The organism is Echinicola sediminis (genome assembly GCF_054777495.1).
The window spans coordinates 1-50,849 of sequence record NZ_BAAHAP010000039.1 but is presented as its reverse complement, the minus strand read 5'-3'; the positions used below and the strand labels follow the sequence as shown (position 1 = coordinate 50,849).

50 protein-coding genes and 1 pseudogene are annotated in these 50,849 nt (G+C 42.7%); 26 read left to right on the top strand and 25 right to left on the bottom strand.

The window, feature by feature from the left end:
- The coding region (locus tag ACYVAA_RS11910) for an asparagine synthase-related protein (RefSeq protein WP_460541889.1) at nt 1-553 on the top strand (553 nt) is incomplete at its 5' end.
- A 192-nt stretch (nt 554-745) separates the two neighbouring features.
- On the opposite strand, the gene ACYVAA_RS11905 is transcribed toward ACYVAA_RS11910, so the two are convergent.
- Nucleotides 746-1,138: a hypothetical protein gene (locus tag ACYVAA_RS11905; RefSeq protein ID WP_460541897.1), complete on the bottom strand. Its 393-nt coding sequence runs from the start codon at nt 1,136-1,138 to the stop codon at nt 746-748.
- Nucleotides 1,139-1,255: 117 nt separating this feature from the next.
- Nucleotides 1,256-1,354, bottom strand: a pseudogene (locus ACYVAA_RS11900) (tail fiber protein); the annotation flags it as partial.
- A 400-nt stretch (nt 1,355-1,754) separates the two neighbouring features.
- Here ACYVAA_RS11900 and ACYVAA_RS11895 point away from each other — a divergent pair.
- A complete protein-coding gene (locus tag ACYVAA_RS11895; RefSeq protein WP_460541887.1) occupies nt 1,755-2,258 on the top strand; it encodes a GNAT family N-acetyltransferase in 504 nt (167 codons plus the stop codon).
- A gap of 869 nt (nt 2,259-3,127) precedes the next feature.
- Here the strand turns inward: ACYVAA_RS11895 and ACYVAA_RS11890 are convergent.
- Entirely contained in the window at nt 3,128-4,033 is a 906-nt protein-coding gene (locus tag ACYVAA_RS11890; RefSeq protein ID WP_460541885.1) for an AEC family transporter, read from the bottom strand.
- 113 nt (nt 4,034-4,146) lie between these two features.
- Between ACYVAA_RS11890 and ACYVAA_RS11885 the strand changes: the two genes are divergently transcribed.
- Entirely contained in the window at nt 4,147-4,377 is a 231-nt protein-coding gene (locus ACYVAA_RS11885) for a hypothetical protein (RefSeq protein ID WP_460541883.1), read from the top strand.
- Here ACYVAA_RS11885 and ACYVAA_RS11880 read toward each other — a convergent pair whose 3' ends face one another.
- Nucleotides 4,378-4,752 carry a UDP-glucuronosyltransferase gene (locus tag ACYVAA_RS11880; protein ID WP_460541881.1) on the bottom strand — a complete coding sequence of 125 codons (375 nt, stop codon included), beginning with the start codon at nt 4,750-4,752 and terminating at the stop codon, nt 4,378-4,380. It lies immediately after the preceding gene.
- Nucleotides 4,753-4,989: 237 nt separating this feature from the next.
- Here ACYVAA_RS11880 and ACYVAA_RS11875 point away from each other — a divergent pair, with 237 nt between their 5' ends.
- From ACYVAA_RS11875 to rpiB, 3 genes are read left to right on the top strand one after another with little or no spacing between them, the layout of a single operon-like run.
- Nucleotides 4,990-6,258: a serine hydroxymethyltransferase gene (locus tag ACYVAA_RS11875; RefSeq protein ID WP_460541879.1), complete on the top strand. Its 1,269-nt coding sequence runs from the start codon at nt 4,990-4,992 to the stop codon at nt 6,256-6,258.
- 16 nt (nt 6,259-6,274) lie between these two features.
- Nucleotides 6,275-7,105 carry a twin-arginine translocase subunit TatC gene (gene tatC / locus ACYVAA_RS11870; RefSeq protein WP_460541877.1) on the top strand — a complete coding sequence of 277 codons (831 nt, stop codon included), beginning with the start codon at nt 6,275-6,277 and terminating at the stop codon, nt 7,103-7,105.
- Between the two features lie 26 nt (nt 7,106-7,131).
- On the top strand, nt 7,132-7,569 hold the full coding sequence (rpiB, locus tag ACYVAA_RS11865; protein WP_460541875.1) for an RpiB/LacA/LacB family sugar-phosphate isomerase: 438 nt from the start codon (nt 7,132-7,134) through the stop codon (nt 7,567-7,569).
- Between the two features lie 71 nt (nt 7,570-7,640).
- Here rpiB and ACYVAA_RS11860 read toward each other — a convergent pair whose 3' ends face one another.
- The 3 genes from ACYVAA_RS11860 to ACYVAA_RS11850 form a co-directional block, all read right to left on the bottom strand.
- Nucleotides 7,641-8,069 carry an outer membrane insertion C- signal gene (locus ACYVAA_RS11860; protein ID WP_460541873.1) on the bottom strand — a complete coding sequence of 143 codons (429 nt, stop codon included), beginning with the start codon at nt 8,067-8,069 and terminating at the stop codon, nt 7,641-7,643.
- 89 nt (nt 8,070-8,158) lie between these two features.
- Nucleotides 8,159-8,791 (bottom strand): uridine kinase family protein, encoded by a 633-nt coding sequence (udk, locus tag ACYVAA_RS11855; protein WP_460541871.1) that lies wholly within the window; start codon nt 8,789-8,791, stop codon nt 8,159-8,161.
- Between the two features lie 38 nt (nt 8,792-8,829).
- The gene (locus ACYVAA_RS11850; RefSeq protein WP_460541869.1) at nt 8,830-9,408 is read right to left on the bottom strand and encodes a Maf family protein; all 579 of its coding nucleotides are present in this window, start codon (nt 9,406-9,408) and stop codon (nt 8,830-8,832) included.
- 157 nt (nt 9,409-9,565) lie between these two features.
- On the opposite strand from ACYVAA_RS11850, the gene ACYVAA_RS11845 reads away from it, so the two are divergent.
- Entirely contained in the window at nt 9,566-10,135 is a 570-nt protein-coding gene (locus ACYVAA_RS11845; RefSeq protein ID WP_460541867.1) for an LOG family protein, read from the top strand.
- A 196-nt stretch (nt 10,136-10,331) separates the two neighbouring features.
- Here the strand turns inward: ACYVAA_RS11845 and ACYVAA_RS11840 are convergent, their stop codons facing one another.
- The 5 genes from ACYVAA_RS11840 to ACYVAA_RS11820 all read right to left on the bottom strand — a co-directional run bounded on the left by ACYVAA_RS11840 (nt 10,332) and on the right by ACYVAA_RS11820 (nt 14,826).
- Nucleotides 10,332-10,814 carry a GAF domain-containing protein gene (locus tag ACYVAA_RS11840; protein WP_460541864.1) on the bottom strand — a complete coding sequence of 161 codons (483 nt, stop codon included), beginning with the start codon at nt 10,812-10,814 and terminating at the stop codon, nt 10,332-10,334.
- Between the two features lie 3 nt (nt 10,815-10,817).
- On the bottom strand, nt 10,818-11,840 hold the full coding sequence (ribD, locus tag ACYVAA_RS11835; protein WP_460541862.1) for a bifunctional diaminohydroxyphosphoribosylaminopyrimidine deaminase/5-amino-6-(5-phosphoribosylamino)uracil reductase RibD: 1,023 nt from the start codon (nt 11,838-11,840) through the stop codon (nt 10,818-10,820).
- A gap of 32 nt (nt 11,841-11,872) precedes the next feature.
- Complete coding sequence (locus tag ACYVAA_RS11830; protein WP_460541860.1) at nt 11,873-12,682, bottom strand: DUF4382 domain-containing protein; 810 nt, start codon at nt 12,680-12,682, stop codon at nt 11,873-11,875.
- A 208-nt stretch (nt 12,683-12,890) separates the two neighbouring features.
- The gene (locus tag ACYVAA_RS11825) at nt 12,891-13,721 is read right to left on the bottom strand and encodes a DUF4382 domain-containing protein (RefSeq protein ID WP_460541858.1); all 831 of its coding nucleotides are present in this window, start codon (nt 13,719-13,721) and stop codon (nt 12,891-12,893) included.
- 82 nt (nt 13,722-13,803) lie between these two features.
- Nucleotides 13,804-14,826, bottom strand: coding sequence for a carbohydrate-binding family 9-like protein (locus ACYVAA_RS11820; protein ID WP_460541856.1), 1,023 nt, complete (start codon nt 14,824-14,826; stop codon nt 13,804-13,806).
- A 207-nt stretch (nt 14,827-15,033) separates the two neighbouring features.
- Between ACYVAA_RS11820 and dgt the strand changes: the two genes are divergently transcribed.
- The 3 genes from dgt to ACYVAA_RS11805 all read left to right on the top strand — a co-directional run bounded on the left by dgt (nt 15,034) and on the right by ACYVAA_RS11805 (nt 21,333).
- On the top strand, nt 15,034-16,380 hold the full coding sequence (dgt, locus tag ACYVAA_RS11815; RefSeq protein ID WP_460541895.1) for a dGTP triphosphohydrolase: 1,347 nt from the start codon (nt 15,034-15,036) through the stop codon (nt 16,378-16,380).
- A gap of 882 nt (nt 16,381-17,262) precedes the next feature.
- Complete coding sequence (gene ileS, locus ACYVAA_RS11810; RefSeq protein ID WP_460541854.1) at nt 17,263-20,649, top strand: isoleucine--tRNA ligase; 3,387 nt, start codon at nt 17,263-17,265, stop codon at nt 20,647-20,649.
- 42 nt (nt 20,650-20,691) lie between these two features.
- The gene (locus tag ACYVAA_RS11805; RefSeq protein WP_460541852.1) at nt 20,692-21,333 is read left to right on the top strand and encodes a lipoprotein signal peptidase; all 642 of its coding nucleotides are present in this window, start codon (nt 20,692-20,694) and stop codon (nt 21,331-21,333) included.
- Nucleotides 21,334-22,170: 837 nt separating this feature from the next.
- Here ACYVAA_RS11805 and ACYVAA_RS11800 read toward each other — a convergent pair.
- From ACYVAA_RS11800 to ACYVAA_RS11785, 4 genes are all read right to left on the bottom strand, one after another.
- Nucleotides 22,171-22,428, bottom strand: a complete 258-nt coding sequence (locus ACYVAA_RS11800; protein WP_460541850.1) for a DUF6952 family protein — start codon at nt 22,426-22,428, stop codon at nt 22,171-22,173.
- Nucleotides 22,409-22,723, bottom strand: coding sequence for a thioredoxin family protein (locus ACYVAA_RS11795; protein ID WP_460541848.1), 315 nt, complete (start codon nt 22,721-22,723; stop codon nt 22,409-22,411). The genes ACYVAA_RS11800 and ACYVAA_RS11795 overlap by 20 nt, the downstream gene beginning before the upstream one ends.
- Before the next feature lie 92 nt (nt 22,724-22,815).
- A complete protein-coding gene (yjjX, locus tag ACYVAA_RS11790) occupies nt 22,816-23,388 on the bottom strand; it encodes an inosine/xanthosine triphosphatase (protein ID WP_460541846.1) in 573 nt (190 codons plus the stop codon).
- 61 nt (nt 23,389-23,449) lie between these two features.
- A complete protein-coding gene (locus tag ACYVAA_RS11785) occupies nt 23,450-24,157 on the bottom strand; it encodes a YebC/PmpR family DNA-binding transcriptional regulator (RefSeq protein ID WP_460541844.1) in 708 nt (235 codons plus the stop codon).
- 158 nt (nt 24,158-24,315) lie between these two features.
- Here ACYVAA_RS11785 and ACYVAA_RS11780 point away from each other — a divergent pair, with 158 nt between their 5' ends.
- Nucleotides 24,316-25,656, top strand: coding sequence for an NAD(P)/FAD-dependent oxidoreductase (locus tag ACYVAA_RS11780; RefSeq protein ID WP_460541842.1), 1,341 nt, complete (start codon nt 24,316-24,318; stop codon nt 25,654-25,656).
- An 80-nt stretch (nt 25,657-25,736) separates the two neighbouring features.
- On the opposite strand, the gene ACYVAA_RS11775 is transcribed toward ACYVAA_RS11780, so the two are convergent.
- The gene (locus ACYVAA_RS11775; protein WP_460541840.1) at nt 25,737-26,363 is read right to left on the bottom strand and encodes a CPBP family glutamic-type intramembrane protease; all 627 of its coding nucleotides are present in this window, start codon (nt 26,361-26,363) and stop codon (nt 25,737-25,739) included.
- Between the two features lie 254 nt (nt 26,364-26,617).
- Here ACYVAA_RS11775 and ACYVAA_RS11770 point away from each other — a divergent pair, with 254 nt between their 5' ends.
- Both ACYVAA_RS11770 and ACYVAA_RS11765 read left to right on the top strand, forming a co-directional pair.
- Nucleotides 26,618-27,022: a DUF4890 domain-containing protein gene (locus ACYVAA_RS11770; RefSeq protein ID WP_460541838.1), complete on the top strand. Its 405-nt coding sequence runs from the start codon at nt 26,618-26,620 to the stop codon at nt 27,020-27,022.
- Between the two features lie 159 nt (nt 27,023-27,181).
- Nucleotides 27,182-27,784 carry a TIGR04282 family arsenosugar biosynthesis glycosyltransferase gene (locus ACYVAA_RS11765; RefSeq protein WP_460541836.1) on the top strand — a complete coding sequence of 201 codons (603 nt, stop codon included), beginning with the start codon at nt 27,182-27,184 and terminating at the stop codon, nt 27,782-27,784.
- Nucleotides 27,785-28,117: 333 nt separating this feature from the next.
- Here the strand turns inward: ACYVAA_RS11765 and ACYVAA_RS11760 are convergent, their stop codons facing one another.
- The 5 genes from ACYVAA_RS11760 to mutY form a co-directional block, all read right to left on the bottom strand.
- Nucleotides 28,118-29,599 (bottom strand): glutamate synthase subunit beta, encoded by a 1,482-nt coding sequence (locus tag ACYVAA_RS11760; protein ID WP_460541834.1) that lies wholly within the window; start codon nt 29,597-29,599, stop codon nt 28,118-28,120.
- A gap of 1 nt (nt 29,600) precedes the next feature.
- Nucleotides 29,601-34,100, bottom strand: a complete 4,500-nt coding sequence (gene gltB, locus ACYVAA_RS11755; protein WP_460541832.1) for a glutamate synthase family protein — start codon at nt 34,098-34,100, stop codon at nt 29,601-29,603.
- Nucleotides 34,101-34,535: 435 nt separating this feature from the next.
- Nucleotides 34,536-35,885 carry a gliding motility-associated protein GldE gene (gene gldE / locus ACYVAA_RS11750; RefSeq protein WP_460541830.1) on the bottom strand — a complete coding sequence of 450 codons (1,350 nt, stop codon included), beginning with the start codon at nt 35,883-35,885 and terminating at the stop codon, nt 34,536-34,538.
- 65 nt (nt 35,886-35,950) lie between these two features.
- Complete coding sequence (locus ACYVAA_RS11745) at nt 35,951-36,412, bottom strand: single-stranded DNA-binding protein (RefSeq protein ID WP_460541827.1); 462 nt, start codon at nt 36,410-36,412, stop codon at nt 35,951-35,953.
- A gap of 139 nt (nt 36,413-36,551) precedes the next feature.
- Nucleotides 36,552-37,625 (bottom strand): A/G-specific adenine glycosylase, encoded by a 1,074-nt coding sequence (gene mutY / locus ACYVAA_RS11740; RefSeq protein ID WP_460541893.1) that lies wholly within the window; start codon nt 37,623-37,625, stop codon nt 36,552-36,554.
- A gap of 158 nt (nt 37,626-37,783) precedes the next feature.
- On the opposite strand from mutY, the gene ACYVAA_RS11735 reads away from it, so the two are divergent.
- The 3 genes from ACYVAA_RS11735 to ACYVAA_RS11725 all read left to right on the top strand — a co-directional run bounded on the left by ACYVAA_RS11735 (nt 37,784) and on the right by ACYVAA_RS11725 (nt 40,688).
- Nucleotides 37,784-38,092 carry an HU family DNA-binding protein gene (locus tag ACYVAA_RS11735; protein ID WP_192009553.1) on the top strand — a complete coding sequence of 103 codons (309 nt, stop codon included), beginning with the start codon at nt 37,784-37,786 and terminating at the stop codon, nt 38,090-38,092.
- Between the two features lie 20 nt (nt 38,093-38,112).
- The gene (locus ACYVAA_RS11730) at nt 38,113-38,931 is read left to right on the top strand and encodes a tetratricopeptide repeat protein (protein WP_460541825.1); all 819 of its coding nucleotides are present in this window, start codon (nt 38,113-38,115) and stop codon (nt 38,929-38,931) included.
- 185 nt (nt 38,932-39,116) lie between these two features.
- Nucleotides 39,117-40,688, top strand: a complete 1,572-nt coding sequence (locus ACYVAA_RS11725; RefSeq protein ID WP_460541823.1) for an Rne/Rng family ribonuclease — start codon at nt 39,117-39,119, stop codon at nt 40,686-40,688.
- Nucleotides 40,689-40,700: 12 nt separating this feature from the next.
- Here ACYVAA_RS11725 and ACYVAA_RS11720 read toward each other — a convergent pair whose 3' ends face one another.
- Entirely contained in the window at nt 40,701-41,471 is a 771-nt protein-coding gene (locus ACYVAA_RS11720) for a type III pantothenate kinase (protein WP_460541821.1), read from the bottom strand.
- A gap of 123 nt (nt 41,472-41,594) precedes the next feature.
- Between ACYVAA_RS11720 and ACYVAA_RS11715 the strand changes: the two genes are divergently transcribed.
- Entirely contained in the window at nt 41,595-42,071 is a 477-nt protein-coding gene (locus tag ACYVAA_RS11715; RefSeq protein ID WP_460541819.1) for a GNAT family N-acetyltransferase, read from the top strand.
- Nucleotides 42,072-42,169: 98 nt separating this feature from the next.
- On the opposite strand, the gene ACYVAA_RS11710 is transcribed toward ACYVAA_RS11715, so the two are convergent.
- Complete coding sequence (locus ACYVAA_RS11710; protein ID WP_460541817.1) at nt 42,170-42,472, bottom strand: DUF4286 family protein; 303 nt, start codon at nt 42,470-42,472, stop codon at nt 42,170-42,172.
- 189 nt (nt 42,473-42,661) lie between these two features.
- Here ACYVAA_RS11710 and ACYVAA_RS11705 point away from each other — a divergent pair, with 189 nt between their 5' ends.
- The 9 genes from ACYVAA_RS11705 to ACYVAA_RS11665 all read left to right on the top strand — a co-directional run bounded on the left by ACYVAA_RS11705 (nt 42,662) and on the right by ACYVAA_RS11665 (nt 50,520).
- Nucleotides 42,662-43,111 (top strand): sterol desaturase family protein, encoded by a 450-nt coding sequence (locus ACYVAA_RS11705; RefSeq protein ID WP_460541815.1) that lies wholly within the window; start codon nt 42,662-42,664, stop codon nt 43,109-43,111.
- Nucleotides 43,104-44,000, top strand: coding sequence for a MerR family transcriptional regulator (locus tag ACYVAA_RS11700; protein ID WP_460541813.1), 897 nt, complete (start codon nt 43,104-43,106; stop codon nt 43,998-44,000). Before ACYVAA_RS11705 ends, ACYVAA_RS11700 begins: the two co-directional genes overlap by 8 nt.
- 149 nt (nt 44,001-44,149) lie before the next feature.
- Complete coding sequence (locus ACYVAA_RS11695; RefSeq protein ID WP_460541811.1) at nt 44,150-44,659, top strand: RNA polymerase sigma factor; 510 nt, start codon at nt 44,150-44,152, stop codon at nt 44,657-44,659.
- Between the two features lies 1 nt (nt 44,660).
- On the top strand, nt 44,661-46,157 hold the full coding sequence (locus ACYVAA_RS11690) for a phytoene desaturase family protein (protein ID WP_460541809.1): 1,497 nt from the start codon (nt 44,661-44,663) through the stop codon (nt 46,155-46,157).
- A 5-nt stretch (nt 46,158-46,162) separates the two neighbouring features.
- On the top strand, nt 46,163-47,005 hold the full coding sequence (locus ACYVAA_RS11685) for a phytoene/squalene synthase family protein (RefSeq protein WP_460541807.1): 843 nt from the start codon (nt 46,163-46,165) through the stop codon (nt 47,003-47,005).
- A gap of 8 nt (nt 47,006-47,013) precedes the next feature.
- Nucleotides 47,014-47,724 (top strand): lycopene cyclase domain-containing protein, encoded by a 711-nt coding sequence (locus ACYVAA_RS11680; RefSeq protein ID WP_460541805.1) that lies wholly within the window; start codon nt 47,014-47,016, stop codon nt 47,722-47,724.
- Between the two features lie 3 nt (nt 47,725-47,727).
- Nucleotides 47,728-48,573 carry a 4-hydroxy-3-methylbut-2-enyl diphosphate reductase gene (locus ACYVAA_RS11675; RefSeq protein ID WP_460541803.1) on the top strand — a complete coding sequence of 282 codons (846 nt, stop codon included), beginning with the start codon at nt 47,728-47,730 and terminating at the stop codon, nt 48,571-48,573.
- Nucleotides 48,574-48,661: 88 nt separating this feature from the next.
- The gene (locus tag ACYVAA_RS11670; protein WP_460541891.1) at nt 48,662-49,297 is read left to right on the top strand and encodes a fatty acid desaturase; all 636 of its coding nucleotides are present in this window, start codon (nt 48,662-48,664) and stop codon (nt 49,295-49,297) included.
- A gap of 65 nt (nt 49,298-49,362) precedes the next feature.
- On the top strand, nt 49,363-50,520 hold the full coding sequence (locus ACYVAA_RS11665) for a BamA/TamA family outer membrane protein (RefSeq protein WP_460541801.1): 1,158 nt from the start codon (nt 49,363-49,365) through the stop codon (nt 50,518-50,520).
- A 110-nt stretch (nt 50,521-50,630) separates the two neighbouring features.
- On the opposite strand, the gene ACYVAA_RS11660 is transcribed toward ACYVAA_RS11665, so the two are convergent.
- The coding region (locus tag ACYVAA_RS11660) for an alanine racemase C-terminal domain-containing protein (RefSeq protein WP_460541799.1) at nt 50,631-50,849 on the bottom strand (219 nt) is incomplete at its 5' end.

Genomic DNA, 50,849 nt, shown 5'->3' with positions numbered 1-50,849 from the left:
GCCCTATATATCAAAGCCTAATATTGTGCCATTTGGCATACCTGCAAGTCACCTTTACCGATTAGACATACTGGATCGATGTTATTTTACCATAAGATCAGATATTTGGAATTTTATAAGCAAAAACTTTGGTATAGATTACTTACACCCTTTACTGGATGGGGATTTAGTAGATTTTTGTGCCACCATACCTACAAGATTATTTAAGAACAGACCCCCCAGAAGTTTGTTTAAAAGTGCATTATATAACGATCTGCCAAAAGATCTTTTGGAAGGAAACAAAAGGCCACTGAGTAAAGTAGAACTTCCAACCAATGAACAGCTCCTTCAAAAATTAAGAGAGTATCAAACGCACTTTTCTGATTTAAACAACTCCTTTGCAGGTGAAGTATATCCGCTGCAAAATATTTCAAACGAACTGCGGCAGCTAGAATCGTATCTAAAAAGAAGTAATCACACCAATGACCAACTCAATGCATCTATTCATTATCTACTAAAAATGTTCAATATAGTGGCACAGCGAAGCAAATTTCTCAATAACTGCTTCTCGTGAAAAAAAGAGGAGAACCAGCAATTGATTCTCCCTTGATTTTTTTATGATGGCCCAAAAGGAGACGTTTCAGTCATAACAACCCCTCCTGATTCACTTTCTCTCACCGAAAGATCCTCGATCTCCGGCTTTTGCCATTCTTCTTTTTCTTCTGGATTCATAGATTTAATATTTAATAGTTAAGCAATAGTATTATCAACTTCTACTAGGGAAAAGCCCAGTTAATGCGATGCAAAAATTGACGGCAAGGTAGGGCTGCATATTATTAAATTCTGAGCTTATGCCTCCTGAAAGGCCGCCGGTTATGGTAGTGGAAACTTCAGTGTTTGCAGTTAGATCGTTTTCTACTCCTCCAAGCGTATTCCCTTGAGTATAGGCTGCACTGTTATCATAAATCTCAAGAGCATTGCTCGTTTGCGTATCCATAGCCAGCTTGGCCAGAGGCTTATCAGGAGCTGCCGCTGCATTTCCCGGATTATCACTTACCTTTACAACTACATCACCGGATATAGTGGTCCGCGCCACGGAAGTTGCGGCTATCGGGGCTGCCGCCGGCAAATTAGCTTGAGTTAAGACAGTCGATTCCATTCCCGATTTCTGACTAATTGGTCTAGGCGTTAATCCTGGGCCGGTTCCATAGTGCATGGGCACCCTTCCTCGTAACTCCGGAAGTCCAAAAGTGGTACGCCCGTCGCCCCCGTAGTTTGTTCCTAAAAGCGCAAATAGTGCATTGTTCTGAGCAATAGCTTGTACTTGACCGTTACATTGGGCCCAGCCTCGTGGTGGAAAATCAAACCCAAACATTCTGATTTCTCCAAGATATGGTTCTGCCATTTTAAAATTATTTAAGTGAATAAAAATTATAGTGAATAAAAATCAAATTACCGATTTGGCGTATTTTTAAAATAAACTTGGTGTCTACAAGTTATGCTTTTTATTGACGATTCACAATAATGTGGTAGAAATCAATGCCTTGGACGGTAATCGTGCGGTGGTTATCCTGATATTAGTATTCAGAACCAGTAGCGAGCGACCAAAGCCACAAAGGCCATATGGCAATCCCTCCGAACAAATTGGCAAGGGTTTTCTGGAAACTCTAAAATTACCTCTTTCCCCAGAGTGTTGCCTAAAAGTTTCCTTTAGGGAATTTAGGGGTTAAAAAATCATATCATTAATTTAAAAATTAAGAAAAACTATACTGCTTATGTCTCAAAATCCCTCACCATTTTTACCTGTTTCCGAAATAAACTTTAGAAGAGCCAAGTTTCCGAAAGATTTACCCTTTTTGGCATCCGTATTTAAGAGTACCAGAGTTCATGAGTTTGAACCTCTGATCGACTGGGACGATCAAAAAATTGATGCTTTTTTGCAGATGCAGTTTGAAATGCAGCACAACTATTATCAAAAGGAATATGCGGAGGCGGAATACTTAATCATCAAACTTGGTGATACAAAGGTAGGCCGCTTATATAAGGATTATCGTGAAGATGAAATCAGGGTCATCGATATCGCATTGCTTACAGAGTTTAGGGCACAAGGTACCGGTGGTAAAATCATGGAAGACATTATCCATGAAGCTTCCGGAATGAACAAGAAAGTTCGAATACATGTGGAGCGAAATAATCCCGCCCAGAAATTATATGACCGACTTGGTTTTAAGCTGATTAAACCTGGTGATGTCTACAATTTACTGGAGTGGGGCAAATAGACCTGCTCAGGAAGGAAAGGTTATTAACCACAAAGTGCGCAAAGGAGACACAGAGACCGCAGAGTTTTTTTGCATATCCTCAGTGAACTCCGTGTCCTTCGTGGTTAAGCTTTTAAACCGCAGAGGGCGCTAAGGTCTCAGAGGAATCTATTGTTTTTGGTGTCCTTTGTGAGACCATAGTGCTCTCCGTGGTAAAAAAACTGCCTCAGGAAGGATTATTAACCACAAAGCGCTCAAAGGAGGCACAGAGACCCCAAAGTTTTTTTTTAAAACCTCAGTGAACTCCGTGTCCTTCGTGGTTAAGCTTTTAAACCGCAGAGGGCGCTGAGGTCTCAGAGGAATCTATTGTTTTTGGTGTCCTTAGTGAAACCTTGGTGTCCTCCGTGGTAAAAAAACTGCCTCAGTCGGGAAAGGTTGTTAACCACAAAGCGCTCAAAGGTGGCACAGAGACCCCAAAGCTTTTTTTTAAACCTCAGTGAACTCCGTGTCCTCCGTGGTTAAGCTTTTAAACCGCAGAGGGCGCTGAGGTCTCAGAGGAATCTATTGTTTTTGGTGTCCTTAGTGAAACCATAGTGTTCTCCGTGGTAAAAAACTGTCTAAGAAAGGAAAGGTTATTAACCACAAAGTGCTCAAAGGTGGCACAGAGACCCCAAAGCTTTTTTTTAAACCTCAGTGAACTCCGTGTCCTCCGTGGTTAAATTTTTAAACCACAAAGGGCGCCGAGGCCCCAGAGAAATTTATCGTTTTTTGTGTCCTTAGTGAAACCTTGGAGTCCTCTGTGGTAAGAAATTAAGCATGAACGGGAAAAATGCCGAACTGATCAAGGGCTCAATCTTCCAATCTTCCAATCTTTCAACCCCCAACCTCTTCTACCCTACCAGATAATACCAGCCCAATAAAGTGACAAAGGAAAGCGGAATGCCTATCCCCACCAGCAGGGAGGCGAGCTTGGCATTGAGGTCATGGTTGATAGCAATGATGGAACCGGTGATCATCGGGGCCATGGCGGTTTCCATTACGCTGACTTTGTAAAGGATGTCATTTTCATCAAAGAGCAGCTGGTAAGCAAAGAAAATGACCGTGGGTATCAGAAGAAGTTTATAGGACAGTCCGTACCATAAGTGCTGAATGGAGAGGTTTTCCGCATTGATCTTTACCTGCAGCCCCACTGAAATCAAAGCAATCGGGGTAAGGGTAGCGGCAAAGGCTTCCAACATTTCATGTGGGATGCCGGAGAGCCTGACCTGAAAGACATTCATGCCAATGGCAATCAGGAAAAAAAGAAAGGGCGGGAAGGTCAGGATTTTTTTGGTGACATCTCTTTTTCGTTTTTTCTCCTGACCATAGATAGAGGACACAATGATAGCTATGCTGCTGACAATGATAAAGGAACCTGCTTGGTCTACCATCAGGGCAATCTTTAGACCCTCTCCTCCATAAAGGGCCTCGATAATAGGAAATCCGATAAAGGAGGTATTGGCCAGGCCTGGAACGATGATCAGGCACCCGGTAGTGGCCTTGCTCCAACCGAACTTTTTTCCCAAAGTCCCAAAAATGATCCACGAAAGTCCAAAGCTGATCCAGGCCGTTAGTACTGGAAGTAGCAGATTGACCGATAATGCCGTCTCGGGAATATGTAATAAGGCCAAAGCAGGCAGAACAATATAGATAAGATAGTTGTTAAGGGCTTTGGGAGCATCCTTCGGCATTTCCTTAACCTGCTGTAAAAGGATACCGATGATAAGGCAAAGGATGACGAGAAAAAGGTTGGTCATGATTAGAAAATAGTAATGTATTGGCCGATCGATTGCAAAATTAACAAAAATGTAATCTGTTAGCAGTCAATATTTTAATTTTGTGTTTTACCTTGTAGCTAAACGATGAGATTATGACGAAACTAGTACCGATTCTGATTGGTGAGCAGCGCATGATTCAACTGTCCCAATTGAGTATGGACGAGGCGAATGACCTCCGTAGCTTTTTGCCTGGTTCCAGCATCAAGAAAATGAATTTTGAGGGAATGGAGCTGCACGACTGTATTGATTTCAAAACCTATGAATATTGGGTAAATTCCAACCGGGTGAAAGAAGGCAGTACGGCTACCATATGGGATTTGTGATCAGAGCATTCCGAAATTTTTTCTTTTTTCCCTAAAGTACTCCTCCAATTGGGGATATACATTGCTTTTGGCTTCCGGAATTCCGGCAAGTGTATAGTTCATATCGCCTTTAATATCCTTGCTTTCCACCTCCAGTGTTTCGATCAAAAAGATGAACTCCTGAAGGCTAAGCGGCCTGTTGGATTTTTCCGGGCTCAAATCAAATTCATTGCCGTAAAAATCCACGGCTTCATAATATATTTTCCCATCAAGAGGAGCGGCATAAATACTGATTTCTTCTCCCCATTGGCTTTCAGGATAGGATAGTTTTGCCAGTAAGGCAGAGGGACCGGTCCCATCGAAATAACTTTTTGGTGCATATTCAAGGTCAATCATACCTCAAAAGTAAGGGATATATTATTGGATTTAAACCCAAGCCTTGATGGGATGGGCTAGTTTTTACGTATCCGCCGCTTTTTGAATCAAGCAATTTGGCAATCAATTGGATAATACATTGTTTCGAACTAATTTTGGGCAGCCAAAAATATATTGGTCATTTTTGGGTGATTCGGTAAAGAATCGGGCAATATGACCGGAATTTGGGTAAAAGACATAAAACACAAGAGCATACGCATGAAAAGAGACCAGGTAATATTTGACCTTATCCAAAACGAAGAAAACCGTCAAAAAAGAGGTATCGAGTTGATTGCCTCTGAAAACTTCACCAGCAAGCAGGTGATGGAAGCAGCAGGTAGTGTATTGACCAATAAATATGCGGAGGGACTTCCTAAGAAGAGATACTATGGAGGTTGCGAAGTGGTGGATGATATCGAGCAGATTGCCATTGACCGTGCAAAAGAGCTTTTCGGTGCTACTTGGGCGAATGTTCAGCCCCACTCCGGTGCCCAGGCCAATGCTGCTGTGTTTTTGGCCTGCCTGCAGCCAGGTGACAGCATCTTGGGTTTTGACCTTTCTCACGGGGGACACCTTACCCACGGTTCTCCGGTCAACTTTTCCGGAAAAAATTACAAGCCCCACTTTTACGGCGTAGAAGAAGAGACGGGTATAGTCAACATGGATAAAGTGGCCGAAATCGCCAAGGAAGTTCAGCCAAAACTGATCATCTGTGGTGCTTCTGCTTATAGCCGTGACTGGGATTATGCAAGGTTCAGAGAAATTGCCGATGAGGTTGGAGCGCTGTTATTGGCGGATATTTCCCATCCAGCTGGCCTGATTGCCAGAGGTCTTTTGAACGATCCGTTGGAGCATTGCCATATTGTGACCACTACTACCCACAAAACCCTAAGGGGAACCAGAGGTGGCTTGATCATGATACGTGAAGACTTTGACAATCCGTTCGGACTTAAGAACCCTAAAGGAGAATTGAGGAAGATGTCCCAGCTGTTGGATTCAGCGGTATTCCCAGGTATGCAGGGCGGTCCTTTGGAACATATCATTGCTGCTAAGGCTATCGCATTCCAGGAAGCCCTTTCTGATGACTACATGGAATATGTGCTTCAGGTGAAGAAAAATGCTTCTGTGATGGCGGATGCTTTTGTGGAAAAAGGATATAAATTGATTTCTGGTGGTACAGACAACCATTTGATGTTGATCGACCTGAGAAACAAAGATCTTTCCGGTAAAATAGCAGAAGAAACACTTGGTAAGGTGGATATCACCATTAATAAAAACATGGTGCCGTTTGATACCCGTTCTCCTTTTGTGACTTCAGGTATGCGTGTAGGTACTGCTGCTATCACGACCAGAGGTTTAAAAGAAGAGGACATGAAAAAAATCGTAGACCTGATTGACAAGGCTTTGATGAACCATGAAGACGCAGCTCTTCTTGGAGAAATCAAGTCAGAGGTGAACGATTGGATGGTCCAGTTTCCATTGTACTAAGTAAAGTAGAAATTTCGTGGCATTAGATCAATACAGGGAAGAAGAGGAAGAAGAAGGAATGTCTTTTTTGGACCATTTGGAGCAATTGCGTTGGCATTTGGTCCGGTCCATAGCTGCCATCCTGATATTTTCAGTACTTGCTTTCCTTTCAAAAAGCATCGTTTTCGGAGAAGTGATATTGGGGCCGTCCAAGGTAGATTTTCTTACCTATAGGATGCTTTGTAAACTGTCGGCCATGCTCAGTATCCCGGCGCTGTGTATAGACGAGCTTCCCTTCATCTTGCAAAGCCGCCAGATGACGGGACAGTTTTCCATGCACATGACTTCCAGTTTGGTGGTGGGCTTGATCGTGGCTTTTCCATACGTGTTTTGGGAAGTATGGAAATTCATCAGCCCAGGACTTTATGATAAGGAGCGAAAAGCAGCCCGGGGAGCGGTGTTCTTTGTCAGCTTGTTGTTCTTTATGGGAGCAGCCTTTGGCTATTTCCTTTTGGCCCCCTTATCGATCAATTTCCTGTCCAATTACAGATTGGACGCTTCTATTGCCAACGAATTTGATATCACCTCCTATATTTCTACCTTGACCATGCTGGTGCTGGCCTCGGCCGTGATGTTTCAGCTACCTGTGGTGATTTATTTTCTGTCCATGTCAGGTCTGGTAAATTCGACCATGTTAAAGGCATACAGAAGACATGCTATTGTGGTGATCTTGGTTTTGTCTGCAGTCATCACACCTCCGGATGTGATCAGTCAAATCCTGATAGCCATGCCGATTTTGGTATTGTATGAAGCGGGGATTATGATAGCGAAGCGGTTGGAACGCAAGAGAAAATTGGAATTTGAATAAGCATAGTAATTAATAATCAAAACATCATGTCCAAGAAAATAGCTATCGGCGGAGACCATGCCGGATACGATTATAAGGAGAAGTTAGTAGCCTACTTGACAGAAGCGGGATACGAGGTGAAGGATTTTGGTCCTTTTTCGGATGCATCGGTAGATTATCCTGATTATGTACATCCGCTTTGTCAAGCATTGGAAAGTGGAGAGTATGAAAAAGGCATCGTAGTATGCGGAAGCGGAAATGGTGTAGCGATCACAGCAAACAAACATCAGGGAATCCGGGCAGCGATCTGCTGGAACAACGATTTGGCGGCGCTTTGCAGACAGCATAATGACGCTAATGTGATTTCCGTTCCTGCACGTTTTGTCTCTTATGACTTGGCCCAGGAAATGGTAGGTACCTTCCTGAATACCGACTTTGAAGGTGGAAGGCATGCAAACAGGGTGAATAAAATAGCTTGCCAGTAGTAGGAGGCTGTCTCATAATAAAAAAGGCTCAGCAGATTATGCTGAGCCTTTTTTTATTAGTTTATAGATAACTATCTAAACGTATATTTTAAGCCTAGGCCTGCCCTGAAATAATTATCCCGCTCTCCTGTAGGAAAGATAGGACTGGCTTCAAGTAGAAAGCCGAAATTCCGAGTGGATGGAAATGGCTTTACCAATACGCCGAGAGGAATACCCAAGTATAGTTCATTTTCGCTTCCTTGGTCATCTACTCCCAAATGGAATCCGCTGTAGAAGTTAACTTCGTCCTTTTTTACGAAGTTGTAACCAAAGGTTCCTTCCACGTCCACGTTTCTACCCGCTTGAACTCTGGCTTCGCCAAACATTTTGTTGTCGGGGTCGCTCCCTATGGCGGCAAAAGTCCCCGTACTTAATTGATAAACCCCGGCGCTGATCTGTGCCCTAGATTCGTGTTGCAAAAACAGAAAAGCGGTTAATGATAATATCAAAAACTTTTTCATAATAAATAGTTGGTTTAGTTTTCAATATCCTATTAAACAAACTCTTTGCCAAAGTGTACAATTTTAAAAAAAGATACTGGTCAGGCCCTTCAAATACAGGGCTGGTTATTGATTTTTTCTTTCAGAAAAATCTTGACCATTTCCAAGGCTTTCACAAAGCTGTTGTTGTTCGGGATGATGAGATCGGCATCATGTTTAAAAGGCTCAATGTATTTTTCGTAAGTAGGCATGACATGCTTTTCATACCGGTACAATACATCGTCCAAATCATAGCCTCGTTCGACTTTGTCCCGAACGATCCTTCTTTTGAGCTTAATATAATCTTTGGCGTCAATAAAAATTTTCAGATCCAGGAGATCGGTCAGTTGTGGTGAATACAAAACAAAAATCCCCTCCACCACTACTACCGGGGCCGGGGTGAACTCCAGCATTTTAGGGGTCCGGTTGGGATTGTTAAAGGTATATTCCTGTCTAAAAACCTTGTGACCCTGCTGAAGCTTTTTGATGTCAGCGGCATAGGCATCAAAATCAAAGGAATAAGGGGTGTCGTAGTTTTCTATGCCCTCATCATCCAGCGGTTGCTGGTCAATGGGTTTGTAATAGTTATCCTGAGAGATAAGACAGATTTCCTCCGGTTCGAAGGTCTGAAGCAATTTGCTCAGGAAGAGGGTTTTACCTGAAGCACTCCCCCCTGTAATACCGATGATATAAGGCTTTCTCATGTGACTGAATTTATCAAACACCCCAAAAAAGTAGGGGGTTATCGATAGCTGTTAAGGAATTCGATCAGTTTTCTCACGGCCTTTCCCCGGTGGCTGATGGCGTTTTTTTCCTGCATGGAAAGCTCCGCAAAAGTTTTGTCATATCCTTCTGGAAGAAATACGGGGTCATAACCAAAGCCTTTAGATCCTGACCGCTCCAAAGTAATGTGGCCTTTGGCTACACCTTCAAACCGATGTTCTTCCCCTTCTAAAATCAAAGCAATGATGGTTCTAAACTGGGCGGACCGCGTCATCATGCCGTTCATGTTGTTCAGCAAAAGATCCACATTGCGTTCATCGCTTCGGGGTTCTCCGGCATACCTTCCGGAATAAACTCCCGGGGCTCCTTCCAAAGCATCTACCTCTAGACCTGTATCATCTGCAAAACAGCTGACACCATAATTCTGGTACACATAGCGGGCTTTTTCGAAGGCATTATAATCCAATGTGTCCCCGGTTTCAGGGAGTTCCTCCTTACAGCCTATTTCTGCAAGGGATACAATGGTGAAGTCCGGCTCCAGGGCCGCTTTTACCTCTTCTATTTTTTTGGGGTTGTTAGTAGCAAAGCAGATTTTCATGCTTCAAAAATAAGCAATTTTTTAAGGCATGGAAGTGAAGGATGCGGGATAGTTAAGGAGAAGAAGTATCTTCGTATTGATTTAATGGAATGGCTTTGCGAAAGGGGATAAAATTCCGGTTATTAGTGAGATTGTCTTACCTGAGCACTTTTAGATAATGAAGAAAATTACGGTTTACTGTGGTTCCAATGAAGGAAACAATCCAGCGTATAAAGCGGGAGCCATCGCTTTGGCGAATGAAATGATACAACGTAAAATGGATTTGGTTTATGGTGCGGGAAAAGTCGGTCTGATGGGTGTCATCGCCGACCAAATGTTGGGGGTGGGGAGAAATGTCTATGGCATCATCCCTCAAAAGCTGGTTGATGTGGAGAGGGCGCATAATGGCTGCACAGAGTTGACAGTAGTGGAAACGATGCGGGACAGAAAATGGCTTATGGCTGAAAAGGGAGATGGTTTTATAGCCATGCCGGGAGGAATCGGTACTTTAGAAGAGCTATTTGAAATCATGACCCTCAACCAGCTGGGATATATTCAAAAGCCATTGGCGCTCTATAATGTTTCGGGATATTATGACAAGTTAATTGCGTTTTTGGAATTTTCTTCGAGTGAGGGCTTTCTCAGAAAAAGCCAAATGGACTTACTGATTATCAGCGAAGATCCCCGTGAATTATTGGATAGGATGGCTGATTATAAGCCGGAGTTCATTCCGAAATGGGGAGAGTAAGGGTTATTTTTCTATTAACAAATAGAAATGATCGTCTATCTCTATCGCCTTTATCTTAAATAAAACGAAACATAAGCTTAAACACTTTGAAGCAATAGCACGGTAATTTTGGGAACAACTTTAAATACCCAGTTATGAAAAAACTATTGACAATCAATGCTGTTTTGAGCAAAAAACATGGAGACTAACATTCCTACTATAGATTTTTCTCTATCAGTGCCATCAATTTTTTCAATTGCTCGGCATCTGTTTCGTCGAAATCATTGAGCTGGTCACTGTCGATATCCAACACCAAGGCCACTTCGTTATTTTTAAAGCCGGGCAATACAATTTCGGATTTGGAAGCCGAACTACAGGCGATATGCCCTGGAAAAGCATCCACATCAGGTACCAATTGGGTTTTTCCTTCTTTCCAGGCCATTCCACAAACACCTTTACCATAAGCGATTCGAGTGCAGGCTATCGGGCCTTGAAAAGGACCCAATACCAACTGCTCCCCTTTTACGATATAAAAGCCGACCCAGAAAAAGTCAAAAGCCTCTTTTAAGGCAGCACTGATATTGGCCAGATTGGCTGTAAGGTCCTCCTCACCTGCAGTGAGGGCCTCCAACTGGGGCAACAGTGCCTCGTATTTTTCCGTTTTGGTAGCGTTTTTGGGTAGGAATAAGGATTCTGCCATAATTTAATTGATATAGATCTCCAGTTTGTCTCCCAAAATATCAAGAACCTCATCTGCGTGTTGCCTTAATTTGGGAGCTTCAATACCATTTATAAATTTACTTTTGCCTGTAAACACACGGGCTTCGTCCCAAAGTTCACTTTGAATGAATTTTTGGAGTAAATATGCCCCCCCCTCTATAATCACACTTTGGACTTTCTTTTTATGTAGGTCGGCTAAAATGTCCTGGATACCAAAGCCTTCTTCTAATTTGACGTAGCTTAAATTTTCCAAACTTTCATCTTTTATCAAATTGTAGCAAACCGTCGGAATACTTTGGTCAAAAAGTGCCAAGTTTTTATCCAAGGAAAGTTGTTTATCCAGAACAATCCTCAATGGATCAGTTCCTTCCCAATCGCGCACATTAAGTTTTGGGTTGTCATATAAAGCCGTTTTGGTCCCTACCATAATGGCATCTTCCTCTGCCCGCCACTTATGAACCAACTGTCGGCTCAGCGGATTGGATATCCATTTGCTGTCATAATTTCCCCGGGCTACAAAGCCATCTTTAGTCTGCGCCCATTTGAGAATGACATAAGGCCTTTGTTTTTCTATAGCAGTAAAAAACCGCTTGTTCTGTAATCTTGCTTCCTTTTCAAGTATGCCCGTAACCACTTCTATTCCTGCTTCCCTTAAGATTTTGAGGCCTTTTCCTCCAACCAAGGGATTGCTGTCAAAAGCAGCTATAACCACCTTTTTCACCTTTTTTTCCACCAAGAGCCGGGCGCAGGGCGGGGTTCTGCCAAAATGGGCGCAAGGTTCAAGGGTGACATATACCGTTGAATCAGGGAGCAATTCGGTTTGCTGTACACTGTGTATGGCGTTGGGTTCGGCATGTGGGCCACCGTACTGCTGATGATACCCCTCTCCTATTATCTTGCCTTGGTGGACGATCACACACCCCACCATGGGATTAGGACTTACATTTCCTCTTCCTCGCTCCGCCAGTTCAAGGGCACGGAACATATACTTTTGATCTTCGCTCATTCAAGCTTGTGTTTATGAAGGAATACGGTGGTCTACTCTTCTGTTCTGCTCAGCAAAATGGTTTCCATTTGGGAAACAGAATCTATTTTGGTGGTGATAATGCTCGTCAAGCTGTCCTTATAAGTACTTATCGGCTCAAAATAGACCTTATATTCTCCAGCCTGTAGGTTTCTGAAAAGAAAATTACCGCTATCATCGGTCAAAGTGGAAACGGTATCCTCCCCTATGATGGCATGGACAAAGGGCTGAGCTTCCACAGGGCTTACTCTTCCGCTTATCTGCGCGGTTTCTCCAGTAACAAAGGAATGTACCATAGGTGTGAAGACAAAACTCCCTGGACTTTCCGCATCGGATTTGATGGATTTTGCCAGGTCAATGTCCAAAAAGATATCGTATGAATTACCCCCGATCAAGTCATAATCCACCTCTACAAGTACTTCTTTATCTTGCTCATTTTCAAACGAGAGGGGTATACGGGCTTCGTCTTTTATCAAGAAATGCTCTTCTCCAAAAAGCAGTTTAAGCTGGCTTATTTTGCCCAGGGGCAGTTCGGTACGCCCAAGGATAAGTTGGCTTCCGGCCACTAAGCTGCTGACATTTACATTATTGCTCAAAGGGATGTAGTCCAAAGCAAACCACTCGCTGGTGGAGGCACTGTTGCCACTTTGGGCATAAACTTCAGCACCTGTAATTTCCAGCCATACCTGATCAAAGTCACCGGGAGCATCGGAAAGGTAAATGTTAACGAGTGCCCTGTTCTCGTTTGACGCATCTGATAAACAGGAAAGCGTCAAAGCAAAGAAGGGGATCAGCAGCAGAAAAGTATTTTTTGTTGCAGCCATTGCCTATGGAGTTTTGTTTAGGTAACTAACGTCAAAGCAGTACCTTTTGATTTGTTGATAGGCAAAAGTAAGCAATTTGAAGGGTTTAAGGGATAAGATAATCCCTAATTGTACCAGTGTTTTACCATGGCAGTTTAGGGTAAAAGCAAAGGGGCCGTTTAGCCCCTTTTGATAAATTTGTTTAAATAACGATGGAATTGATCAGCTCTTAATCTACTTCCACTTCAAGATCTGATTTCATTTCGAGTTCAATCGGCTCAAGTATCGTGATATCTCCTTTTTTGGTTAGAATATTGTAAATCGTATCTCCTTCATAGTTTTCATTAGGATCTATGATCAAAGTATATTCCCCTGAAATAAGACCCCTCAATGCAAAAGCCCCCGATTCGTCGGTGAATGTACTCACGGTATCTTCATTAATGATGCCATAGACTATAGGATCAGCATCCACAGGAAGTACTTGGCCTTCTAAAGAAGCCGACTCCTCTGCTACGACCCTAAGCACCGGTTTTAGAATATATTGGCCTGAGTTACCCGCTTTGACGATGGATTTGGCTGCATCGAAGTCGATCACCAAATCATACTGTATGCCCGCCATCAGTTCTTGGTTCAATTTAAGTTTCAGACCACTTTGCTGTGCGCTGGGAGTCTTAAGAGGAATCTCTTCTCCATCGATCACCAGGAAGTTATCTTCACCCAGTAAAAGTCTGATTTGTGAAATTTCTCCCGCTGGGATTTCCCTGGAACCAATGGAAGCGTGGTTGCCTCCTACAAGAGATAATAAGTTAAGATGGTGTTCATCCGAATCATGCGGGATGGAAATCCATGCAGAATCATCTGATTCATCTTCACCTTTGGTTAGAATTTCTACCCCCAATACTTCCACCCAAAAAGCATCGTATTCAGCAGGAGCATCAATCAGGGAAACATTTACCCTGGCAGTTCCCCCCATTTCCTTGCTAACCTCATTGTCGCAAGATGCTAGTAAAAGCAGTACAAAAAGGGCTAATGGCCAGCTTTTATAGTTAAAAGATCTCATAGTGTAATCTGTTGGTTTAGTGTCGCATTTAGTAAACAATAAACATGCCATGAGCTTCTTTGAAGTTTCTATAAAATATCAATCAGTCTTTCCAAATTCTGCTGTCCTCGGTGATGTGCCAAGTATGTTCCCCGGTTAAGGAAGGGGCTGAAATTTTAAAACGGCTGGTACTGACTTCAAATCTAGGGTTGAATTTCTCAAGCCCTTTTGCAGCAGGCAGCTCTTTTAAGCTTGCAGCATATTTGCCGGTTTTGCCAAAATAGGCTCTTTGCTGGTGAAAGATCTTCCTCAACGCATCCTTCACTTTTTCATCCTCTGGAAGCTGGAAATTCTCTGTTCCAGAACCGACGGGAAGCTTCGCAAACTGCAAATATCCCCAGTATTCGGGCATATGCATATTGATATGGCCTATGGGAGACCATACCCAATTGTATTCGGGAAAGGGTTTGCCAGTATCGGGATTTATCTTTTTCTCATACTGGCCATCAACAACTTCCAGCTGCCATTGTACTCTGGAAAAATTGATGCGCCATTGCTCCCCATGATTTGGGGGAACAAAGTAAGGGCCTCTTTGCGATAACGCTTTCCAAGGAATCGCCATCTCTACAGTCCAAGACTGGTCTTCATCGCTGGGATCGTTGATGGTTCCATTAAGTTGAATGCCCTTTTTGAAGCCATTGATGTTCCACCCATTGATGGGATCACCTGCGTTTCGATAAGGTTGGGTCATCAATAAATCCCATTCCGTTCCCAGGGCATTTATTTCCAGCTCATAATAGTTGTGGGTGTCCCCGTCCGGATCTATAAATACTTCAATGTCGTTCTCATGAAAAATAACAGATTCCCTTTCGGTATAAGTGGCCCAAAGATGAGGCTCTTCCATCCATACAGCGATATAAAGATGCTCGTCATCCCAGAGCATTTTCATCTTGGTGTCATAAAGAGGCTTGGGCTTTTTGTCTCCTTCTATGTCAATAAAAAGGTCGGACCATTCTGCAGAAAGCCATGAAGGTTCGTCCATTTTTCCGTCCATTGTGAGGGATTCGGTGCTCCGGTAAGCCACGTAATGCCTTCTGTCCTCTGTTTCTTGGGCAAATAATCCCATTGAAGAAAAGATTAAAATAAGTGTTAGCCAGGGTTTCATTTGGTTAAAATTTTAATTAACAGTAATTACTTTGCAAATATATTTAATAACAATAAAGCAACGATTCTTTTCAGGTAATTATACGAGTGAGGAATGTGGAAAAATTGGATTCAGATGATTTTATTAGGTTTTTGACCAGATTTTTAAGTGGGATCATTAATTTTGGACATGATGAACTGGGAACAGCTGTTAAGGGCCGGCCGATCTGATCTGAACGAAAGAAAAGATGCGAGTCCCGACCAATATAGAAGTGAATTTGAGCGAGATTATGACCGGATTATTTTTTCGGCTCCATTTAGAAATCTACAGGACAAGACCCAAGTGTTTCCTTTGCCAGAACTGGACTTTGTACATACACGGCTTACGCATAGCTTGGAAGTGTCCAGTGTGGGGAGGTCTTTAGGGAAGTCTGCCGGGGACTTTCTTATGGCGAAGTATCCTGAATTGGCCCAAAAGGGGATCAGCTCCAGTGATATTGGAGCCATTGTAGCCGCTGCAGCCCTGACACACGATATTGGAAACCCTCCCTTTGGTCATGCCGGTGAGGATGCGATTTCCGATTTCTTTAAATTCCACCCAGACGGGCAATGCTGGAAAGGACATCTAAGCGAAAAGGAGTGGGCAGACATGACCAGTTTTGAGGGCAATGCCCAAGGCTTTAGGATGTTGCTGAAAAAGGAAAACGGCCTTCAGCTTTCCTATGCGACCTTGGCTGCATTTACAAAATACCCGAGGCCAGCATTGATAGACAAGAAGGATAAAAATCGAAGAAGCCAGAAGAAATTCGGCTTCTTTGCTGACCAGATCAGCCATTATAAGCTGCTGGCTGACTTACTGGGAATTCCTTCTTCAGGAAAGAACACTTGGTTCCGGTATCCCTTGGCCTTTTTGGTGGAAGCTGCGGATGATATTTGCTACAGCATCATCGATTTGGAGGATGGCTGTACGCTAGGTTTGGTGCAGTTGGAAGAAGCGGTACCCTTGCTGGCAGAAATAATCGGCGAGCGGTTTAGGGAGGAAAAACTAAATGCCATTAAATCCAGGGCCCAAAAACTGGCCATCTTAAGGGCAATGGCCATTGGAAGGCTGGTGGACGAAACGGTAGAGGCCTTCAAAAAGCATGAGGAAGCAATGCTTTGTGGAGAGTTTGATATGGCGCTGACAGACATCATTCCTTCTGCCAAGATTTTGGAAAAGATCAGTCAACTTTCCATTGAAAAGATTTACCGTTCCCAGCCGGTTCTGGAAAAGGAAGCGGCAGGATTTCAGGTACTGGAAGGGCTGCTGGAGGTATTTTCCGAGGCTTTATTCAACAAATATTTTGATTCCAACCATTTTTCTGGAAAGGATAGAAGTATCCTAAGGCTGCTGCCAGAGGAATTCCAGCATGATAAGGAAGCATTGATGCCTTACCTGCTTTTGAGAAATCTGATTGATTTTATTTCCGGTATGACCGACAAGTACGCCCTTTCCTTGTACCGAAGGGTAAAGGGGATTGCATTGCCGGGGGCTTAGGAAGTTGGAGGTTCGAAGGTTGAAAAAATATAAACATGAAGGTATTAAGAACATGAAGGCCTCTTCTCCTCCAAAAGCCAGCCCTTAATCTTTCTTAACACCTTAATGGTTTAAAAAAAACATGAAGAAATGAAGGCTTTAAGGACATGAAGACCTTTTCTCCTTCAAAAACCTAACCCTTAATTTTTCTTAATACCTTAATGGTTAAAAAAAAAGAAGCCGGGGCAATGACCACTGTCAATGTCCCCGGCTAGCTGCGGTTGATTTGATTTTGAATATTTAGCGCATTTAACGTGCCAAAGCAGTAGATCCCTTTAAAAAAAGCGTTCCGAATCAGTTAAACTATGGAAATTGTCAATTGTTTTCCACAGAAAGCCATAAAACAGTTGCTTTCTTCAGAATCTAACCGAAGGTAGTAGAATCAGGCCTTCCCTCCTTTTGTACAATATAAAAATCTTAGGAATTGTGGTGGTTTGGACATGGAAAATAACAGCAAATTTCCTACTTAAATGACATTAGAAATAAGGCTAAATAAGCAAAATCTCACTTTTTTTGAACCGCCATCCCTTTATAATACTAAAGGCATACAGAAGGCCCTTTTAGGGTAGCTATCAATAGTGCTTTTTGGAGCAAATGGCCTTTGGATATCTCCGAATGGGGTCATGTTTTTGGCTCTTTTTGTCGAACCGAAAAGCATTATTACCCAACCAATCATGGCGGGATAAACCAAAAAGCGAGTTTTTCAGTTTTTCACATACATAAACCCTACTTTTCTATTAACTTTGTGCCTGCTTTTGAAAGGATTACGGGGGCTTGGCCTAAGTGTCAATGGAAGTAATCCTCATCTTAAAGAATTGAGTAAGAAGTAATAAAGGAGATATCGTGAAAAAATATCAGGAGTTTAAACAAGTAGATTATCCCGGAATAGGTGACAGCGTGCTGAGCTATTGGCAGGAAAACAAGATTTTCGAAAAGTCTGTCCAAAACCGTGAGGGAGCAGAAACTTTTACCTTCTTCGAAGGACCGCCTTCAGCGAACGGTACTCCAGGGATCCACCATGTGATGGCCAGGACCTTAAAGGATATTTTTTGTCGTTACAAAACCCTCAAGGGCTTCCAAGTAAAAAGAAAAGGTGGCTGGGACACACACGGCCTACCTGTGGAGTTGCAAGTGGAGAAGGAACTTGGCATTACCAAAGAAGATATCGGTAAAAAGATTACGGTAGAAGAGTACAATAGAAAGTGCCGTGAGACGGTCATGCGATTCAAAAACGAATGGGATGACCTGACCGAGAAGATCGGCTATTGGGTGGATTTGGATGACCCTTATATCACCTTTGATTCCAAATACATCGAGTCATTGTGGAGCCTGTTGAAACGCCTTTATGAAAAGGATATGCTTTACAAAGGCTACACCATACAGCCCTTTTCCCCTGCCGCTGGGACAGGGCTTAGTTCCCATGAGCTTAACCAACCTGGCTGCTATAGGGATGTGAAAGATACTTCCCTGACGGCCCAGTTTAAGGTGAAGGGCAAGGAAGATGAATACATCCTTGCTTGGACCACTACTCCTTGGACTTTGCCATCCAACTCGGCACTTGCAATAGGAGAGAAGCTGGACTATTTAAAAGTGAAGACCTTTAACCAATATACCTTTCATCCTCAAACGGTGATCTTGGCAAAGGCAAGAATGGGCGCTTACTTCAATAAAAAGGCGGCAGAGCTGAAAGTGGAAGACTATAAGCCTGGGGATAAACTGATCCCTTATGAGGTGATCGAGGAATTTAAGGGGACGGATCTGTTAGGATTGGAATATGAACCCCTTTTCCCCATAGCAGGAATCAAGCTGCCCCATCCGGCCTATACCGTTATTCCAGCGGACTATGTGACCACTGAAGACGGTACAGGGATCGTTCACCTGGCCAAAGCTTTTGGTGCGGATGACTTCAGGACATTGGTACAGGCCGATGTTCCGGGCGTATTTGTTAAGGATGAACATGGCCATGATGTCCCCGTAGTGGATAGATTGGGAAGGTTCCTTCCTGTGATCGGTGAATATCTTGCGGCCAAAATGAAGGAACACGAAATCACAGCCCATAAGGAATATGGAGAGAATGATTTCTATGTTAAGAACTACCTGAAGGAAGATGAAGATGCAAAGGATTACAAAAATACCGATGTGATCATCTCTATCATCCTCAAAAATGAAAATAAAGCATTCAAAGTAGAGAAATACGAGCACAGTTATCCACATTGCTGGAGAACGGACATGCCGGTCTTGTACTATCCGCTGGAAAGCTGGTTTATCAAAACCACCGCTTGCAAGGAGCGCTTGGTGGAATTGAACAAAACGATCAATTGGAAGCCAGAGGCTACCGGTACAGGCCGTTTTGGCAACTGGCTGGAAAACCTGGTGGACTGGAACCTTAGCCGGACCCGATTCTGGGGAACTCCGCTTCCCGTATGGAGAAACGAAGATGCCACAGAAACCAAGTGTATAGGTTCCATTGCCGAACTGAATGAGGAGATCGAGAAGTCCATAGCAAAAGGCTTCATGAGCGAATCGCCTTTTAAAGGAGAAGAAACAGACCTGCACCGACCATATGTGGATGATGTGATCCTGGTAGACTCCAAGGGTGAGAAGATGTTCCGTGAACCGGATCTGATTGACGTTTGGTTTGACTCGGGGGCCATGCCTTATGCGCAGTGGCACTACCCTTTTGAAAACGAGGAGATCTTCAAGGCCAATTATCCCGCGGACTATATCGCGGAAGGGGTGGACCAGACTAGAGGCTGGTTCTTTACCCTGCATGCGATTGCGGTGATGTTGTTTGACAGCGTGGCTTTCAAAAATGTGATTGCCAATGGCCTGGTGCTAGACAAAAACGGCAACAAGATGTCCAAGCGTCACGGTAATGCCATCGATCCGTTTAAGACCTTGAAAGAGTACGGGCCGGATGCGCTTCGCTGGTACATGCTTTCCAACGCCAACCCTTGGGACAACCTGAAGTTTAACCTGGAAGGAGTGGCTGAAGTGCAGCGAAGATTCTTCGGTACCCTACAAAATACCTACAACTTCTTTGCGTTATATGCCAACTTGGATCATTTCACCTATGATGCATCCAAAATGGTACCGGTGAGCGAAAGGCCGGAGCTGGACAGATGGATCATTTCCAAGCTGCAAACCCTGATCAATGAAGTGGAGACTTCCATGGACAATTATGATGCGACCAGGGCTACCCGTGCCATCATGAACTTTACCGTGGATCAGCTATCCAACTGGTATGTCCGCTTGGCCAGAAAACGGTTCTGGAGAGGAGAAATGAATGAAGACAAGCAGGCGGCGTATGAAACCTTGTACGAATGCTTGATCACACTTTGCCAGTTGATGTCCTCTTTTGCTCCGTTCTATGCCGACTGGATGTTCAAGAACCTGACCGAAGGGGCAAAAGAAGCCGGACAAGCGGTACCTGAATCTGTGCATTTGACCGATTGGAAAGCTGCCGACAGTTCCTTGATCAATGAAGACCTGGAAACCAGCATGCAGTTGGCACAGGATATTTCTTCACTGGTGCATAGCCTGAGGAAAAAAGACAAGCTGAAAGTACGACAGCCGCTTCAGAAGATCCTGATCCCGATTCTGAACGAAAAGACCAGAGAGCAAATCCAGCATGTGGAGGAGCTGATCAAGTCAGAAGTCAATATCAAGGGTATAGAATATATCGATGATGCTTCGGGGATTTTGGTGAAAAATGCCAAGCCGAACTTCCCGCTTTTGGGCAAGCGCTTTGGACCGAAAATGAAGCTGGTTGCCGCTGCTGTAGCTAAGTGGGGCCAGGAAGAAATCGGCAGCCTTGAGAAAAACGGTTCTATCGAGATCGACTTGGATGGGGAAAAGGCTGAACTGGTATTGGAAGAGGTGCTGATCACTTCCCAGGATATACCGGGCTGGTCCGTAGCCAGTGACAATGGCATCACCGTGGCCTTGGATGTGACCCTGACGGATGAGCTGAAGCAAGAAGGCATCGCCCGTGATCTGGTCAACCGTATCCAGAACCTGAGAAAGGACATGGGGCTGGAAGTTCAGGATAAGATCACCATAAAAGTGGCCAAGCTGAATGAACAGGTGGATAAAGCTTTGGAAAACTTTGCGGATTATATCCAGTCCGAAACCCAGGCGCTATCCCTTTCCGTTAATGGGGATGTAGCTGAAGGGACCGTGTTGGATATGGATGATTTCGAACTGAAAGTGAAGGTGGAAAAAGTATAAGCCATTGCTTGGTCCATTTCGGATCATTAGAATAATATGAACATGAAATACTTGAAATACTTTGGCATTACCTTTTTGGTCATTTTAATCGATCAGGCGGTAAAGCTTTTGGTACATACCGAAATGGACATGGGATCTGCCGGACAGATCAAAGTGCTTGGAGACTGGTTTAAGCTGCATTACACGACCAACCCCGGAATGGCCTTTGGAATGGAGCTGGGCTCTGATTATGGAAAACTTATCCTAACCTCCTTCCGCTTGGTGGCCATGGTAGGTATAGGCTACTATCTCTATTACCTGATCAACAAAAAAGTCCACGCAGGCTATATCGTTTGCATCGCAATGATCTTGGGCGGAGCCATCGGAAATCTCGTAGACAGCGTTTTCTATGGTATTTGGCTAAACAATGCTCCTGCCACCGCTACTACTCCTTGGTTCCACGGGCAGGTAGTGGATATGTTTTATATCGATATTTGGGAAGGCTTTATCCCGGACTGGGTGCCACTGTGGGGAGGAAGTTATACAGCCCTCTGGCCAATATTTAATATTGCAGATGCCTCCATATTTATCGGCGTAGTGCTGATATTACTCTTCCAGAAGAAATTTTTTGCCGAAAGCCACAAGGAAGAAAAGAATGAACCGGAGGAAGATGAGATCCAAAAGCAGTTTATAGAAGAGAAATAAGAAGGTGTCCACGAATTTCACGGATTTGCACGAATTATTTTTGTGAAATTTACTTGAAGCATCAGAAATTCGCACAGCAAACTTTCTTTGTGGCAAGAAGGTGTATAATTAGATAAAAAAATAATCAGATAGCCCTGGAGTAATTCAGGGCTGTTTTTTTTTCAAAACGTTCTAACTGACGAACAAACACTGAATAGTTTGTATCTGTTGTATTTTGCTAATCTTTAACCACGGCGCACACGGAGTTCGCTGGGCCTCTACAACAACCTTTACTTCCTCTGTGCCACCTTTGGGCACTTTGTGGTTAATAATCTTTCCTTCTTGGAACAGCTTTTTTACCACGGAGGACACCGAGGTTTCACAAAGGGCACAAAAAAATACTTTCTCAGTGTCCTCTGAGTCTTCTGCGGTTTACAAGTTTGACCACGGAGGACACGGAGGTCTCACAAAGGTCACAAAAAAATATTTTCTTCGTGTCCTCTGAGTCCTCAGTGGTTTAAAAGTTTAACCACGGAGAACACGGAGTTCGCTGAGGTTTTACTAAACCCTTTACTTCCTCTGTGCCACCTTTGGGCACTTTGAGGTTAATAATCTTTCTTTCCTGAGGCATTTTTTTACCACGGAGGACACCGAGGTCTCACAAAGGGCACAAAAAAATACTTTCTCAGTGTCCTCTGAGTCCTCTGTGGTTTACAAGTTTAACCACGGAGGACACGGGGTTCGCGGAGGTTTTACAAAAAAAAACTTTGAGGTCTCCGTGCCACCTTGGTGTACTTTGTGGTTAATAAACAGTAAATTTTATCTCAAAGAAAAAACCCGGCATTGCCGGGCTTTCTTTTATTTGTCGATGGATCCCATGACCCGTTTCATAAAGGTGTTCATGGCTTCCTTTTTATCCATGCCATCTTTGATCATTTTACTGACTTCCAAGCTACCGTAAAGGTTGGAAAGCAGTTCTCCCATTACTTCGATCTCTTCGTCCTTGAGAGAAGAAATTTCGGTCATGGACTCCAAAAGTTCTATTGTTTCATTTACCCAGTCCTCATCGTTTTCCTCAATGAAGCTGAGCACATGCTTAATTATTGGCAATCTCATCTATCAGGGCTTTTAGGTTTTCTTCTTTGTTTGTCTGTGTCTGGTTGATCAACTGCCCCCCTTTGAAGGAAGCAAAAGTAGGTAGGTTGTTCACCTGAGCCAACTTACGTGATTTTGGAAGCTTTTCGGCATCAACGTACAAAAACTTGATGTCTTCGTAGGTTCCGGACAACCTTTTCATTTTTGGTTTCATAATACGGCAATTCCCACACCATGAAGCTCCGTACTGAACGATTACCTTTTCATTTTCTTCGATGATGTCCTTTAAGTTGTCTTGTTCTAATTCCTGTAGCATATTTTCGTTGTTTTCTTTACTGATTATGACTCAAAGGTAATATCAATTGTTTTTGTAAACCAATTGATAAAATCTATCTCCGATAGATGTGATTAATAATGGTCTTCATTGATAAAAGGTATCAGGGCCAATAGCACCGCTTGCTCATAGTACTCTTTTCTATTGACGATCCCATTGGTCAGAATTCCCACAGCTCCGTTACCTTGTTTGGAATCTTCCCGTTTAAAAACTCGGTCGTCGGCCTCACCGAGCTCCATCCCTTGTTTGACCAGGCCTGTAACGGCTTTGGGCAGAAAGAAGGTGGATGTCTTTGATTTACCTGTTTTTCCTGCTTTGTCCATTACCACTATCCAGGCAAAGGCGACAAGGTCCTCACCGAGTTCCTCGACTCCCCCTTCTATCCCTATCCAAAAATCGCCTTCGGGAAACGCTTTTTTAGCATTGGCGGCCCTGTTATAAGCACCTTGGTAAGTCTCTAAATCGCCAAAGGGCTGTTCGTTGACATCTGAATTGATGTTTAATCCTTGGACAATACAACCGTTTTTCGGAAAGGCTTTTTTAAACCCGCTTTCGGTACAATCAATCTTAACGGGGTTTTTGCTGCCCACAGTGACCAAAAACTGGTCGCTGTGCTGTTGGATATTTTTTCTTTTTGGAAATGGCATCGATCATCTTTTAAAAACAAAAAAGCCTTTGGAGGTATTCCAAAGGCACTGGGAATTTCCCTTATGAAATATTATGGTAGACGTGATTGACATCATCATCTTCTTCCATTCGCTCGATCATTTTATTGACCTCTTCTTCCTGTTCTTCTGATAGGTCTACCGTGGTGGTAGGAAACCGCTGGAATTCGGCACTGGTCACTTCGATATTTCTTTCCTCCAGTGCTTTTTGCATATTGCCAAAGTCCTCAAAGGCAGTGTAGATAAAGATTTCACCTTCATTTTCATCGATGTCCTCCAGTCCAAAGTCGATCAGGTCCAGTTCCAATTCCTCCAAGTCATGCTCATCTTTGGGGAATCTGAATACGGCCTTATGATCAAACATAAAACTTACAGAACCGGAAGTTCCTAAAGCTCCTCCTCCTTTGGAGAAATAATGCCTGACATTGGCCACTGTACGGTTGATATTATCGGTAGAGGTTTCTACGAGGATGGCCACCCCATGCGGAGCAAAGCCCTCGTATACAATTTCCTCATAGTTACTTTGGTCTTTGTTGCTGGCTCTTTTGATGGCCGCTTCTATACGGTCTTTGGGCATGGCGGCACCCTTGGCGTTTTGCATGACCGTCCGCAGCTTAGGGTTGTTGTCCGGATCTGGTCCGCCCGATTTTACTGCAATTACGATCTCTTTGCCCAATCGGGTAAACACCTTGGACATTTTACTCCACCGCTTGAATTTTCTTTCTTTTCTAAATTCGAATGCTCTTCCCATATGATTTTACTTTTCAGGATTGTAAAAATAATAAATCTTTTGAATTGGCTCATCATAAGTGGACAAACAAGTGTTTTTACGAAGCAGGCTTTTTATATTTGTTGTACCACTCATAAATAACCCTCCTAAAACAATCCATCGATAAAATCACGACGACCATGACACCTACTGTCAATCAACCGGTTCCTAATTTACCTGTTTCCAACCGTCCCAAATTAGTTATCCTGGGTGGAGGCTTTGCTGGATTAAAGTTGGCCAGGAAAATGGTGAATTCTGAATATCAGGTAATCCTGTTGGATAAAAACAATTACCATCAGTTTCAGCCGCTTTTTTATCAGGTGGCCACCGCTGCCTTGGAGCCCAGCGCCATATCATTTCCTTTGAGGAAAATCTTTCACCATACGCCAAACGTGACTTTCCGGATGGCGGAGGCCTTGAAAGTGGATCAGGAAAACAAGCGCTTGTATACCAATGTAGGCTATATTGACTTTGACTATTTGGTACTGGCGATGGGAGCGGATACCAATTATTTTGGAATGAAAAACATCATGGAGCACAGTATCCCCATGAAGACCGTTTCGGAAGCCCTATATATTCGGAACAGGATCATTTCAAATTATGAAAAGGCGATCAATACCGAAAATCTGGAGGAAAGACGTGCCATGATGAATGTGGTGATTGTCGGTGGCGGTCCCACTGGAGTGGAGTTGGCAGGGGCAATTGCTGAGCTGCGAAACACGGTTTTTCCCAAGGATTACCCTGAGCTTAACTTCAAAAACATGCGCGTGGTCTTGGCAGAGGCCGGCCCTAAACTTCTGGCCGGTATGTCCGAGGAAGCCAGTGAAAAGGCGGTGGTTTATCTGGATAAACTTGGCGTGGAAATCATGGTCAATGCAGCTGTAGAGGATTATGACGGGCTGACCATCAAAATCAGAGACCATGAAAGCCTTAACACCAAAACCTTGCTATGGGCAGCAGGGGTTAAGCCCAACCATATCAAAGGGCTTCGCGAGGAGCAGATGATCAGAAACGGGAGGCTCATTGTGGACAGGTATAATAAGCTCAAAGATACTGATGGGATTTATGTCATTGGAGATCTCTGTATTCTTGAAGACGATGATTATCCTAGAGGGCATCCCCAAGTGGCCCAAGTGGCGATACAGCAGGCAGATAATCTGGCAGATAATCTCAAGGCCATGACGGACAACCGTCCGATAAGGAGATTTAAATACAAAGATTTAGGGTCTATGGCTACTGTAGGTAGAAAGCTGGCAGTGGTGGATTTGCCTTTTATTAAATTCCAGGGATTTTTCGCATGGATTACTTGGCTTTTTGTTCACCTGATGGCCATAGTGGGCGTAAAGAACCGGATTTTTATCTTTTTGGATTGGGCATGGAATTACCTTTCATTTGATCCGGCCTTGAGGCTGCTCATCCGGCCAAGGTATGTCAAGCCTAAAGAACAAAGCGAATTGGTGGAGGAAAAGTCAGATAAATAGATAGGAAAGAACATGGGGCCTCAGGTTTAGTAGGCCCTTTACTTTTGTCAATCCATCAGATTTTTACATTATAATCCTGTTTAAATGATAATCGCGATAAATGCCATGGCATTTACTGAAGCATGTAATTTTATGGCGTTGAAAATACCATACTTTATCCTAAATCTACTAAAAATAAAGCCAGAGCCCATAGAGCCAAGAACGGCGATGACTTGAAAGAGAATAATTTCACTGGTATAATATATTCCCATGTGGAACAATCCGAACACTATACTGCTAATTATGACAAGAGCTTGCTGATTTATGGACTTTAATTTCATCACATGGAAATCTTTCATGGAATGATCCTGCATGAGATAAATGATAGTAGCTAACACTAATTGAAAAAAGTAGTAAGCAAAAGTGCTCAGATAAATGAAATAATCCATGGCTTTAAAAAAAGCAACGGATATGAATACTGATATCCCTATTTTTAGATTTGATGAACTTTTAATAAGAAATAACCTAAAAGCCAACTCTTCAAAAATCGGTGCCAAGACGACCATAAAAAGGAACAATTTGAGAAAAAGGATTGGATTAGGGTTGTCAAAGTGAAAAGGATCCAATCGTTCAAGGTATCCCAATGATACCAGTTTTCTGTTCAAAAATGTAGCGAAAAAATGAACGAAAAAGTTTAGAAAAAGATAGAATGGCAGGTTTTTATTCATCCTAGTTTATATCAAATTCAGTATTGGTCCCTTTAAATCAAATCTAGGATCCTTCCGTCTAAAATTTTAGACGGAACAAATACCGATAGAATCAGCCATATTTTTAGTTGAACTCAGTGGAATAGGTAATTAAAAACAGCTAATTACTTGTTTTTCATCACAGGAGAACCTTAAAAATTTGTTAAAAAATTCCTCAGCGTTAAACTTCCATTTGAAATTATGGTCAAAGGCATACAATCAAAAACTTAAAGATCATGAAAAAACTATTGTTTGTAATTGCCCTGTTGGCCGTAACTGTACTTTCTTCTCAGGCCCAAGATAAAAGAGGAGAAAGGCCAAAAATGACTCCTGAGAATATAGCCGAAAGGATGACGGACCGAATGGACGAAAAGCTGCAACTTAATGAGGACCAGAAGAAAGCCGTTTATGAACTCCATCTTGAAAGTGCCAAAAAGCGAATGGAGACCATGCAGCAGGCAAAAGAAGAGAGGGAAGAAAAAAGAGATGAGATGAGGGCAGAGAGAGAGGAGCACCAGAAAAAACTGGAAGCAATCCTGTCTCCAGAGCAGGTCGAAAAGTGGAAGGAGGCGGAGAAAGAAAATCGAGAAAGGATGCGAAACAGGAGAGAGGGACGCCCCAGAAGAGGTGACGGGGCATGATTCGATGAGCATGCTTTTAGGTGAAAAATGTTGGTGAGTGGTGAATATTGAAAAGAAGATCATTTTTGATCTTCTTTTTTGTTATATGGCAGTTACTTTGCTTTCAAACTATGAAAAAATCTGAGTAATATTGAGTACCCGAATGTAACTGATACGGTCATGAAAGAACAGGCAATAATCATTTTTCAAAAAAATCCTGAACCCGGTAAGGTAAAAACCAAGCTGGAAGAGGTCATAGGAACCGAAAAAGCGGTGGAAGTTTATGAATACTTGCTAAACTATACCCATGAGCTGGTGCAAAATTATCCGGCGGATGTATTCGTCTATTTCCAAGAGAAGATTGATGAAAAATACCTTTTGAATGAGCATTATCATCTAGAGCTGTCAGAAGGGGGAAGCCTTACAGACAAAATCCGTCAGGCCTTTAACGAGGTGTTTGAAAAGGGCTATGAGAAGGTACTGATCATCAGGATGGATACACTGGAGCTTACCAACGATATCTTGGATGAAGCCTTTGAGGCATTGGATTACCAGGATATGGTAGTTGGGCCGGACCAAGATGGCATGGCCTATCTGCTGGGGATGAACAAACTGGAGAAAAGGGTTTTGGAAGGCAAAGAATGGAAACACAGTGCTGATTGCGATGAGCTATTTAAAGCTGCAAAAGACGCAAAAATCAATGCCCATCGCCTGCCTATGCTTTTTGATGTGGAGCAATATGAGGATCTGAAAAGCCTTAGAGGAATACTGAACATTCCATAATCATTCTATTTTTCTCAGTTTGATTATCAGGAAGGGTTAACGTTGATCGTTGTTAATCATAAGCGATAGTTAAACCCGGATTATGCATTGGGAATCGTAGTGAGGACTGAAAATGTAAGAAAATCAGGCTGTTTGGAGACTGAGGCATAGCACCGCTATGGCGAAGTCGAAAACAGCAGCGAAGCAACTGATTTTAAATCAGTTTCAGTCCGCAACAGATAGGCTAATGCATATTTCGGGTTAAAGTCGAATATCCCCTATGAAAAAAGCTCCCCGCCGAGCCAGGGAGCTTTTCATCGAATTAACAAACTTGTTAAATAAACTAAACTACTGTTATCTACAGAATTCAGCGTCTTCTGCGTTTTCGAAAAAGGAGCGGTCCTTTCTAGGTAAATTAGATTTGCCCATCAGGAATTCATCTACTTTTACGGCGCATTCCCTACCTTCAGAAATAGCCCAAACGACCAAAGACTGGCCTCTTCGCATATCTCCGGCCAAGAAAACCTTGCTATTGGTGCTTTGGTATTCTTTGGATTTGGGAAGTGTATTTTCCATAGCTTCTACTCCGAAAGCTTCCAGCATTCCATTTTGTTTTGGTCCTGTATAGCCAATTGCCAATAGGGCCAGGTCACATGGAACAGTTCTTTCAGTGCCTTCTATTTCAAAGAATTGCATTCTGCCGTTTTCTTCCTTCCATTCGATGTCTACCAGAACAAGGCCTTTTACATTGCCTTTTTCGTCTTTGGTAAACTCTTTGGTAAGAACCGACCATGCCCTTTCAGCTCCCTCTTCGTGTGAACTGGTAGTCTTCAGGGTCATTGGCCACTCCGGCCAAGGGTTCAAATGTGCTCTTTGCTTCGGAGGCTTAGGCAACAGCTCCAACTGAGTGATGGAAGCTGCTCCATGTCTGTTGGAAGTACCGATACAGTCACTTCCTGTATCACCACCACCGATTACGATCACATGCTTTCCTTTGGCGGAAATCGGGTTGGGATCTTTTCTTTCTCCACTGACCACTTTGTTTTGTTCGCCAAGGAATTCCATGGCAAAGTGAACACCCTGGGCTTCACGGCCTTTGATTTTAAGGTCCCTTGGCTCTTGTGCTCCAGTAGAAAGCACTACTGCATCAAAGTTTTGCAGGATTTCTTCCGCTTTTACGTCATTGCCGATTTCAGTGCCGGTGGCAAAGATTACCCCTTCATCTTCCATCAGCTTAGTTCTACGGTCGATCACCCACTTTTCCATCTTGAAATCAGGGATACCGTATCGAAGCAGACCTCCTACTTTTTGGTCTTTTTCGAACAAGGTCACCTCATGGCCTGCCTGGTTAAGTTGGTCAGTTGCGGCAAGTCCCGCCGGTCCTGCACCAATAACCGCTACCTTCTTACCGGTTCTGGTTTCCGGAACGTTTGGCTTGGCTAATCCAAGCTCATAGGCCTTTTCAGCAATGTTTTTCTCGATCAGTTCAATGGCAACAGGATCCTTATTGATTCCCAGTACACAGCTGGCTTCACAAGGAGCCGGGCAGATTCTGCCCGTAAACTCTGGGAAGTTGTTGGTGCCTCTAAGGATGTCAAATGCTTCGCCCCATTCCTTACGGTATACCGCATCGTTAAACTCCGGAATTACGTTGCCAAGGGGACATCCCTGATGGCAAAAAGGGATGCCACAATCCATACATCTTGCAGCCTGGTTATTAAGTCCTTCAGGGCTGATTGGATGATGAATATCATTATAGTCGCCGATCCTTTCTTTTGGATCTCTGTCTGATTCTACTTCTCTTTTATGTTTTAAGAAACCGTCTATCGCTCCCATCTTACACTAAAGTTTTTGATTGTTCTTCTTCTTTTAAAGCTCGTTTTTTAAGCACTGCTTTGTAATCTCTTGGCATTACTTTGATGAATTTCTCCTTCTCAGTATCCCAGTTTTCTAGGAATCGGGCAGCCAGATTACTGTTGGTAAACTTAATGTGAAGTTCGAGTTCTTTCTTGATCATGCTGAAATCCTCTTGAGTAAGGGGATCCAGGTCAACCATTTCCTGGTTGATCTGTTTTACATGGTCTTTTAGGATATAAGCTACCCCACCGCTCATACCTGCGGCAAAGTTTCTTCCTATTTCACCAAGGTTGATCACCTGTCCACCGGTCATGTATTCACAACCGTGATCTCCGATACCTTCTACCACTGTCTTCACACCGGAGTTTCTTACACAGAAACGCTCACCGCCTTTACCGTTGATATAAGCGTGACCGGATGTGGCACCATAGAAGGCAACGTTACCGATGATGATGTTTTCCTCTGCTTTGAAGCTCGCATTTCTGCTAGGATAGATCACCAACTGGCCACCGGAAAGACCTTTGCCAAAATAGTCATTGGCTTCACCTTCCAATTCGAAAGTCACACCTTTGGTCAGGAATAAGCCAAAGCTTTGTCCTGCTGAACCTATAAACTTATAGTGGATGGTATCGTCTGGCAGACCAGGACTTCCATAAATCTTGGAGATTTCGTTGGAAAGCATGGCTCCTACCGAACGGTCCGTATTTTTAATCTGCAACTTCTCATTGACAGGATTGGCCTGCTCCAATGCAGGAAGTGCTGCTTTGATCAGTTTTCTGTCCAGTACTTTTTTCAGTTTGAAGTCCTGATCGATTTGCTTGTAGATACCTACATGCTCAGGAACTTCCACCATGTGGAAAATCGGGCTCAAGTCAAGCTTATCCCACTTCCAATGGTTCAGGTGCCCTGTAGACTTCAGCACGTTGGATTGGCCTACCATTTCATTGACCGTTCTGAAACCAAGGGATGCCATGATTTCTCTCAGGTCTTCTGCCAAGAACTTGAAGTAATTCACTACGTGATCTGGATCACCGGTGAAAAGCTTTCTCAAGTCAGGGTTTTGGGTGGCAATACCAACCGGACAGGTGTTCAGGTGACATTTTCTCATCATGATACAGCCTTCTACCACTAGGGCTGCCGTGGAGATTCCCCACTCTTCAGCACCTAACAGGGCAGCTATCGCCAAATCCTTACCAGTCCTTACCTGACCGTCAGTTTGAAGTGTCACACGGCTTCTCAGGTTGTTTTTCACCAAGGTCTGATGCGCTTCAGCCAAGCCAAGTTCCCATGGTAAGCCTGCGTGTCTGATAGAGCTCAGAGGGGATGCACCGGTACCACCGTCTGCACCAGAGATCAAGATGACATCAGACTGGGCTTTGGCCACACCAGCAGCCACGGTACCCACACCTGCCTGAGATACCAGCTTCACGTTGATACGTGCTTTTCTATTGGCATTTTTCAAGTCATAGATCAACTGCGCCAAGTCCTCAATAGAGTAGATATCGTGGTGAGGAGGAGGAGAGATAAGCCCTACTCCTGGAGTGGAATGCCTTACTCGACCGATCCAGTCATCCACTTTGTGGCCAGGAAGCTGTCCACCTTCACCAGGCTTGGCTCCTTGGGCCATTTTGATCTGTAATTCCTCGGCGTTGGTCAGGTAGTTACTGGTTACACCGAATCTACCGGAAGCGACCTGCTTGATGGCCGATCTTTCCCAATCGCCGTTTTCTTTTCTTTCAAAACGGATTTCATCTTCACCGCCTTCACCACTGTTGGATTTGGCACCAATACGGTTCATGGCAATCGCCAAGGTTGAATGGGCTTCGTGAGAGATGGAACCGAAAGACATGGCCCCTGTAGCAAATCGCTTCATGATAGCTTCTGCAGGTTCCACTTCCTCAACAGGGATAGAAATTCTCTTCTTGAATTCAAACAATCCCCTGATGGTAAGGGCGTCTTTGGTTTGGTTGTTTATTTTCTCAGCAAACTTTTTGTAAAGCTGATAATCGTTGTTCTTTGTTGATTTTTGAAGCAGGTGAATGGTATCAGGGCTGAACAGGTGTTTTTCACCTCTTCGCTTCCACTGATATACACCACCGGTTTCCAATCTTGGCCCTTCATAGCCATAGGCTGCATTGTGACGGACAAGAACTTCTTCTGCCAGTTCGTCAAAAGACACCCCGCTGATTCGGCTGATGGTACCTTTGAAACACCTTTCGATCACCTCTGGACCCAAACCAACGGCTTCAAAGATCTGAGCACTTTGGTAAGACTGAAGCGTACTGATCCCCATTTTGGAGAGTACTTTCAATAGTCCCTTGCCAATGGCAGCTTGGTAGTTTTCCAAAAGCTGTTGCGTTTCAAATACCTTAGAAAGCTGCTCGGTTTCGTTGAGTTGTACTAAGGTTTCCAATGCCAAGTAAGGGTTGATCGCGCTGGCACCATAACCTACCGCAGTAGCAAAATGATGTGTCTCGCGGATATCACCTGCTTCGGCTACCAGACCGGCCTTAGTTCTCAGCTTTTTATTTACCAAATGGTGATGAACGCCACCGATTGCCAGCAATGAAGGAATCGGAGCTACACCTTCGTAAGTGTTCCTGTCGGAAATGATAAGGATGTTGAACCCTTCGTTGATAGCGTCAACGGCCTCCTGGCAAAGCTGATCCAAAGCTTCCAGCATTCTGCCTGGCTTGTGGTCTGCTTTGAAGTGGGCATAAAGCGTTTTGGCTTTGTATCCTTTGCCTTCCAGGTTTTTCAGTTTTTCCAAATCCTCATTCAACAGCACAGGCTGGGAGATGTGGATCTGTCGGGTATGCGCCGGACTCTCAGAAAGGATGTTATGGCTTACACCGATTCTGGTGAACAGGGACATCACCAACCTTTCTCTGATAGGATCGATCGGCGGGTTACTTACCTGGGCAAAGAGTTGCTTGAAGTAATTGGATATATGTTGACTTTGTTTGGAAAGTACCGCAGGAGGTGTATCCGCACCCATGGAGCCAAGTGGTTCATAAGCAGTATCGCCCATAGGAGCGAGGATAGTATTGACATCCTCGGTGGTATATCCAAAAACAGTTTGTCTTTGCTTGATATTTTGGGTATTGTAAGGCTGAGAAAGTACCTTTGGAGTAGGCATCAGTCTCAGTTTCAATCTTTCTTTTCTTACCCAAGCATCGTAAGGCTTGTTTTCACATACCTCTGCTTTCACTTCCTCATCAAACAAGACCCTGCCTTTCTCTATATCGGCAACGATCATTCTTCCTGGGCTGATACGGCCTTTTTCCAAGACAGTGGCCTCACGAATAGGTAGGGCACCTGCTTCAGAAGAAAGGATCAACCGGTCGTCGTTAGTGACAAAATACCTTAAAGGTCTAAGACCGTTTCTATCCAATGTAGCACCTAGGGACTTGCCGTCTGTGAAAAGCAAGGCGGCCGGGCCGTCCCAAGGCTCCATAAGAGAAGCGTGGAATTTATAGAAAGCTTTTTTGGCCTTGTCCATAGACTTATTATCCTGCCAAGCTTCTGGAACCAGCATCATCATTACATGAGGCATGGATCTTCCGCTAAGGGTAAGCAATTCTACCATTGCATCCAGGTTAGCTGAGTCAGAATAAGTGGAATTGGTAATTGGCATCAATTTGTCCAATTCCTCATCTGTGAAGAGCTCCGACTTCATCAGAGACTCTTTAGACCTCATTTTGTTCAGGTTACCTCTGATGGTATTGATCTCACCATTGTGGGATAGGTACCTGAAAGGTTGGGCCAGCCTCCAGTTAGGGAAGGTATTGGTAGAGAATCTTGAATGCACCAATGCAAGTGCAGAAGTGATTCTGTTGTTTTGCAGGTCCTTATAGAAGGTAAGCACCTGATCAGTTCTCAACTGCCCTTTATAGATCAGGGTGTTGGAGCTGAAGCTTGCAAAATAAAATGATCTGTTTACCCCGGGAACGGTGGAGTTGATGACTTTGGTAGCATAGTTTCTCAGCACATAGAGTTTTCTTTCCAATGCCTTTCCTACCAATCCATCCTTATGCTTCACAAATACCTGCTCGATATTGGGCATTACTTCCAAAGCTCCTGAACCGGGTACAGTTTCGTCTACAGGCACTTCCCTGTAGCCGATAAGCTCAAAATCCATTTCTTCAAGGATTTTGTTGAGCAGTATTTTTGACTTTTTATGTAACTGTTTGTTTTTCGGGAAAAATGTCATGCCCACTCCATAACTGCCTTCTTCAGGCAGTTCAAAGCCGGCACGGTGAGTCACCTCCTTCAGAAAATCATGTGGTACCTGAATCAAAATACCCGCTCCATCACCGGTTTTAGGATCACTACCTCTCCCTCCTCTATGCTCCATATTACTCAGCATAAAGAGCGCATCACTTATCGTCTCATGGCTTTTAGTGCCCTTCACGTTGACCACAGCGCCTATCCCACAGGCATCATGTTCAAACTGTGAATGGTATAATCCTTCATTCATAGTTAGTGTTATTTAAATTAGGTTTGTAAATTCGATTGAATAAATTATAAAGAATTTTTCTTTTTTTAAAATCTCGGCAACAAAAGAACGAAAAAAATGCATTAATAACCAAATTGTCTCGGGATTTTTAAAATTATTAAAATGGAAATGCTTGCTTGATAAACTAGAAGTTTGTTTAATTTTCTGTAGAAATTAATGAAGTGGGTTTATTTTTTTGCTCTTTTTGTTGAAAAGTGTGTAAAATAAACCAAAATAGGTTTAAAAAATGGAATTTCTATTTATTTTGATAGAAATTGATTTTTTTTTAAGAAATGAATAGACTTTCAGTTTTAAGGGAAATTTTTACCGAAAACGTAATCAAAAATGAAAATCGATCTGTTTGTTCCTAAGTATCAGGTGTTTTGGGCAGTTAGTGGACTTTTTTCGGTTTCCAGCTTAGTCTTCATTGTGCGAAAGGTCTCCCGTCTTTACCGGGCTTACATGTACTTTTACTTTCTTGATTCTTTTGGCATCCACCGCCAAAATGGTAAAGGTGAACCGTTCAAATTGAATTTTGGTGCCGTTTTTGGGTAATTTGGCATTGATCTCCAACAGCAGGCCTCCCAAGGACTCACTATCTCCTTTGACTTCATCGAAGGATTGGGGGTCCAGTTCCAGTTTTTTACAGAAGTCGTTCAAGGAAACTTTTCCTTCAAATACAAAAGTGGTTTCGTCAATTTGCTTGAACAAAAGGTTTTCTTCCTCATCAAATTCATCGTTGATTTCTCCGATGATTTCCTCAATCAGGTCTTCCAGTGTAACCAGCCCGGAGGTTCCTCCATATTCATCGACCACTACGGCCATATGTACCCTTTTATTTTGGAAATCCTTCAATAGGGAATCGACTTTCTTGTTCTCGGGCACAAAGAAGCCTTTGCGGATCAATGTGGACCATTGAAAGTCTTCATCTTTTTCAATATGGGAAAGTAAGTCCTTGATATAAAGTATACCTTCTATATTGTCTATGGTCTCTCTGTAGACGGGGATACGGGAGTAGCCGCTTTTGTTGATTTTATCCATCAACTCATGGAAATCCATGTCCACATCCACTGCCGTGATATCCATACGGGAACGCATTACCTGTTTTACAGATAGGGTTCCGAAGTTCACTATCCCCTTAAAAATGTCTTTTTCCCCTTCCGTGGTGTGTTCAGCTGTGATTTCCAGGGCTTGGTGAAGTTCATTGACGGATAGGGTGTAGCCTTTCTTTTCGATCCTCCTTTCGATTACATTGCTTATGGTCATAAGCAATGAGGAAAGCGGACCAAGTACTATAGAGAAGAAATTGAGGGTTTTGGCCATTAGTCTGGAAAAGGTGACCCTGGCATTGTTGGCGTAGACTTTAGGCACTATTTCCCCGAAAAAGACGATGGCAAAGGTCACGCCGACAGTTTGCAGTAGGACGACCAGAATCCCTGTGGCATTCACCCCAAACAAGGTGAGGGTAAAAAAAGTGGTCAATGTCACAATTCCGATATTGATCATATTGTTTAGAATCAGTATCGTACTTAATAATTTTTGCGGTGCTTCGATGAGTTTTATGACCAGTTCAGAAACCTCGTCAGTTTCATCATTGAGGAGGCCCAGGTCTTCATGGGACAAAGAAAAATAAGCCACCTCTGAGCCAGAGACAAGTGCTGAAGCCATTAGAAGTATTAGAAAAATAAGGCTATTGATCAAAATGTAGCCAGCTGAAACCTGGTTGATTTCAGCTAGCAATAAAATACTCGGGTATGGATCGTCCATTAATTGATTCAAATATTGTTCTGCAAAACTAGTGATTTATCCATATAAATCTCAAAATGATCAGCTTAGAATGGCAGATCATCGTCTCCTTCGTCCATATTTCCGCCGGAATTCGGCATCGAGGCAGGTTGAGGAGCTCCCTGACTAGGCTGGCTCATGGTATTGGGGGCTCCCCCGCCATTGCCGCCATCAGCAGACCTTGAGCCGAGCATGGTAAAGCTCAAAACCCTGATCTTGGTTCTTTTTCTATTGTTTCCCTGCTCATCTTGCCAGGTATCGGATTTTATTTTTCCTTCCACAAAAATCTGGCTTCCCTTGCGCAGGTACTGCTCGGCCACCTTTGCTTGACCGTCCCACAATTCCAGGTCATGCCATTCTGTGTTTTCTACTCTGTTTCCGTTTCGGTCTTTATACGCTTCTGTTGTTGCTAGTGTCAGGTTGGCCACTACACTTCCGCTTTCCAAATGCCTTACTTCTGGATCCTTGCCCAAATTACCAACCAAGATTACTTTGTTTACACCGGCCATAATTTACTTTTATAATTTTTAGATAGTTAATTTTTAATCTGTTACTAAAGAACCTTTAGGGTTCATTGCCAGCATCCTCCTAGCGACGCAGGAAGTGCTTGTTGATGCTACCGAAGAAGCATTAAGTCTAAATTAAGGATTATTTTTTATCGTTCAAATACCGCACAATGAGTTGGGGTTTGCCGAGTGTTTCCAGTTTTTCGGCATCGCAAAACAGATAACCCTTGGAGTCCGCCCATTTTTCGAGTGCAGATTGGTAGTCTTCGGGTATCTTGAACGAGACAAAGTTTGAAAAAATTTTTTGATGGGACAGTATATGTTTATAAGTCTTTTCCCTTTCAAAGTCTACAGTCGGCTTAAATGCTTGAAGTTCATGAAACAAATTTGAGTCTTCAGGATTGATTTTTTCCGGGGAAGTAAATTCAACCAAAGGGAAGTCAGTCAATCCCTGCCATATGTCCTTGGGGCCTCTGGTCTTAACGACTTTCTTTTCTCCGCAAACAATGTCGTGGTAAAGAAAGGCTCGGGTGGACACCTTGATTTTTTTTACCTTTACCGGTAATGTGTCCACCGCCTCGTTTGCATAAGCATGACAAGAGGCTTGCAAGGGGCAAAAGGAGCATTCCGCTTTTTTTGGTGTGCATTGGAGTGCGCCAAACTCCATTATGGCTTGGTTATATTCATCAGGTTGTTCTACTGCCAGGGCAGCGTTGGCCAGTTGAAGAAACTCCTTTTTTCCCTTCGTGCTGCTGATGTCCGAATAAATGCCAAAATACCTGCTTAATACCCGAAATACATTCCCATCAAGAACGGCCACAGGTTCTTGGTAGGCAAAAGAAGCTATCGCCGCAGCGGTATATTCCCCTACTCCTTTGAGTTTCAACAGTTCTTTATAGCTTTTGGGGAACTGTCCCTCATGTTCCTCTACGATCTGCTTGGCACACAAGTGGAGGTTCCTGGCCCTGCTGTAGTATCCCAGTCCCTGCCAAAGCCTGAGGACATCCTCTATCGGTGCCTGGGCCAGGTCGGAAACGGTAGGGTAGGATCTGACGAATTTTTCGAAATAGGGAAGCCCCTGTGCCACTCTTGTTTGTTGGAGTATGATTTCTGACAACCAAATAGTGTATGGATTTTTGGTGTTTCTCCATGGAAGATCCCTTTTATTTGAGGGGTACCATTGGAGGAGCTTTTCTGCGAAATGGCTGAAATTCAAAACTTTTGAAATTTTATTGGTGTGCTTTTCGTTAAACAAAGGATGCTAATTTTCTTCAATTTGTTTTTATATTGAAAAGCTTCATTTAAATTTGCAGTCCCAAAATTAGTTGGTTAATAGATTGTTAAGCAATTTAATCAAATTAAAATTTAAATACAGTGACTAAAGCAGAGGTAATTACCAAGATTTCGGACAAGACAGGAATTCAGAAGGACGATGTTACTCAAACTATCGAGGCATTCTTTAAAGTGGTGAAAGATTCCATGTCGGAGGGAGAGAATATTTATGTTCGGGGATTCGGTAGCTTCATCAACAAGAAGCGCGCAAAAAAAATCGCCAGAAACATTTCCAAAAACACTGCTATCGTAATCGATGAGCATTATGTGCCGGCTTTCAAGCCTTCCAAAGTGTTTATCGACAAAATCAAAAACAGTAAAAAAGTTAAAGAAGTAACTCTTCAGGATTAAACTGAAGAGGACTGGGCCCTATGAAAAAGTCGCAAATCATCCTGGTTGCAGTAGTCGTTGTTGCCATAGCGGTTTTGTATTCACTTCCCAGAGTAGTGGTGGACAATGCTGACGACAGTGAAAACATTAGTCAGGAAGATACCGCGGCTTCTGATTCTGTCATGCAAGCACACAGTGCAAACATTCCGGAATCAGAGCGGGGAGCTGTTAGTGGCTTGATAGCCAAAATGGAAAACGCAGAAAGTAAAGAAAAATTTACTAACTTTGCGGATTCAATTGCTGCTTTTTATCAGAAGTCGGGGATTTATGACAGTGCAGCCCACTATTTGGGCAGGAGCGCCGAGAAATATCCCGATCAAGAGGCTTTTGAAAAAGCAGGGAATGCTTACTATGAAGCGTTCGGCTTTGCCATGGACCAGGACAAGATGGCTTACCTTGCTGAAAAGACAAGGACCTATCTTGGAGAGGTGCTGGAAAAGCAGCCTGAAAGGTTGGATTTAAAGACCAAGGTGGCCATGACACATGTGTCTTCTTCCAATCCCATGCAGGGAATCATGATGCTAAGGGAGATCCTGGAAAAAGATCCTCAAAACGAACAGGCGCTTTTCAATATGGGGGTGCTTTCGATGCAGTCCGGTCAATATAAGCGCGCTGTGGAACGATTTGAGCATCTGGTGGGTTATTATCCTGAAAATATTCAAGGGCAGTTTTACCTGGGCGTAAGCTACTTTGAAGCGAAGCAAAATAATAAAGCGAAAAAACAGTTCCAGCTGGTGAAAGACATGACGGAAGATCCGATGATCCTTTCCAGTGTCGAGAATTATCTGGGACAATTATAAAAGTATTGTTAAACTTAAATCCATAAGATTATGCCTTGCGGTAAAAAAAGAAAAAGACATAAGATCGCTACGCACAAGCGTAAGAAAAGACTAAGAAAAAACAGACATAAGAAGAAGTAATACACTTCTTCTTTTTGAGTTTTTACACAAAAGAACGTTCATTAACATAAAAAAGGAGACACGATTTGAGTACGGAATTAGTAATTGATTCTGCTCAAAACAGTAGTCGAATAGCCCTCTTAAAAGACAAAGGACTGGTGGAGCTCCATTCAGATGAGGAGAGCAACCAGTTCAAAGTCGGGGATATGTACCTGGGAACAGTCCGTAAAATCGTCAATGGCCTCAATGCGGCCTTTATTGATGTGGGCTACGAAAAAGATGCGTTTCTGCATTACCAGGACTTGGGGCCCAAGGTAAAAAGCCTGATAAAGTATACCAAATATGTCAGGAATAACCACAAGGATCACCCCACCCTAAAAGGGTTTGAACTAGAACCTGAGATAGAAAAGCTGGGAAAAATTTCCCAAGTCCTTTCTAAAAACAATCAAATTTTAGTTCAGGTTGTAAAGGAGCCGATCTCTACGAAAGGCCCGCGACTATCCTGTGAGCTCTCCCTAGCCGGTCGGTATTTGGTGCTGGTGCCATTCTCCAATTCAGTCAATGTATCCAAAAAGATAAGGAAGGCTGAAGAAAGAAGGAGATTGGCCAGGCTCATCACTTCGATCAAGCCCGCCAACTTTGGTGTGATCATCAGAACCGTAGCAGAAGGCCAGTCTGTAACAGAGCTGGATAAGGATCTACGGAACTTGGTGACCACCTGGGAGGAAGGGATGAAGAAGCTGATGAAAGCCAAAAGCAAGGACAAGGTGATAGGAGAAATGAGCATGGCGAGCTCTATTATTAGAGACCTGCTCAACGAATCATTCGATGCAATCACGGTAGAGGATGAATTAATCTATGATCAGATTCGGTCTTATATCAGATCGATCGCCCCTGAAAAGGAAAAAATTGTTAAGCTTTACAACGGCAAAGCTAAGCTCTTTGAAAGTTTTGGGATTGAAAAGCAGATCAAGAGTCTTTTTGGACAATCGGTAAGCCTGCCCCACGGCGGTTATTTGATTATCGAACATACCGAAGCCCTGCACGTCATTGACGTAAACAGTGGTAATAAGTCCAATCAAGAAAGCGACCAGGAAACGACAGCATTAAAGACGAACCTGGTAGCTGCCAAAGAAATTGCCAGACAGCTGCGCCTCCGGGATATGGGAGGGATCATTGTCATCGACTTCATCGACATGAAAAAAGCCGAAAATAAACGGGCTGTATACGATGCGGTGAAAAATGAGATGAAAGACGACAGGTCCAAAAATACGGTGCTGCCATTGACCAAGTTTGGGTTGATGCAAATTACCAGACAAAGGGTAAGACCTGAGGTAAATATTGTCACCAAGGAAACCTGTCCGGCCTGTAATGGGACGGGAAAAATACAAGCTTCGATCCTAGTGGCCGATAAGCTGGAAAGAGACCTTGAACATACTGCTGTACACCAAAACCTACCCAATATAAAAATAGGTTTACACCCTTATCTTCATGCATATTTTACCCATGGTTTGATATCTAAAAGGGTCAAATGGTTTTTTAAGTATTTCAAATGGGTGAAGCTGATCAAAGATTCTTCATTACCAGTGACGGAGTATAAATTCCTGGATGAAACAGGAGAAGAAATAGAACTCGATGTGAAAAGCGGAGCTGAATAAGCTCCGTTTTTTTTATGTGTTTTTTTCCGTGATCAACTTTATCCCTTTTAGCGTAAGTTCTCTATCAATGTCGGTAAAGGTGCTTTCCAAAGTGGTTAAGATTTCTGAAAGCCCTCCGGTGGCGATAATTTTAAAATTACTGTTTATTTCTTCTTTTATGGATTGCAGCATGCCTTTTACCAGTCCTGTGTACCCATAGAGCACTCCTGCCTGAATAGAATGGATGGTGTCCTTACCTATGGCTGAGCGGGGGAGCTCCAGCTTCACTTCTGGAAGTTTGGCTGTATTCCAGAAGAGCGATTTTATGGCTGTAGTCAGGCCTGGTACAATATTTACACCTATAATCTCTCCGTTATCGTCCAAAACAGTAAAGGTCAGGGCGGTACCGAAATCTACAATGATACAGGCAGAGCGATAGCGGTCGTATGCCGCAACGGCATTGGCCATCAGGTCAGTACCCATTTCCGCAGGCCTGGAGGTCTTTACTTCCAGGTTAGCATAGGCCCTTTCGCTGATCATGAGCGGCTGTAGGTTAAAGAAGGTTTGTGAAAAGGTTTTGAGCGCTTCATTGATTTCCGGTACCACAGAGCTAATGCCTATAGAGGTAACCATGGATGCTTTAAGCCCGTTTTCCAGGAAAAATAGCCGAAGGTTTTTTTCCAAGAGATTCACGGAAATATCTTTTTTGGTTTCTTCGCGGTGTTCATACGCCCAGGTTTCTGTGGAAGTGTCATAAAAACCGAAAACAATATTGGAGTTGCCTGCATCAATGGATAAAAACATACTGAGAATTTTTATGGTACAATTAGGCGGGGCAAAGGCTCCCTATACCTAAATCTAATGGGTATGGATGCCAAAATAAAATCTGGGATTAGTTCTTTTTTGAATTTTTTCTAATTTCGAGACATGTATACGATAAGAGAAGGAAAAAAAGAGGATCTGCCTCAGGTGTATCGACTGATTCAGGAACTGGCACTTTATGAAAAGGCTCCGGAGCAGGTTACCAACACGCTAGAAATGATGGAAGAGGATGGTTTTGGGGATCATCCTGTCTACGGTTTCTTTGTGTTGATCAAGAATGAAACGGAGGAGATCATTGGCACGGCCATTTATTATTACCGCTACAGTACCTGGAAAGGAAAGCGGTTGTATTTGGAAGATTATATCATCACAGAAAAAGAAAGGGGTAAAGGCGCCGGCAAGTTACTTTTCGAAAGAGTGATGAAAAAATCCTTGGAAGAGAACTGCACGGGTATGATGTGGCAGGTGATGGATTGGAATGAGCCAGCTATCAACTTTTATAATAAATATCAAGCAGATATTGAGGGTGGCTGGTACAACTGTCACCTTCAGTCGGATGAGATTATTGAAATGCTCGGTTAACAAATTGCCTGGCAATCCTATTACAGGTAACCGGTTTTTCAAAATTTGTGAAGCTCCCTATAATTTTATAGGGAGCTGAAATTAGATCGTATTTTCTTTTAAACTTGTTCAAGCAAAGACCTGAAAATGACATATTTGTCCTTGAATTTTTTCTGGAAATCTTCCTGAAGGCTTTTAGAGTGCTTTTCTTGATATTCCATTACCTTTTCTATGCTGTCTGTGAAATACTGAACCGAATAATTGACCCCGCCATCTTCGGTGACATGTAACAATTTGTAAAATTTGTTTTCGGTAAAAAAACCTGTCTCCATCACTTCAGGGATATGGACCTCTTTCATCCACTTTAGCCATTCTTTTTCTATTCCTTGATCGATATTTACGGTAATGTTGTATAAGATCATTAATACATTATTTTGTTTATTATTATTATATTTGAAGTTAAACAAAATTAATGTCCTTACTTCAAAACTTTGGACAGCAAAGTTAGCTATTTCATCCTGTTTACTTTGTCAAAAGTGGCATTATTCTAAAAAAGTAGGGTATTAAGGCTTTGAGAATAAACATTTGGGTTAAAGAGAAGTTATTTCATTATGATACACGGAATATTATTTGTGGTGTTAGGCATTTTGCTAATGGAGGTAGCTGGGTGGTTTATCCATAAATACATCATGCATGGAGTACTTTGGGGAATTCACAAAACCCACCATCAGCCGTCAAAGGGGCCTTTTGAACTTAATGATCTTTTTTCATTACTGTTCGGAGGAATAGCTATTCTACTTATGTTCTTGGGCTATGAATCACTGGATTACAGGTTTTGGATAGGTGTTGGGATCAGTACCTATGGCGTAGCTTATTTTTTTCTGCACGATATTTTGATCCATCGTCGGAGAAAATGGTGGAGTAGACCCAAGCAAAACTTATTTACCGGAATAATGAAAGCACACCAAGCTCATCATGCCTGTAATAAGAAAAAAGGAAGTGAGGCTTTTGGATTGTTGATCGTTCCACTTAAGTATTTTAAAAAGGAGAGATATGAGTAATTATTCTATTAAAGATTTAGAGCATCTCTCAGGAATAAAAGCTCACACTTTAAGGATCTGGGAACAGCGTTATGACTTGGTCAAGCCTAAAAGGACGGATACCAATATTCGTTATTATGGGGATGAGGAGCTCAAGTTGATCTTGAATGTGGCTCTTTTAAACAACAGCGGCGTTAAAATTTCCAAGATTGCCAAGTTGAGCCAAGAAGAAATCCGAGAAAAGGTAATAACGTTGACGGAAGGGGACTTGGCATTTGAGGAGCAGATTTATGCTTTGACCGTGGCGATGATAGAAATTGATGAGGAAAGCTTCAATAGGATTTTGAACATCAATAAGCGTAACATCGGTTTCGATGAAACGATGGTAAAAGTAATCTATCCTTTTTTAAACAAGATAGGTTTACTGTGGCAGATTGGGAGCATTACCCCTGCACAGGAGCACTTTATGAGTAATTTAATTCGCCAAAAATTGATCGTGGCTATCGATCAATTTGTTTATAAAGGGGGAGGGAAGAAATTTCTTCTTTTTCTTCCGGAAGGAGAGCTTCACGAAATATCGCTTTTGTTTGCGGCTTATATTATCAAAAAGGAAGGGCATAAGGTGATTTATTTGGGGCAGAGTACCCCATGGAGGGATTTGAAAGAGGTTTATAAATATCATAAGCCTGAGTACCTGATTACTGTCATGACCAATTCATCGGGTTTCGATTCTTTGGAGGGCTATTTGAAAAAATTGGCCGATACCTTTACTTCAAGTCAGCTTATCGTTTCAGGTTATCAAGTCCTCAAAGACGACCTTGATATTCCAAAAAATGTAAAGGTCATGGATAAGGTGGAGGATTTCAAAGGGTTTTTGGAAGAAGTAGCTAAGGATCCTGACCTGGGCTAAGTAGAGATAAAAGATGAATGGAAGCGGGCTATGGCCCGTTTTTTTTGTGCTCAAATATTTTTTGTTGAACAAATGTTGAACAAAAGTTAAACATTAATTGGTTTTTTGTTTAATGATTACTAAATTTAATTAAACAAAATAATTAAGTCATGACAACTACCGAATTCAGTTATTCCTTAAACGAGCACAGTAAATCCCTGAAACCATTTGCCTTGAGGCTTACCAAGGATTCAGACGATGCCAATGACCTCTTGCAGGATACCGTATTGAAAGCATTTACGAACAGAGACAAGTTTTCGGATGGGACAAACCTCCGTGCCTGGCTTTACACCATCATGAAAAATACTTTTATCACCAATTATCAAAGGATGGTGAGAAGGGCCACTTTTGTTGATTCCACGGATAATTTGCATTATATTAATTCAGGAAGTACGACTATTGAGAACCGTGTTCATGGTGAGTTTGCTTTAAAGGACATTCACAAAAGCATTGAGCGATTGGACGATGCCTACAAAGTGCCTTTCTACATGTACTTCAATGGATTTAAATACAAAGAGATCGCAGACAAGCTCGATTTGCCGATTGGAACGGTCAAAAACAGGATACACATAGCCAGAAAAATGCTTAAGTCGGATTTAAAGGTCTATAAATTTGATTAGGATGAGCCAGGAAAAGGTAGTTGTGATAGGTGCAGGTTTTGCCGGATTAGCTGCTGCCACCCGTTTGGCCGATCAGGGATTGGATGTCCTGTTGTTGGAAAAAAATGATAGCCCAGGAGGGCGTGCAAGAAGTTTTTCTGTAGATGGCTTTACCTTTGATATGGGGCCGAGTTGGTATTGGATGCCAGATGTTTTTGAGCATTATTTTTCCCAGTTTGGAAAGCGGCCCAGTGACTATTATGACCTGTACCGTTTGGATCCCTCCTATAGGGTGTTTTTTGGCGGAGATGATATCATGGACATGCCTGCTAATTTTGAGGAATTGGTAGCTCTTTTTGAATCAGTGGATCCTGGAAGTGGGGAGCAGCTGAAGGCTTTTCTGCAACAGGCGGAGAAAAAGTATTCTGTTGGAATTAAGGAATGGGTGTATAAACCCGGCCAATCCATTTGGGAATTCGCTCAGCCGGGTATCATCAATGATTTGATTAAGCTGGATATTTTCCATTCGATGAAAAAACATGTGCGCCGTTTTTTCAAGCATGAAAAATTGATCAGAATAATGGAATTTCCGGTATTGTTTCTTGGTCAAACAGCCGAAAAAATCCCTGCATTATACAGTTTGATGAATTATGCTGATATGGTCCTAGGGACTTGGTACCCCAGGGGTGGAATGCACGAGATTATTAAAGCCATGGTGAATTTAGCGGAGGAAAGAGGCGTGAGAATCGAATACAATGCCGATGTTTCTCAAATCAAGGTAGAAGATGGAAAAGCAGAATCGGTCTTTTTGAAGGATGGAAGGAAATATTCTGCCGATATCGTCATTGCTGGAGCTGATTATCATCATGTTGACTCCAAGCTCTTGCCGCCTGCCTACAGCAACTATTCATCAAATTATTGGGACAAAAGAACTCTGGCTCCTTCCAGTTTAATTTTTTATCTGGGGATAGATGCTAAGTTGGAAGGCTTGCAGCATCATAACCTGTTTTTTGATGAGCCTCTGGAGCCGCATGCAAAGGCCATCTATGATCATCCGGACTGGCCTGAAAAGCCCTTGTTTTATGTTTGTTGTCCGTCCAAAACGGATCCCTCCGTATCACCTGAAGGCAAAGAAAATCTATTTATCTTAATTCCTCTGGCGCCAGACTTGGAGGATTCTGATGAAAAGAGGGAGGAATACTATGATTTGGTAATGGGCCGTCTGGAAAAGTTGACAAGGCAATCCATTAGGGATAAGGTGATTTACAAACGAGCCTATGCCCACCGGGATTTTATCAATGATTATAATGCATTTAAAGGAAATGCCTATGGTCTTGCCAATACTTTGGGGCAAACGGCTCTTCTGAAACCAAAGCTGAAAAATAAGAAACTCAGTAATCTTTATTATACGGGGCAGTTGACGGTTCCCGGTCCCGGGGTGCCTCCATCTCTCATTTCGGGCCAAGTTGTGGCCCATGAAATACTTAACAGCCATTTCTCAAAATCCTCAAAAAATTAATGCATATGGACGCAATGAAACTATATCACCTTACTGCCCAAGAATGTAGCAGACTTGTTACTAGGCGGTACAGTACTTCTTTTAGTCTTGGGATCAGAGTGATGGACGAAAAACTACACATGCCTATTTATGGTATTTATGGTTTTGTACGGTTTGCTGATGAAATAGTGGATACTTTTCACGACCACGACAAAAACTACTTGTTGGAAAAGTTCAGGAAGGATACTTATGAGTCCATTGAGCGAAAGATTAGCCTTAATCCTATTTTGAATGCCTTTCAGCTTGTGGTGCATCGATATGGTATAACCTATGACCTGATCGATGCCTTTTTGGACAGCATGGCCATGGATTTGGATTTTAGCACCTATAATGATGATAAGTACAAGGAATATATTTACGGCTCAGCGGAGGTAGTGGGCTTGATGTGTTTGAGGGTGTTTTGTGATGGTGACGATCAGGAATATGAACGATTAAAGGAGCCGGCGTGTAAACTTGGCTCAGCTTTTCAAAAGGTGAATTTCCTGAGAGATATGAAAAGTGATTTTGAGGAGCGGGGTAGGGTATATTTCCCTGGTGTGGATTATGCTAATTTCAACCAAGTCACCAAAAGAGAGATCGAAGAAGATATTGAAAAAGATTTTGAGGAGGCATTTAAGGGGATAAAGGAGTTGCCAGTGGGAGCAAAAATGGGGGTGAAGATTGCCTATTTGTATTACCAAAATCTTTTTAGAAAAATAAAACGCCTCAATCCTGAAACGATTACCCTGAAGCGGGTGAGGATTCCCAATATTAAAAAACTGTCTTTACTCATGGGGATTTATTTCGGCTCCAAGTTAGGCTTTGAATAATAGTGGGAATGGAGAGTTATCTGTATTTAATACTGAATCTTGGGACCTTGATTTTGCCACTTCTTTGGTCATTTGAATCAAAAGTGGGGTATGCCCGAAAATGGTATGCCCTTTTCCCTGCTATTGTCATTACTGCACTGGTTTATATAGCTTGGGATGAATGGTTTACAGAAATGGGCGTTTGGGGCTTTAATGAAAAGTACCTGACCGGGCTTTACCTGATGAATCTGCCGTTGGAAGAGTGTTTGTTTTTCTTTATCGTTCCTTTTTCGACAATTTTTATTTACGAGGTGCTGAATTATTATTTTCCCGGTGATCACTTGAAGCGCTACGCAAAGATGATTACTTATTTTCTGATTGGATTATTTGTGGTGGTGGCCTTGATGAATCTGGATAAATGGTATACTGGGGTGAATTTTTTCATAGTAGCGATCTTGTTATGTGTCCATTACTATTTTTTTTCTGACAAACTTATCGGAAGGTTTTATTTCTTCTATTTGGTGCACCTTATTCCATTTCTGTTGTTCAACGGGGCATTGACAGGGGCTTTTACCTCTGATCCTGTAGTGTATTATGATGATATGGAAAATTTAGGAATCAGGATCATAACCATTCCTATAGAGGATTTCGTTTATTCTATGGGCTTAATGCTTATGAATGTTTCCATTTATGAAAAAATCAAACAGCGTAAAACAATGTCAAGAGCTGTAAGTTATTAATTTATGTTAGGTTTGACCGTACATATCGATAGTAATTCCGGATTTTGCTTTGGAGTGGTGTATGCCATTGAGATGGCAGAAGAAATCCTAGAGAAGGAAGGGCGTCTTTATTGTCTGGGAGATATTGTGCATAATGACGAGGAGGTAAACCGGTTGGTGAAAAAAGGACTTCAAATTATAGGCCACGAAGATCTTGAGCATATTAAAGGAGAAAAAGTCCTTATCAGAGCGCATGGAGAGCCTCCGGAAACGTATAAGCTGGCCATACAAAATGATCTTACTCTGATCGATGCCAGCTGCCCTGTAGTTTTGAAGCTTCAAAACCGGATCAAGAATTCATATGATAGGAATGAAAAGGTTTATATTTTTGGCAAACCTGGGCATGCAGAGGTGAAGGGATTGATGGGGCAAACTGGTAATGAAGCGGTGGTGTTTCAGGACATAGCAGAACTTGACTTCGATGAAATACCGAAAAGAATTACGCTTTATAGCCAGACAACCAAAAGTACTGATAGGTTTTATGAGGTAACCCGTGTTCTTAAGGAGAAGGGAATTGAAGTGCAGACAAATGATACCATTTGCAGGCAAGTTTCGAACAGGGATAAAGAATTGAGGTCTTTTGTGCGGAATTTTGATAAAATTGTCTTTGTAAGCGGAAGTAAGTCCAGCAATGGTAAGGCACTTTATGAGGCCTGCAAAGAGCAAAATCCCCAAACTTACTTTGTGTCCCGTCCCGATGAAGTAATCAAAAAGTGGTTTGATCCACTTGATAAAGTGGGGGTCTGTGGCGCTACATCCACCCCAATGTGGCTTATGGAAGCTGTCAAAGCTAGGCTTATAGCGTTTTAAGTGTTAATTTTTCTTGTTAGTAAATAAAACTGTGTCAGTTAAGAATTCGTCACATAGTCATATCGACCCAATCGGAATTTTGGTGGCCATGGCCCTTATTTTGGCCTGGTTTACTTCTCTATGGTTTTTACTAAGTTGGGAACTGGTTTCGGCCTCCCCTCTTATTCTTATTGCCATATTGGTCCAAACCCATCTTTACACAGGGCTTTTTATAACCGCTCATGATGCCATGCATGGGAATATTTCTAAAAACAACACTATAAACCATGCCATAGGTTGGCTTGCTGCGATACTCTTCTCATTTAATTTTTATGATAGATTGTATCCTCAACATCATCAGCATCACCGATTTGTAGCCACGGGCAAGGATCCAGACTATCATCGTTCAGATAGCTTTTTCCCCTGGTATTGGAGTTTTATCAGCACATATGTTTCTGTGAAGCAGTTGTTATTGATGGGGGTGGCTTTTTGGAGCTTGCAGCTGTTTTTTTCTATAGAGAACCTTCTGTTATTCTGGATCCTTCCAGCACTGTTGTCTACATTTCAGCTATTTTATTTTGGTACTTTTCTTCCTCATAAAGGCGAACATAAAAACCAGCATAAATCCGGAACACTTTCCAAAAATCACTTTTTGGCGTTTTTAAGCTGCTATTTTTTTGGCTATCACTACGAGCACCATGATTCACCTGGCACGCCCTGGTGGAGACTATGGAGACTTAAATAGCTTAGAACGTATTTGTTTGGGCCAAATTATGGGGTAAAGCGTAATTAGGGTAACTTTGTTTTTGTATGTCAGGAAAAATAATGCCCAAGAACAGATTATCCCTAAGGCTGTTGCTCCTAGCAGCTATTTTTTTATTGAAAGGGCCTGATGTCCATGGGCAAAGTGATACTACAGGATTGCACTATCGTTTTTTCAATACCGTCGATAAAGCGTTGGGGCTACTCAGTACAGAAACTTGGTCTTTCATTCCGGCAGTGACCTATTCTCCGGAGACCAGTTTGGGGATTGGGGCAGGGGCTATTAAGGTTTTTAAAATGGAAAATGCAGAGGAACAGCATTTGCGCCCATCATCAATGCCCATCACGTTTGTTTATACTTTGAAAAAGCAGGCAATCCTCGAAATAGACCTGGATTTATGGAAAAATTATAACAAGGATTATGTTAATGCCAGGTTAGAACTTACCAAGTATCCATTTCAATTTTATGGGATTGGAAATGATTTACCAGCAGCAAACCAGGAAGACTATGCGAGTAGGTATGTATATTTTCATCTGAATTATATGCGTAAGGTTTTGCCCCATGTGTACTTGGGACCGAGGGTGATGTTTAGGGCTGACAAGGTTTATGAAAAGGAAGGAGATGGACAGCTTTCCAGTGGTGATATTCCGGGAAGTGATACGCCTGTGGTTTTGGGGACAGGGCTACAGCTCAATTATGATTCCAGGGACGATATTTTCCAGCCTAGGAGAGGGTTTTACAATCAACTTAGTTGGATGACTTTTAAGGGGCTTTTTGGCAATGCCTACTCCTATAATCGGTATGAACTGGATATCAGGAAGTATTTCCCAGTTGGGAAGGACAATGTCATAGCAGTACATTCCTGGTGGAGTTTTATAGATGGTGAGGCTCCTTTTCAACAGCTGTCTTTATTGGGAGGGAGTAAACGTATGAGGGGCTATTTCGAAGGAAGGTATCGTGATAAGCTGGCCATGGTCCATCAGGCTGAATGGAGGTTTCCTGTTTATGGCAACTTAGGAATGGTACTTTTTGGAAGCACAGGACAGGTGGCCAATAGGTTTTCCCAATATGCCTTAGAAAGGTTTCATTATGGAGCGGGTTTCGGTTTTCGATACAAATTGATGGACGAGGGAATTAATATCCGCATTGACTTTGGTTTTGGTGACCAGAAGGCATTTTACTTTGGTCTAAATGAAGTAATCTAAGCAGTTTAGATTGATTGATCACTTAAAAATAATGGTTGGAGCTATTGCGGGCTATAGGCTATAATAGCAGGGGCCTTGCATGGATTACCTGAATTAATAAAGTGTGAAATTTAATCAAGGTAATACACCCTCTTTACCCTGCTGCTGATATTGGTGAGCAGCTCGTAGGGGATGGTTCCTATTGTCTCTGCCTGTTCTTTAAGAGAAAGCCCAGGTCCGTAAATGATGACTTCGTCGCCTTCTTCCACTTCCATGCCGGTGACATCGACCATGGTCATGTCCATACAGATGTTTCCGATTATCGGGGCTTTTTGGCCATTGATCATTCC

What these genes read in the sequence shown, in the direction of transcription:
- ACYVAA_RS11905 (WP_460541897.1), bottom strand. Translation starts at nt 1,138, where the DNA reads ATGGAATCGACTGTCTTAACTCAAGCTAATTTGCCGGCGGCAGCCCCG.
- ACYVAA_RS11895 (WP_460541887.1), top strand. Translation starts at nt 1,755, where the DNA reads ATGTCTCAAAATCCCTCACCATTTTTACCTGTTTCCGAAATAAACTTT.
- ACYVAA_RS11890 (WP_460541885.1), bottom strand. Translation starts at nt 4,033, where the DNA reads ATGACCAACCTTTTTCTCGTCATCCTTTGCCTTATCATCGGTATCCTT.
- ACYVAA_RS11885 (WP_460541883.1), top strand. Translation starts at nt 4,147, where the DNA reads ATGACGAAACTAGTACCGATTCTGATTGGTGAGCAGCGCATGATTCAA.
- ACYVAA_RS11880 (WP_460541881.1), bottom strand. Translation starts at nt 4,752, where the DNA reads ATGATTGACCTTGAATATGCACCAAAAAGTTATTTCGATGGGACCGGT.
- ACYVAA_RS11875 (WP_460541879.1), top strand. Translation starts at nt 4,990, where the DNA reads ATGAAAAGAGACCAGGTAATATTTGACCTTATCCAAAACGAAGAAAAC.
- rpiB (WP_460541875.1), top strand. Translation starts at nt 7,132, where the DNA reads ATGTCCAAGAAAATAGCTATCGGCGGAGACCATGCCGGATACGATTAT.
- ACYVAA_RS11860 (WP_460541873.1), bottom strand. Translation starts at nt 8,069, where the DNA reads ATGAAAAAGTTTTTGATATTATCATTAACCGCTTTTCTGTTTTTGCAA.
- udk (WP_460541871.1), bottom strand. Translation starts at nt 8,791, where the DNA reads ATGAGAAAGCCTTATATCATCGGTATTACAGGGGGGAGTGCTTCAGGT.
- ACYVAA_RS11850 (WP_460541869.1), bottom strand. Translation starts at nt 9,408, where the DNA reads ATGAAAATCTGCTTTGCTACTAACAACCCCAAAAAAATAGAAGAGGTA.
- ACYVAA_RS11845 (WP_460541867.1), top strand. Translation starts at nt 9,566, where the DNA reads ATGAAGAAAATTACGGTTTACTGTGGTTCCAATGAAGGAAACAATCCA.
- ACYVAA_RS11840 (WP_460541864.1), bottom strand. Translation starts at nt 10,814, where the DNA reads ATGGCAGAATCCTTATTCCTACCCAAAAACGCTACCAAAACGGAAAAA.
- ribD (WP_460541862.1), bottom strand. Translation starts at nt 11,840, where the DNA reads ATGAGCGAAGATCAAAAGTATATGTTCCGTGCCCTTGAACTGGCGGAG.
- ACYVAA_RS11830 (WP_460541860.1), bottom strand. Translation starts at nt 12,682, where the DNA reads ATGGCTGCAACAAAAAATACTTTTCTGCTGCTGATCCCCTTCTTTGCT.
- ACYVAA_RS11825 (WP_460541858.1), bottom strand. Translation starts at nt 13,721, where the DNA reads ATGAGATCTTTTAACTATAAAAGCTGGCCATTAGCCCTTTTTGTACTG.
- ACYVAA_RS11820 (WP_460541856.1), bottom strand. Translation starts at nt 14,826, where the DNA reads ATGGGATTATTTGCCCAAGAAACAGAGGACAGAAGGCATTACGTGGCT.
- dgt (WP_460541895.1), top strand. Translation starts at nt 15,034, where the DNA reads ATGATGAACTGGGAACAGCTGTTAAGGGCCGGCCGATCTGATCTGAAC.
- ACYVAA_RS11805 (WP_460541852.1), top strand. Translation starts at nt 20,692, where the DNA reads ATGAAATACTTGAAATACTTTGGCATTACCTTTTTGGTCATTTTAATC.
- ACYVAA_RS11800 (WP_460541850.1), bottom strand. Translation starts at nt 22,428, where the DNA reads ATGAGATTGCCAATAATTAAGCATGTGCTCAGCTTCATTGAGGAAAAC.
- ACYVAA_RS11795 (WP_460541848.1), bottom strand. Translation starts at nt 22,723, where the DNA reads ATGCTACAGGAATTAGAACAAGACAACTTAAAGGACATCATCGAAGAA.
- yjjX (WP_460541846.1), bottom strand. Translation starts at nt 23,388, where the DNA reads ATGCCATTTCCAAAAAGAAAAAATATCCAACAGCACAGCGACCAGTTT.
- ACYVAA_RS11785 (WP_460541844.1), bottom strand. Translation starts at nt 24,157, where the DNA reads ATGGGAAGAGCATTCGAATTTAGAAAAGAAAGAAAATTCAAGCGGTGG.
- ACYVAA_RS11780 (WP_460541842.1), top strand. Translation starts at nt 24,316, where the DNA reads ATGACACCTACTGTCAATCAACCGGTTCCTAATTTACCTGTTTCCAAC.
- ACYVAA_RS11775 (WP_460541840.1), bottom strand. Translation starts at nt 26,363, where the DNA reads ATGAATAAAAACCTGCCATTCTATCTTTTTCTAAACTTTTTCGTTCAT.
- ACYVAA_RS11770 (WP_460541838.1), top strand. Translation starts at nt 26,618, where the DNA reads ATGAAAAAACTATTGTTTGTAATTGCCCTGTTGGCCGTAACTGTACTT.
- ACYVAA_RS11765 (WP_460541836.1), top strand. Translation starts at nt 27,182, where the DNA reads ATGAAAGAACAGGCAATAATCATTTTTCAAAAAAATCCTGAACCCGGT.
- ACYVAA_RS11760 (WP_460541834.1), bottom strand. Translation starts at nt 29,599, where the DNA reads ATGGGAGCGATAGACGGTTTCTTAAAACATAAAAGAGAAGTAGAATCA.
- gltB (WP_460541832.1), bottom strand. Translation starts at nt 34,100, where the DNA reads ATGAATGAAGGATTATACCATTCACAGTTTGAACATGATGCCTGTGGG.
- gldE (WP_460541830.1), bottom strand. Translation starts at nt 35,885, where the DNA reads ATGGACGATCCATACCCGAGTATTTTATTGCTAGCTGAAATCAACCAG.
- ACYVAA_RS11745 (WP_460541827.1), bottom strand. Translation starts at nt 36,412, where the DNA reads ATGGCCGGTGTAAACAAAGTAATCTTGGTTGGTAATTTGGGCAAGGAT.
- ACYVAA_RS11730 (WP_460541825.1), top strand. Translation starts at nt 38,113, where the DNA reads ATGAAAAAGTCGCAAATCATCCTGGTTGCAGTAGTCGTTGTTGCCATA.
- ACYVAA_RS11720 (WP_460541821.1), bottom strand. Translation starts at nt 41,471, where the DNA reads ATGTTTTTATCCATTGATGCAGGCAACTCCAATATTGTTTTCGGTTTT.
- ACYVAA_RS11715 (WP_460541819.1), top strand. Translation starts at nt 41,595, where the DNA reads ATGTATACGATAAGAGAAGGAAAAAAAGAGGATCTGCCTCAGGTGTAT.
- ACYVAA_RS11710 (WP_460541817.1), bottom strand. Translation starts at nt 42,472, where the DNA reads ATGATCTTATACAACATTACCGTAAATATCGATCAAGGAATAGAAAAA.
- ACYVAA_RS11705 (WP_460541815.1), top strand. Translation starts at nt 42,662, where the DNA reads ATGATACACGGAATATTATTTGTGGTGTTAGGCATTTTGCTAATGGAG.
- ACYVAA_RS11700 (WP_460541813.1), top strand. Translation starts at nt 43,104, where the DNA reads ATGAGTAATTATTCTATTAAAGATTTAGAGCATCTCTCAGGAATAAAA.
- ACYVAA_RS11695 (WP_460541811.1), top strand. Translation starts at nt 44,150, where the DNA reads ATGACAACTACCGAATTCAGTTATTCCTTAAACGAGCACAGTAAATCC.
- ACYVAA_RS11690 (WP_460541809.1), top strand. Translation starts at nt 44,661, where the DNA reads ATGAGCCAGGAAAAGGTAGTTGTGATAGGTGCAGGTTTTGCCGGATTA.
- ACYVAA_RS11685 (WP_460541807.1), top strand. Translation starts at nt 46,163, where the DNA reads ATGGACGCAATGAAACTATATCACCTTACTGCCCAAGAATGTAGCAGA.
- ACYVAA_RS11680 (WP_460541805.1), top strand. Translation starts at nt 47,014, where the DNA reads ATGGAGAGTTATCTGTATTTAATACTGAATCTTGGGACCTTGATTTTG.
- ACYVAA_RS11675 (WP_460541803.1), top strand. Translation starts at nt 47,728, where the DNA reads ATGTTAGGTTTGACCGTACATATCGATAGTAATTCCGGATTTTGCTTT.
- ACYVAA_RS11670 (WP_460541891.1), top strand. Translation starts at nt 48,662, where the DNA reads ATGGCCCTTATTTTGGCCTGGTTTACTTCTCTATGGTTTTTACTAAGT.
- ACYVAA_RS11665 (WP_460541801.1), top strand. Translation starts at nt 49,363, where the DNA reads ATGTCAGGAAAAATAATGCCCAAGAACAGATTATCCCTAAGGCTGTTG.